At 71.0% G+C, this 56,602-nt stretch carries 50 protein-coding genes, 1 tRNA gene, 1 pseudogene and 1 riboswitch; of the genes and pseudogenes, 34 read left to right on the top strand and 18 right to left on the bottom strand.

Annotated features, from left to right (window positions below; translation table 11 throughout):
- Together P3T29_RS26750 and P3T29_RS26755 are read right to left on the bottom strand one after the other, a co-directional pair.
- On the bottom strand, positions 1-1,908 hold a 1,908-nt coding region (locus P3T29_RS26750), incomplete at its 3' end, for an NB-ARC domain-containing protein (RefSeq protein WP_280719209.1).
- A 78-nt stretch (positions 1,909-1,986) separates the two neighbouring features.
- A complete protein-coding gene (locus P3T29_RS26755) occupies positions 1,987-2,634 on the bottom strand; it encodes an HAD-IA family hydrolase (protein WP_280719210.1) in 648 nt (215 codons plus the stop codon).
- A 562-nt stretch (positions 2,635-3,196) separates the two neighbouring features.
- On the opposite strand from P3T29_RS26755, the gene P3T29_RS26760 reads away from it, so the two are divergent.
- Both P3T29_RS26760 and P3T29_RS26765 read left to right on the top strand, forming a co-directional pair.
- Positions 3,197-3,613, top strand: coding sequence for a hypothetical protein (locus P3T29_RS26760; RefSeq protein WP_280719211.1), 417 nt, complete (start codon positions 3,197-3,199; stop codon positions 3,611-3,613).
- A 92-nt stretch (positions 3,614-3,705) separates the two neighbouring features.
- Positions 3,706-4,335, top strand: a complete 630-nt coding sequence (locus P3T29_RS26765) for a hypothetical protein (RefSeq protein WP_280719212.1) — start codon at positions 3,706-3,708, stop codon at positions 4,333-4,335.
- Here the strand turns inward: P3T29_RS26765 and P3T29_RS26770 are convergent.
- A tRNA-Leu gene (locus P3T29_RS26770) sits at positions 4,317-4,401 on the bottom strand. The genes P3T29_RS26765 and P3T29_RS26770 overlap by 19 nt on opposite strands.
- Before the next feature lie 594 nt (positions 4,402-4,995).
- Here P3T29_RS26770 and P3T29_RS26775 point away from each other — a divergent pair.
- Entirely contained in the window at positions 4,996-5,571 is a 576-nt protein-coding gene (locus P3T29_RS26775; RefSeq protein WP_280719262.1) for an ATP-binding protein, read from the top strand.
- 65 nt (positions 5,572-5,636) lie between these two features.
- On the opposite strand, the gene idi is transcribed toward P3T29_RS26775, so the two are convergent.
- Positions 5,637-6,302: an isopentenyl-diphosphate Delta-isomerase gene (gene idi, locus P3T29_RS26780; protein ID WP_280719213.1), complete on the bottom strand. Its 666-nt coding sequence runs from the start codon at positions 6,300-6,302 to the stop codon at positions 5,637-5,639.
- A gap of 361 nt (positions 6,303-6,663) precedes the next feature.
- Between idi and P3T29_RS26785 the strand changes: the two are divergent.
- The 16 genes and pseudogenes from P3T29_RS26785 to P3T29_RS26860 all read left to right on the top strand — a co-directional run.
- Positions 6,664-6,948: pseudogene (locus P3T29_RS26785) on the top strand (DUF5941 domain-containing protein); the annotation flags it as partial.
- 184 nt (positions 6,949-7,132) lie between these two features.
- Positions 7,133-7,888, top strand: a complete 756-nt coding sequence (locus tag P3T29_RS26790; protein WP_280719214.1) for a phosphocholine cytidylyltransferase family protein — start codon at positions 7,133-7,135, stop codon at positions 7,886-7,888.
- Positions 7,876-8,937: an iron-containing alcohol dehydrogenase family protein gene (locus P3T29_RS26795; protein ID WP_280719215.1), complete on the top strand. Its 1,062-nt coding sequence runs from the start codon at positions 7,876-7,878 to the stop codon at positions 8,935-8,937. Before P3T29_RS26790 ends, P3T29_RS26795 begins: the two co-directional genes overlap by 13 nt.
- A gap of 82 nt (positions 8,938-9,019) precedes the next feature.
- Complete coding sequence (locus P3T29_RS26800) at positions 9,020-9,757, top strand: CDP-alcohol phosphatidyltransferase family protein (RefSeq protein WP_280719263.1); 738 nt, start codon at positions 9,020-9,022, stop codon at positions 9,755-9,757.
- Entirely contained in the window at positions 9,754-10,671 is a 918-nt protein-coding gene (locus tag P3T29_RS26805; RefSeq protein ID WP_280719216.1) for a glycosyltransferase, read from the top strand. The genes P3T29_RS26800 and P3T29_RS26805 overlap by 4 nt, the downstream gene beginning before the upstream one ends.
- Positions 10,672-10,799: 128 nt before the next feature.
- Entirely contained in the window at positions 10,800-11,762 is a 963-nt protein-coding gene (locus P3T29_RS26810) for an ABC transporter permease (RefSeq protein ID WP_280719217.1), read from the top strand.
- Between the two features lie 37 nt (positions 11,763-11,799).
- Entirely contained in the window at positions 11,800-12,582 is a 783-nt protein-coding gene (locus P3T29_RS26815) for an ABC transporter ATP-binding protein (RefSeq protein ID WP_280719264.1), read from the top strand.
- A gap of 191 nt (positions 12,583-12,773) precedes the next feature.
- Complete coding sequence (hpnC, locus tag P3T29_RS26820; RefSeq protein WP_280719218.1) at positions 12,774-13,757, top strand: squalene synthase HpnC; 984 nt, start codon at positions 12,774-12,776, stop codon at positions 13,755-13,757.
- A 41-nt stretch (positions 13,758-13,798) separates the two neighbouring features.
- Positions 13,799-14,656, top strand: a complete 858-nt coding sequence (hpnD, locus tag P3T29_RS26825) for a presqualene diphosphate synthase HpnD (protein WP_280719265.1) — start codon at positions 13,799-13,801, stop codon at positions 14,654-14,656.
- Between the two features lie 100 nt (positions 14,657-14,756).
- On the top strand, positions 14,757-16,154 hold the full coding sequence (gene hpnE, locus P3T29_RS26830) for a hydroxysqualene dehydroxylase HpnE (protein ID WP_280719219.1): 1,398 nt from the start codon (positions 14,757-14,759) through the stop codon (positions 16,152-16,154).
- Positions 16,155-16,282: 128 nt separating this feature from the next.
- Positions 16,283-17,362, top strand: coding sequence for a polyprenyl synthetase family protein (locus P3T29_RS26835; RefSeq protein ID WP_280719266.1), 1,080 nt, complete (start codon positions 16,283-16,285; stop codon positions 17,360-17,362).
- 124 nt (positions 17,363-17,486) lie between these two features.
- Positions 17,487-19,415 (top strand): squalene--hopene cyclase, encoded by a 1,929-nt coding sequence (gene shc / locus P3T29_RS26840; protein ID WP_280719220.1) that lies wholly within the window; start codon positions 17,487-17,489, stop codon positions 19,413-19,415.
- A complete protein-coding gene (locus P3T29_RS26845; RefSeq protein ID WP_280719221.1) occupies positions 19,412-20,101 on the top strand; it encodes a 1-hydroxy-2-methyl-2-butenyl 4-diphosphate reductase in 690 nt (229 codons plus the stop codon). Before shc ends, P3T29_RS26845 begins: the two co-directional genes overlap by 4 nt.
- A gap of 2 nt (positions 20,102-20,103) precedes the next feature.
- A complete protein-coding gene (gene hpnH, locus P3T29_RS26850; protein WP_280719222.1) occupies positions 20,104-21,117 on the top strand; it encodes an adenosyl-hopene transferase HpnH in 1,014 nt (337 codons plus the stop codon).
- 188 nt (positions 21,118-21,305) lie between these two features.
- On the top strand, positions 21,306-23,216 hold the full coding sequence (dxs, locus tag P3T29_RS26855) for a 1-deoxy-D-xylulose-5-phosphate synthase (RefSeq protein ID WP_280719223.1): 1,911 nt from the start codon (positions 21,306-21,308) through the stop codon (positions 23,214-23,216).
- Positions 23,206-24,618 carry an aspartate aminotransferase family protein gene (locus P3T29_RS26860; RefSeq protein WP_280719224.1) on the top strand — a complete coding sequence of 471 codons (1,413 nt, stop codon included), beginning with the start codon at positions 23,206-23,208 and terminating at the stop codon, positions 24,616-24,618. Before dxs ends, P3T29_RS26860 begins: the two co-directional genes overlap by 11 nt.
- A 12-nt stretch (positions 24,619-24,630) precedes the next feature.
- On the opposite strand, the gene P3T29_RS26865 is transcribed toward P3T29_RS26860, so the two are convergent.
- From P3T29_RS26865 to fabG, 4 genes are all read right to left on the bottom strand, one after another.
- Positions 24,631-24,906: a DUF6343 family protein gene (locus tag P3T29_RS26865; RefSeq protein WP_280719225.1), complete on the bottom strand. Its 276-nt coding sequence runs from the start codon at positions 24,904-24,906 to the stop codon at positions 24,631-24,633.
- An 86-nt stretch (positions 24,907-24,992) separates the two neighbouring features.
- Positions 24,993-25,652 carry a phosphatase PAP2 family protein gene (locus tag P3T29_RS26870; protein WP_348532867.1) on the bottom strand — a complete coding sequence of 220 codons (660 nt, stop codon included), beginning with the start codon at positions 25,650-25,652 and terminating at the stop codon, positions 24,993-24,995.
- 287 nt (positions 25,653-25,939) lie between these two features.
- Positions 25,940-26,131, bottom strand: coding sequence for a hypothetical protein (locus P3T29_RS26875; RefSeq protein ID WP_280719226.1), 192 nt, complete (start codon positions 26,129-26,131; stop codon positions 25,940-25,942).
- A gap of 301 nt (positions 26,132-26,432) precedes the next feature.
- Positions 26,433-27,200, bottom strand: coding sequence for a 3-oxoacyl-ACP reductase FabG (fabG, locus tag P3T29_RS26880; protein ID WP_280719227.1), 768 nt, complete (start codon positions 27,198-27,200; stop codon positions 26,433-26,435).
- Positions 27,201-27,680: 480 nt separating this feature from the next.
- Here fabG and P3T29_RS26885 point away from each other — a divergent pair, with 480 nt between their 5' ends.
- Complete coding sequence (locus P3T29_RS26885) at positions 27,681-28,505, top strand: MarR family winged helix-turn-helix transcriptional regulator (RefSeq protein WP_280719228.1); 825 nt, start codon at positions 27,681-27,683, stop codon at positions 28,503-28,505.
- A gap of 174 nt (positions 28,506-28,679) precedes the next feature.
- Here the strand turns inward: P3T29_RS26885 and P3T29_RS26890 are convergent, their stop codons facing one another.
- Positions 28,680-29,534 carry an aldo/keto reductase gene (locus P3T29_RS26890; protein WP_280719229.1) on the bottom strand — a complete coding sequence of 285 codons (855 nt, stop codon included), beginning with the start codon at positions 29,532-29,534 and terminating at the stop codon, positions 28,680-28,682.
- Between the two features lie 323 nt (positions 29,535-29,857).
- On the opposite strand from P3T29_RS26890, the gene P3T29_RS26895 reads away from it, so the two are divergent.
- From P3T29_RS26895 to P3T29_RS26905, 3 genes are all read left to right on the top strand, one after another.
- Entirely contained in the window at positions 29,858-30,112 is a 255-nt protein-coding gene (locus P3T29_RS26895; protein WP_280719230.1) for a LapA family protein, read from the top strand.
- 119 nt (positions 30,113-30,231) lie between these two features.
- Positions 30,232-31,173, top strand: a complete 942-nt coding sequence (locus P3T29_RS26900) for a LysR family transcriptional regulator (RefSeq protein ID WP_280719231.1) — start codon at positions 30,232-30,234, stop codon at positions 31,171-31,173.
- A gap of 130 nt (positions 31,174-31,303) precedes the next feature.
- Positions 31,304-32,011, top strand: a complete 708-nt coding sequence (locus tag P3T29_RS26905) for a spermidine synthase (RefSeq protein WP_280719232.1) — start codon at positions 31,304-31,306, stop codon at positions 32,009-32,011.
- A 24-nt stretch (positions 32,012-32,035) separates the two neighbouring features.
- On the opposite strand, the gene P3T29_RS26910 is transcribed toward P3T29_RS26905, so the two are convergent.
- The gene (locus P3T29_RS26910; protein ID WP_280719233.1) at positions 32,036-33,928 is read right to left on the bottom strand and encodes a hypothetical protein; all 1,893 of its coding nucleotides are present in this window, start codon (positions 33,926-33,928) and stop codon (positions 32,036-32,038) included.
- A gap of 110 nt (positions 33,929-34,038) precedes the next feature.
- Positions 34,039-34,824, bottom strand: a complete 786-nt coding sequence (locus P3T29_RS26915; RefSeq protein ID WP_280719234.1) for a TetR/AcrR family transcriptional regulator — start codon at positions 34,822-34,824, stop codon at positions 34,039-34,041.
- Positions 34,825-34,995: 171 nt separating this feature from the next.
- Here P3T29_RS26915 and P3T29_RS26920 point away from each other — a divergent pair, with 171 nt between their 5' ends.
- A complete protein-coding gene (locus P3T29_RS26920) occupies positions 34,996-35,649 on the top strand; it encodes a molybdopterin-dependent oxidoreductase (protein ID WP_280719267.1) in 654 nt (217 codons plus the stop codon).
- Entirely contained in the window at positions 35,633-36,253 is a 621-nt protein-coding gene (locus P3T29_RS26925; RefSeq protein ID WP_280719235.1) for a cytochrome b/b6 domain-containing protein, read from the top strand. Before P3T29_RS26920 ends, P3T29_RS26925 begins: the two co-directional genes overlap by 17 nt.
- Here the strand turns inward: P3T29_RS26925 and P3T29_RS26930 are convergent.
- Complete coding sequence (locus P3T29_RS26930) at positions 36,235-36,738, bottom strand: NUDIX domain-containing protein (RefSeq protein WP_280719236.1); 504 nt, start codon at positions 36,736-36,738, stop codon at positions 36,235-36,237. The two genes, P3T29_RS26925 and P3T29_RS26930, sit on opposite strands and share 19 nt — an antisense overlap.
- A gap of 55 nt (positions 36,739-36,793) precedes the next feature.
- On the opposite strand from P3T29_RS26930, the gene P3T29_RS26935 reads away from it, so the two are divergent.
- Positions 36,794-38,062 carry a serine hydrolase domain-containing protein gene (locus P3T29_RS26935; RefSeq protein WP_280719237.1) on the top strand — a complete coding sequence of 423 codons (1,269 nt, stop codon included), beginning with the start codon at positions 36,794-36,796 and terminating at the stop codon, positions 38,060-38,062.
- 7 nt (positions 38,063-38,069) lie between these two features.
- Here P3T29_RS26935 and P3T29_RS26940 read toward each other — a convergent pair whose 3' ends face one another.
- The 4 genes from P3T29_RS26940 to P3T29_RS26955 form a co-directional block, all read right to left on the bottom strand.
- A complete protein-coding gene (locus tag P3T29_RS26940; protein WP_280719238.1) occupies positions 38,070-38,393 on the bottom strand; it encodes a nuclear transport factor 2 family protein in 324 nt (107 codons plus the stop codon).
- Positions 38,394-38,547: 154 nt separating this feature from the next.
- On the bottom strand, positions 38,548-38,964 hold the full coding sequence (locus tag P3T29_RS26945) for a DUF779 domain-containing protein (RefSeq protein WP_280719239.1): 417 nt from the start codon (positions 38,962-38,964) through the stop codon (positions 38,548-38,550).
- A 1-nt stretch (position 38,965) separates the two neighbouring features.
- Positions 38,966-40,489: an aldehyde dehydrogenase family protein gene (locus tag P3T29_RS26950; protein WP_280719240.1), complete on the bottom strand. Its 1,524-nt coding sequence runs from the start codon at positions 40,487-40,489 to the stop codon at positions 38,966-38,968.
- Between the two features lie 258 nt (positions 40,490-40,747).
- Complete coding sequence (locus P3T29_RS26955; protein ID WP_280719241.1) at positions 40,748-41,698, bottom strand: terpene cyclase; 951 nt, start codon at positions 41,696-41,698, stop codon at positions 40,748-40,750.
- A gap of 331 nt (positions 41,699-42,029) precedes the next feature.
- Between P3T29_RS26955 and P3T29_RS26960 the strand changes: the two genes are divergently transcribed.
- The 7 genes from P3T29_RS26960 (at position 42,030) to P3T29_RS26990 (ending at position 52,953) form a co-directional block, all read left to right on the top strand.
- A complete protein-coding gene (locus P3T29_RS26960; protein ID WP_280719242.1) occupies positions 42,030-45,035 on the top strand; it encodes an AAA family ATPase in 3,006 nt (1,001 codons plus the stop codon).
- Positions 45,036-45,272: 237 nt separating this feature from the next.
- The gene (locus P3T29_RS26965) at positions 45,273-46,361 is read left to right on the top strand and encodes an aldose epimerase family protein (RefSeq protein WP_280719243.1); all 1,089 of its coding nucleotides are present in this window, start codon (positions 45,273-45,275) and stop codon (positions 46,359-46,361) included.
- Positions 46,362-46,693: 332 nt separating this feature from the next.
- Complete coding sequence (locus P3T29_RS26970; RefSeq protein ID WP_280719244.1) at positions 46,694-47,977, top strand: extracellular solute-binding protein; 1,284 nt, start codon at positions 46,694-46,696, stop codon at positions 47,975-47,977.
- Between the two features lie 115 nt (positions 47,978-48,092).
- Positions 48,093-49,094, top strand: a complete 1,002-nt coding sequence (locus tag P3T29_RS26975; RefSeq protein ID WP_280719245.1) for a sugar ABC transporter permease — start codon at positions 48,093-48,095, stop codon at positions 49,092-49,094.
- Positions 49,095-49,141: 47 nt separating this feature from the next.
- Positions 49,142-50,071, top strand: a complete 930-nt coding sequence (locus P3T29_RS26980) for a carbohydrate ABC transporter permease (protein ID WP_280719268.1) — start codon at positions 49,142-49,144, stop codon at positions 50,069-50,071.
- A 124-nt stretch (positions 50,072-50,195) separates the two neighbouring features.
- The gene (locus tag P3T29_RS26985) at positions 50,196-51,908 is read left to right on the top strand and encodes a glycoside hydrolase family 13 protein (RefSeq protein ID WP_280719246.1); all 1,713 of its coding nucleotides are present in this window, start codon (positions 50,196-50,198) and stop codon (positions 51,906-51,908) included.
- 1 nt (position 51,909) lies between these two features.
- The gene (locus tag P3T29_RS26990; RefSeq protein WP_280719247.1) at positions 51,910-52,953 is read left to right on the top strand and encodes a LacI family DNA-binding transcriptional regulator; all 1,044 of its coding nucleotides are present in this window, start codon (positions 51,910-51,912) and stop codon (positions 52,951-52,953) included.
- 133 nt (positions 52,954-53,086) lie between these two features.
- Here P3T29_RS26990 and P3T29_RS26995 read toward each other — a convergent pair whose 3' ends face one another.
- Together P3T29_RS26995 and P3T29_RS27000 are read right to left on the bottom strand one after the other, a co-directional pair.
- Positions 53,087-54,274, bottom strand: a complete 1,188-nt coding sequence (locus tag P3T29_RS26995) for a transglycosylase family protein (RefSeq protein ID WP_280719248.1) — start codon at positions 54,272-54,274, stop codon at positions 53,087-53,089.
- A gap of 5 nt (positions 54,275-54,279) precedes the next feature.
- A riboswitch (cyclic di-AMP (ydaO/yuaA leader) is annotated at positions 54,280-54,448 on the bottom strand.
- Between the two features lie 477 nt (positions 54,449-54,925).
- The gene (locus P3T29_RS27000) at positions 54,926-55,813 is read right to left on the bottom strand and encodes a hypothetical protein (RefSeq protein ID WP_280719249.1); all 888 of its coding nucleotides are present in this window, start codon (positions 55,811-55,813) and stop codon (positions 54,926-54,928) included.
- A 461-nt stretch (positions 55,814-56,274) separates the two neighbouring features.
- On the opposite strand from P3T29_RS27000, the gene P3T29_RS27005 reads away from it, so the two are divergent.
- On the top strand, positions 56,275-56,511 hold the full coding sequence (locus tag P3T29_RS27005) for a DUF397 domain-containing protein (RefSeq protein WP_280719250.1): 237 nt from the start codon (positions 56,275-56,277) through the stop codon (positions 56,509-56,511).
- Positions 56,512-56,602: the final 91 nt, after the last annotated feature.

The following is a 56,602-nucleotide window of genomic DNA, read 5'->3' on the forward strand; positions in this document are numbered from 1 at the left end:
GGAGAAGGCGCAGGCGGTCAGGAGTTCGCGGTGGCCGGTGAGGGTGGCTTGTTGTCGGCCTGTCGTGGTGTCCCACAGGCGTGCTGTCAGGTCGTAGCCCGCGGTGGCCAGGAGGGTTCCGTCCGGGGAGAAGACGCAGTCGGATACGGTGCCGCGGTGGCCGAGGAGTTCGTGGAGTTGGGCGCCGGTGGTGGCGTCCCAGATTCTGACCGTTGCGTCGCCGCTGGCGGTGGCCAGATGACTTCCGTCCGGGGAGAAGGCGCAGGCACGGACTCCGCTCGTGTGACCACGGAGGGTGCGGACGACCTGATCACTGGGCTGGTCCGGCATCGACCAGGCGGGAGTGAGGTGGGGCGAAGGCAGATGGCGCCGATAGTCGGCGGTTACAGGTTCAAGCGACGGGATCGCGCTCAGGTAGCTATAGAGCGAGGCGTCCAAGGACGTTGGCGGGTCCGTGGGAGCGAGCACCTGGGCGATCGCCCCCACGGCGCGCCGCATGTTTCGGGCAGCGTCGGTCGACGGCATGGCCAGGTCGGCTTCGAACGCGGCGCAGGAACCGAGGTTCACGATCTTCGATCGCGCCCACCTGAGATCGCTCAGGAGGACGTCTCGCTCCTGGAGACGGCCGGCATGGGTGAGGTGGTGGGGGAGGTGATGCCACAGGTACGTCGGTTCGGGCGGCATCAGCCACCAGTCGGCGGCTGATGCGTCGGGCAGATAGCGTTCTGCTGCTCGCACCAGGTGCTGGTGCTTCGTCAGTAGCTCGTCATCCGTGAGCGTGTGTCGCAGGTATGCGGAGAGGACGTCATGGAGGCGGACGCCGGGGACGCCGTGCTCCCAAGCGGGCAGTACGAGTCGCAACCGCGCCAGCCGGGAGCGCAGTCGTTCGGCCTGCGTCTCCGACAGTCCACCGGCCGTGCCCCACAGAGCGGCCAGCAGGTCGGCCGGCATGAAGGTGTCCTCGGGGAGGATCGTGAGGTCGAGGTAGCGCTCTCGCTGGTCTGCCGACAGGAGTGACAGACTCGCGTTAACGGTGGCCGTGACGGCGGATTGGCGGTCGTGGGTGGGATCGAGGTCGAGTACGGCCGGTCCGCCGCGGGCCAGTTGGCCGAGGACCCAGCTCGCGGCCTGGGTCGCATCCGCTCCTGCGCGGATCTGCTCGGCGAGCGCGGCGTTGACCAGTCCGATCAGCAGGGGCCAGCGCCCTGTGCGGGCGACGAGCTTGTGGGCCAGGCCAGGGGGAACGCCGGCGACGCCCTGGGTCAGCGCTGCCATGGCCTGGCCGGCAGTCATCACGTCCACCACTACAGTCGTGCTCCCGCGAGGTGCGACACCCGCATTGCGAGTCGTGACCAATCTTCGACAGAGCCGACCTCCGATGGTGAACGGATTCAGCTGTTCCGATCTCCATACATCGTCAACTATCAGGAGGGTAGGCCCGCGTTGGTCGAGGGCCTTGCCGAGTCGGCCACCAGCCAGCTCGGGGTCTGCCGTGTACCCATCATCCCCGGAGAGCATCGAGCACAAACCACCGACGAATTCCGCAAGTCGCGGTCCGCTGGCGTCTTCGCCGACTGTGAGCCACAGTAGGCCCCCGGTGAACTGCTCCCGCACTCTCGGGTCGTGGCAGAGTTGAGCGGCCAGGGTGGTCTTGCCGAAACCGCCGGCGCCTTCGATGACGGTGATTGAGGGCGCGGCTGTCGGATCCTCGCGCAGGACTCCATCGAGTGCGGGCGCGTAGAGGTCGGGCCGGTGGATGAGTGCGGGGGTCACAAGGGGTGCCATCCACGGCCGCCCGGTCATGGACCGCCGGGCGAAGTAGTTGATCTGAATCCCGTGGTCGCCGATCTGGATGCCTTGTCCCGCACGCGCGTCCACCGGTGATGCAGGTGACTCATCCATGACCATGTGGTGCCTCTACCCGGGACCTGCGTTGACTAGTCATTAGGGCGTTCGAGTCCATGGGGAGGTGGGCCTGCCCGGAACTCAACGGATGGAACGTTCGTCGCAGCCCTGCAGGAGTTCCAGCAGCTCCGGCGGCTGGCGAATGACGTGATCCGGCGCAGCGGAGAGCACGGCCTGCTCGTCCGTTCCCGCCCATAGAGCGGCAATCGACGTCACGCCGGCCGCGCGCGCACTGAGGATGTCGGTGGGTGCGTCTCCGACCATGACCGCCTCCGTTGCCTCCACTCCCACAAGGGCGAGGGCGCTCAACACGATGTCCGGAGCGGGTTTGGGCCGTCTCACCTCATCGGAGCCGACGACCCCGTCGAGCAGCGGGAGCAGCCCCACGGTGCCCAAGAGCGACCGAGCCCTGCCGCCGCTCTTCCCGGTCGCGACCGCGCTACACAGGCCGCGGGCCCGCAGGCCGACGAGCAGGTCGACGACGCCGTCGTACACGGTCACCCGGGATGCGAGGCGCTCGCTCTCGCGGACGAACGGGGCCTGCATCGTCAGAGGAAGTCCCATCAGCCGCATGATGTCTGGGAAGAACCTGCCTTGGTGCTTGACGTACTCAGTAAATGGGGGCGGTCCGTCCCCCACCGCCTCGGCATACGCAACCGCGAACGCCTCGCGCATCACGGCGAAGCTGTCCACCAGTACACCGTCGAGATCGAACACCACAGCACGCATGGTCCCCCCTTGGCGCAGTCGGTCGTCATGGCTACCGGATCGTGTAGGTGGGCGGCGCGGCGCTCGGTGGTGGACCAGCCGCTTTCGCCGAGCCTCGGGCTCCAGCGGTCACACCCGGCACGGCGGTGCCGAGTGCCCCTCGCAGCAGGCGCCCAGGAGTCACGGCCGCAGTGGCGGGGGCATTCGTGTTGGCAGGCAGGGCGAGGGTGTTCACAGCTCTGGGAGGAGATCTTGCTGAGGAGGCGAGGGGAGCGCGACCGGGCAGGCCCGTGCGGACGCGTGACAGCATGGCCACAGCATGAGACCGTCGGACGAGCTCGCGAAAGATGAACTCCCGCGCTGGTATGAAGATGTGACATGGTGTCGGAAAATAGAAACCGGCATTCCGGGTGACACGCGGAGGCCCCCGGGCATCCAAGGTGGCGGAGACGGCGCCGGGTGGACTCACGACCAGGGGAAGCCGCGATCAATGCGGTCGGAGTCCGGCGGACATAGTCTCTCGGAGAGCCATGATGGTCTAGCATCTTGCTTTCGCAGGCGTGGAGTTCAAGACGGGGAGGGGATGCTGGTGACCGGAGTCGAGGTGATCCTTGCAGCGTTGACGGCTGGCGCCGGTGCGGGTGTCACGACCACGGCGAACACTGCCGTTGTGGATGCCTACCAGGGCCTGAAGGAGTTGCTGGCCCGCAGGATGGGGCATGGTTCCGCCACCCCGGCAGTGGCGGGTGACCTGGTCCCGGACGTCGACACCGTTCCAGGGATCCACCAGGCCGAAGCCGACGCGTGGCGGACCCGCATGGCCACCGAGCTGTCGCTCTCGGGCGCGGCGGGGGACACGGAGATCCTGACCGCCGCCCGCCACCTGCTTGCGTTGCTCGAGTCCCAAGGAGCTCTGCCCGTTGCGTACCAGGTGGACGCGCGCGAGGCCAAGGGTGTCCAGGTCGGCGATCGAAACATCCAGAACAATACGTTCTCCTGACCTCGTGTTCTCACGAGCAGTGCTGTCCGAGCCGTGATCTCCCGGCCTCGGCCTGGACGTCGGTCGTCGACCCACACGGCGAGGACCGAAAGATGGAGAGCCACTGGGCCCACGACGAGGCGTACTACCGCTGCCGCTTCCCCGAGCAGTACGCCCTCGCCAACCGCATCGAGCATCCTCGCAACGTGTACTTGCGCGAGAAGGACATCCTCGGCCCGCTCGACCACTGGCTCGCCAAGATCTTCGCCCCGCACCGGATCGACGACACCATCGACTTCCTGACCACCGTCGGCGGCCTCACCCCGACCGCCGAACACACGCTCAGCACCGAACACGCCAAGAAGACGATCAAGGAATGTGACACGAAACTCACCACTCACCGTGCCGCCCTCGAAGCAGGCGCCGACCCGGTACTGGTCGCCGGCTGGATCGCCGAAACCCAGGCAACCCGCGCCCGAGCCGAGGCCGAACTCCGCACCGCGCGATCCGCACGTCGTGCCCAGCCCACTCGCGACGACATCGCTTCACTCGTCCGAGCCAACAGCGACCTCGTCACCGTCCTCACCCGCACCGAGTCGGTGGAACGCGCTGACCTCTACCAGAAGTTGGGTTTGGTGCTCACGTACGACTCCGGAAAACAAAAAGTGCTGGTTGAGATGAATCTCAACCAGCACTTTCCTGATCCCCGTGGGGTATCAGTCGGTGTCCGAGGGGGGACTTGAACCCCCACGCCCGATAAAGGGCACTAGCACCTCAAGCTAGCGCGTCTGCCATTCCGCCACCCGGACAGGGTGTGTGCCTTGGGCTTTTCTTGCTGTTTCCCTTGGCGACAGAGAGAACACTACCAGGCCCTGGGAGTGCTTCTCACCTGCGTTTCTTCCGCCCAGGGGTGGTTCGGCGAGGAGGCTTTGGGGCGCATGGGTATAAATATGCGCAAGTAGGACATTTGGCGAGTGTGCGCAGCACCGGGAGTCGCCGGAGGCGGTTACGGCCTGGGGGTCGAGCCGGGGTGGTCGGAGCGCAGGGGGCCGCTGCGGGGGAGGTCGCGGCGGAGGCTCTGGTTGGGAGGGGTTGGGTTGGCGGAGTCCCTGGTGCGGTGAATGTTTCGGCTGATCGGTGGGCGGAAAAAGCACAGGATCGGCAGGGAATCGACCACTGTCGGACAGAAACAGGTCGCCTGGCGCCAAGTTGCAGTCGCTCCCACGAAGGCCCCTGGCGCTCTCCTAGCCTCGGAGGACCGAGGGAGCCTTGAGCGGAACGCCCGATTCCCGACAGACCGCCCGCCGGTCGGGCCGCGTGCCGGGCCGTCTGGCAGGCCGCGTGCCGGGGCCGCCGGGGTGCCTCCCGTCACCAGCGCGAAGGGGCGGCTTGACGTGGAACAGATGAGCGGGGCGGCCGGGCCGGCCACCAGACGGCTCGGTACGGAGCCCGTCGAGGGGGTGTGGCGGTTCTCGGCGGTGGCGCAGGAGGCTTCGGTGCCGCAGACCCGCCACGCGGTGCGCGACCGGCTGCTGGCTCAGGGCATGGCGGAGCAGCGCTACCAGGAGTTGATCGACGACCTGTTGCTGATCGTCTCCGAGCTGGTCAGCAATGCCGTGACCCACGCCGCCGTGCTGTCGCCGTACCTCACCACGGAGCTGGCGATCGGCGGTGGTTGGGTGCGGGTCTCGGTCGAGGACGGGCACCCGTACCGCCCCCGTGCGCTGGAGAGCGACCTCGGGCAGTTGGGCGGCCGGGGGCTGTTGCTGGTCAAGAGCGTCACCCTGCAGGCCGGGGGCGTCTGCGATGTCGAGCGCACCGGGGAGGGCGGCAAGGTGGTCTGGGCCTCGCTCCCCCTCCCCGCACAGCGCGAGGCCGACCCGGAGGCCGATCTCGACGACTGTACGGACACTGTGGCCGGGGACAGAGCGGCCAGGGGAAAGGACAAGGAGAGCGGCGGCGGCGCCTGGCCGCTCTGATCCCGGCGAAAGGCGGAAGCCGGAAGCTGGAACAGGGACCGGAGCAGGGACCGGGACCGGGGTGCCTACCAGTCCCGTCCGGCGATCTCGCGGATTCCGGGGAGCGCGGCCTCGAAGACCGTCCGGAACCAGACCGAGAACGGGCGCTCGGCCTCCAGGGCCCTCAGCTCGTCGGCCGTGACGAACAGAGTGTCGTCGACCTCCGAGGGGTCCGGGTCCAGCGGTGCGGTGACCAGGCCGACGAACAGGTGGTTCCACTCCCGCTCGATCAGCCCCGAGGCTTCGTCCGGGAGGTCGTACCGGACCGTACCGGCCTCGCACAGCAGGGCGGGTGCGGCGCCGAGCTCCTCGGTGGTGCGGCGGGCGGCGGCGACGAACGGGGCTTCGCCGGGGTACGGGTGGCCGCAGCAGGTGTTCGACCAGACACCGGGGGAGTGGTACTTGCCGAGCGCGCGGCGCTGGAGCAGCAGCCGGCCCTGACGGTCGAAGAGGAAGACCGAGAAGGCCCGGTGCAGCCGGCCCGGCTGCTGGTGGGCCGACAGCTTCTCGGCGGTGCCGATGGTCACGCCTTCGTCGTCGACGAGTTCGAGGAGGATCTCGAGCTCCGCTCCGCTTCCCGCATCGACCCCCGAACCGACCCCCGCATCGACCCCCGCATCGACCCCCGATCCGACCCCCGCTCCGACCTGCGTCGCGGACTGGGTCTGGCTGGTCGATCGACTCTCGGGCATGTGGCCTCTTTCGGCACGAGGACCGGTGCCGCAACCCGGGCATCCGGGCCCGGACCCGCCCACCCGGTCCGGCGGTCGGCTTCACGTCGCCGCCCGGGCTCCCGCGCTCGTCGGGAGGCACCAGGTGGCGTCGGGGGACCAGTCTGCCGTATGGCTCGCGACCCCGGGTGACGTGACGTTCACCAGGGCTTGAAAGCTCGAACGGGTCGGCAACCTGTTCGATTTATGATCGGGTTGGCCGTCTTCGGTTCAGCTGTTGTCGGTTCGAGCGCCGGATCGCGGTCCGGCCGCGACCGGTGGGTGGTTCGACCGCCGGACCCTGGAGGCGGTCGCTGCCGCCGTCGGCGGGCACGAGCCGCGCTCGTCCCTCGTACCGGCCCGCCAGCTCAACGGCCCGCTGGCTCACGGCTCGCCGGACCTGTCGGCGCCCGCATTCTTCCGGGCCGGTGAGTACCTGACCGGGGTGGCGCCGGCCCTGCGTCGGGACGTCGCGGCCCTCCCGGCCGCGTTCGGGCTGGTCGCTGCCGTCGCCTACCATCACTACGACACGGTGTACCGCCTTCGCGGGGGCACCGGAGCGCCGGCCCGATGGCTGGTACGGGCGACCGGCGGGCAGGTGGGCCGGGCTCTGCTCGGCACCCTCGTCGTGGCGCTCGCGTACAACGGCAGCCCGTCGGACCCGTCGGGCACCAGGGTGCCGGAGCGGCTTGACGAAGGGCGTGCTGGTGGCCCTCGCAGCCGTACCGGCTCTGGTTGTGGTCGCCGAGAGCATCCAGTTTCTGGGTCCTCCCAGACGCCGCAGCTGAACACGACGAATCAGGAGACACCGCATGATCGGCCTCGTTCTGGCAGCCGGCGCCGGCCGCCGACTGCGCCCGTACACCGACACTCTGCCCAAGGCGCTGGTGCCGGTCGACGGGGAGCGGACCGTCCTGGACCTCACCCTCGGCAACTTCGCCGAGGTCGGCCTGCGCGAGGCCGCCATCGTGGTGGGGTACCGCAAGGAGGCGGTGTACGACCGCAAGGACGCCCTGGAGCAGAAGTACGGCGTCAAGCTCCACCTGGTCGAGAACGACAAGGCCGAGGAGTGGAACAACGCCTACTCGCTCTGGTGCGCCCGTGACCTCTTCGCCGAGGGCCTGCTGCTCGCCAATGGCGACACCGTGCACCCGGCCTCGGTGCAGCGCACCATGCTGGACGGCAACGACCGCCGGATCAAGGAGGGCAACGCCCCCGGGATCCTGCTCGCCCTCGACACGGTGAAGAAGCTCGCCGACGAGGAGATGAAGGTCGTCGTCGACCCCGCGACCGGCATGCGGAAGATCACCAAGCTGATGGACCCGGCCGACGCGACCGGCGAGTACATTGGCGTCACGATCATCAACCCCTCGGCGGCCGCGGACCTCTCCGACGCCCTGAAGGCCACCTACGAGCGCGACCCGCAGCTGTACTACGAGGACGGCTACCAGGAGATGGTGAACCGGGGCCTGCGGATCGACGTGCAGCCGATCGGCGAGGTCTCCTGGGTCGAGGTCGACAACCACGCGGACCTCACCAAGGCGCGGGAGATCGCGTGCCAGTACTGACCCGGATGGTGCCGTCGCCGGTCTTCGTCGAGATCCGCCCCGGGGCCCTGGACGCGCTCGGCGGCATCCTCGCCGACCAGCGCCTGTCCACCTCCGGCCGGATAGCGGTGGCGATCAGCGGCGGCTCCGGCGCGGTGCTCCGGGAGCGGCTGGAACCGCTGCTCCCGGGCGCCGAGTGGTACGAGGTGATCGACGGCACCCTGGACGCCGCCGTACGGCTCGCGGACCAGATCCGCGCGGGCCACTTCGACGCCCTGGTCGGTCTCGGCGGGGGCAAGATCATCGACGCGGCCAAGTACGCCGCCGCCCGGGTCGGCCTGCCGTTGGTCGCCGTGGCGACCAACCTCGCGCACGACGGCATCTGCTCGCCCGTCTCGACCCTCGACAACGACGCCGGACGGGGCTCCTACGGGGTGCCCAGCCCGATCGGGATCGTGGTCGACCTCGACGTGATCCGGCAGGCCCCGAAGCGCTTCGTGGCGGCCGGCATCGGTGACGTCGTCTCCAACATCTCGGCCTGCGCGGACTGGGAGCTCTCCCACTCCGTCACCGGCGAGAAGGTGGACGGCCTGGCCGTCGCGATGGCCCGCTCGGCCGGTGAGAACCTGCTCCGCCACCCCGGCAGCCTTGAGGACCAGGACCTCCTGACGACGCTCGCGGAAGCCCTGGTACTGTCCGGCATCGCGATGAACATCGCCGGCAGTACCCGGCCCTCGTCGGGTGCCTGCCACGAGATCTCGCATGCCCTGGACGTGCTGTACCCCAAGCGATCCGCCCAGCACGGCGAGCAGGTCGGCCTCGGCGCGGCCTTCGCCACCTACCTGCGGGGCGAGCGCGAGCTCACCGGCCTGATCGTGGACCGCCTGCGGTTCCACGGGCTGCCGGTGACCGCCGCTCAGATCGACTTCACCGAGGCGGAGTTCACCGAGGCGGTGCACTACGCTCCGAACACCCGTCCGGGTCGCTTCACTATCCTTGAGCACCTCGACCTCTCTCCATCAGACATCAGGGACGCGTACGCCGACTATGTCCAAGCCGTCAACAGCTGACCGCCAGGCCCAGAGCCCGGCCGTCGACCTCACGCTCCGCCCCTCGATCGAGGAGCTGCGGGCCGTCATCCACCCGGAGGGCATGCTCCAGCGCCGCAGCGCGGAGCACTGGGCGGGCCGCTGGTACATGCGGAGCATCTCGCTCCGGATCACCCGCGTCCTCTCCACCATGACGGTGATCACACCCAACGGCCTGACCTACCTGATGATGCTGACCGGCATCCTGGCCGGCGCGGCGCTGGTGATCCCCGGGCTCGCGGGTGCCGTCCTCGGGGCGTTCCTGATCCAGCTCTACCTGCTGCTGGACTGCGTGGACGGCGAGGTCGCCCGTTGGCGCCGGCAGACCTCGCTGACCGGTGTCTACCTCGACCGGGTCGGGCACTACATGTCCGAGGCCGCGCTGCTCACCGGCCTCGGCCTGCGCGCCGCCGACCTGCTGCACCGCCACGGCACCACCTCGCACTGGGAGTGGGCCTTCCTCGGCACCCTCGCGGCGCTCGGCGCGATCCTGATCAAGTCCGAGACCGACCTGGTCGACGTGGCCCGGGCCCGCAGCGGCCTGACCGCCGTCGAGGACAGCGCGGCGGTGCCGCGCTCCTCGGGTGTCGCCAAGGCCCGCAAGGCGGCGGCCTTCCTCAAGTTCCACCGCCTGGTCGGCGCGGTCGAGGCCTCGCTCTTCATCCTGGCCGCCGGGATCGCCGACCACGTGCACGGCGGGCTGTTCTTCACCCGCCTCGCGGTCGTCGTGCTGGCCGCCATCGCCATGCTGCAGACCGTCCTGCACCTGCTCAGCATCGTGCTCTCCAGCAGGCTCCGATGAAGCAGGCCCCGATGGAGCAGGCCCCGATGAGCGCCGACGACTTCCGCCTGGGCGCGGTCATCATCACGATGGGCAACCGCCCCGCCGAGCTGAGCGCCCTGATCGACTCCGTGCTGAACCAGGAGGGCCCGGCGGTCGAACTCGCCGTGGTCGGCAACGGCGCGCCGCTGCCGCCGCTCCCGGCGGGCGTGCGGAGCGTCGAGCTGCCGGAGAACCTCGGCATCCCGGGCGGTCGCAACGTCGGCATCGAGCTGTTCGGCAAGGACGGCGAGGAGGTCGACGCGGTCCTCTTCCTGGACGACGACGGCCTGCTCCCGCGTCTGGACTCGGCCCGGCTGCTCCGCGAGGCGTTCACCGCCGACCCGGGGCTCGGCATCGTCTCCTTCCGGATCGCCGACCCGGACACCGGCGTCACCGCGCGCCGGCATGTCCCCCGGCTGCGCGCGAGCGATCCGCTGCACTCGTCCCGGGTCACCACCTTCCTCGGCGGGGCCAGCGCCGTGCGGAGCAAGGTGTTCACCCAGGCCGGTCAGCTTCCGGGCGAGTTCTTCTACGCGCACGAGGAGACCGACCTCGCCTGGCGCGCCCTGGACGCCGGCTGGTCGATCGACTACCGCGCGGACGTGGTGCTGCATCACCCGACCACCTCCCCGGCCCGGCACGCCACGTACTTCCACAACGTGGCCCGGAACAGGGTGTGGCTGGCACGACGGAACCTTCCGGGCCCGTTGGTGCCTCTCTATCTGGGGACCTGGCTGTTCCTCACCTTGGCCCGCCGCCCCTCCGGCGACGCGATCAAGGCTTGGACAGGCGGTTTCCGGGCCGGCTGGAGCGAACCCTGCGGTCCGCGACGGCCGATGAAATGGCGTACTGTATGGCGATTGACCAGGTTGGGCAGACCGCCAATCATTTGATCGCAGCAGTCGGCGGCTTGCCGCCGACCGGACAATCCCCCCGTGAACCCTGTGGGTCCGCCCGGTTCCCGGCCTCTCCCCCGAGTCGAACCGGATCTCCGATCCCGTGAAGGACGAATGTGTCGACAGTGAGTGACTCCGTCAGCCTCTCAGCTCCGTCGGGAGTTGACGCGGGCCTGACCCAGCAGCAGCTCGCGGCCAAGTACGGCCTGACGGTGAGTGGCAAACGGCCGAGCCTGCCCATGTACGTGCGGCAGCTCTGGCAGCGCCGCCACTTCATCCTGGCCTTCGCCACGGCCAGGCTGGTCGCCCAGTACACGACGGCCAAGCTCGGCCAGCTGTGGCAGGTACTGACGCCGCTGCTCAACTGTGCGGTCTTCTACCTGGTCTTCGGTGTGATCCTGAAGAGCCGGGACAGCGTCCCGGTCTACATCGCCTGGCTCTGTGTCGGCGTCTTCGTGTTCCAGTTCTCGCAGAGCGCGATCCAGTCCGGCACCCGCTCCATCTCCGACAACCTCGGGCTGATCCGGGCGCTGCACTTCCCCCGAGCCTGCATGCCGGTCGCCTTCACGGTCATCCAGCTGCAGCAGCTGCTGATCTCGATGGTCGTCCTGGTCGTGATCGTCCTGACGAACGGGATCACGCCGGGTGTCACCTGGCTGCTGATCATCCCGGCCCTGGTGCTGCAGGCGCTGTTCAACACCGGCCTGGCCCTGATCATGGCGCGGATCGGCTCCAAGGCGTCCGACATCTCGCAGCTGATGCCGTTCGTGCTCCGGACCTGGATGTACCTCTCCGGCGTCATGTACAGCATCCAGGGGCAGCTGAACACCGCCCCCCACTGGGTCAAGACGATCGCCGAGCTGAACCCGGCGAGCATCTACATGGACCTGATGCGCTACGCCTTCATGCCCGACAGCTTCAGCAAGAAGGTCTACCCCGGTCTCCAGGCCCCGGACGGTCACTGGGGCCCGCACTACCTGTCGCTGCCGCACCACGTCTGGCTGATCGCCGCGGCCTGGGCCGTCGTCGCCTTCGCCTTCGGTTTCGTCTTCTTCTGGAAGAACGAAGAGGAGTACGGCCGTGGCTGAGACCGCAACCACCGAGGACCGAGGAGTGGCGCCCACCATGGCAGGCCAGGTCAAGCACGAACGCGTTCCCACCGTCGTCGTGGACGACGTGCACATCGTCTACAAGGTGCACGGCGCCGGCGCCGGCAAGGGCAGCGCCACCTCCGCGCTGAGCCGCCTGATCTCCAAGAAGCGCTCGCCCGCCATCCGCGAGGTGCACGCCGTCCGGGGCATCAGTTTCACTGCGTACCGTGGCGAGGCCGTCGGCCTGATCGGGTCCAACGGCTCCGGCAAGTCGACCATGCTGGCGGCCATCGCCGGCCTGCTGCCGACCGAGAAGGGCGGCATCTACACCAACGGCCAGCCGTCCCTGCTGGGTGTCAACGCCGCGCTGATGGACGACCTGACCGGTGACCGGAACGTCATCCTGGGCTGCCTGGCCATGGGCATGTCCCCGGCCGAGGTGAAGGCGCGCTACGACGACATCGTCGAGTTCTCGGGCATCAACGACAAGGGCGACTTCATCTCGCTCCCGATGCGCGCGTACTCCTCCGGCATGTCGGCCCGTCTGCGCTTCTCGATCGCGGCGGCCAAGACCCACGACGTGCTGCTGATCGACGAGGCGCTCGCCACGGGTGACCAGAAGTTCCAGAAGCGCAGCGAGGCTCGCATCCGCGAGCTGCGCGGCGAGGCCGGTACGGTCTTCCTGGTCAGCCACAACAACAACGCGATCCGGGACACCTGCGAGCGGACCATCTGGATCGAAAAGGGCGAGATGATCATGGACGGCGAGACCGACGAGGTCGTCAAGGCGTACGAGAAGTTCAACCACGGCGGCTGATCACCGGCGTGATCGTCATGCGGGGGCCGGTGCCGGGCGGATGCCCGGTACCGGCCCTGCCTGGTGTTCGAGTCCAACGCGTGTCCGAGACGGGCCGGTGGGTCCGTCCGGTGTAGAACGGGGGAGTGACGGCAGTGGCAGCTTCGGACCAATCCGACAATCAGACAGACGGCAGCGCTCTGAACCCGACCATGAACCCGACGCCGGATCCAGCACCGGATCCAGCACCGGCCGGCCCGGCGCCGGACCAGACCCTCGGCAAGGCCGACCTGGAGAACTTCCCGGTCGCCCCGTCCTTCCTGCCCGCAGCCTGGCGGACGGACCTGATGGCGGTCTACGGCTTCGCCCGGCTGATCGACGACGCCGGTGACGGCGACCTCGCCGACCCGGGCGCCGTGGCCGCGTTGCTGGGCGCCGGAGGGACGCCCGTCACTCCTCCGGCGCAGGACGGCCCGCCGAGTCCCGCCGAGACCGAGTTCCGGCTCGCCCTGCTCGACGGGCTGGAGCGGGATCTCGAACGGGCCTTCGAGGCGGCGCTCCCCGCCGGCGCCGCCGAGCAGCCGCGCCACCCGCTGATGCGCGCCCTGGTACCGCTGGTCGGCAAGCACGGACTGACCCCCGAGCCGTTCCGCCGGCTGATCGAGGCGAACCGGGTCGACCAGCGCACCACGCGCTACCCGACCTACCAAGACCTCATCGGCTACTGCACGTTGTCCGCCGATCCGGTCGGCCGGCTGGTGCTCTCGATCGCCGGCGTCTCGACCCCGGAGCGGGTCGCGTACTCCGACGCGGTCTGCAGCGCGCTGCAGGTCGTCGAGCACCTCCAGGACGTCGCCGAGGACCTCGGCCACGGCCGGATCTACCTGCCCGGCGAGGACCTGGAGCGCTTCGGCGTCACCGAGGCGGACCTCGCCGAGCCCACCGCGGGGCCCCGGGTGCGCGAGCTGATCGCCTTCGAGGTGGACCGGGCCCGCACCCTGCTCGATCACGGCGCTCCGCTGGTGGGTACGGTTCGGGGGAGGCTCCGACTGCTCCTCGCGGGATTCACCGCAGGTGGGTACGCGGCCCTGGCGGCCATCGAGGCCGCCGGGTACGACGTCCTGGCCCAGCAGCCGAAGCCCGACAAGCGCCGCCTCGCAGTGAAGGCGGCGACACTCTTCGCGAAGGGAAGGTGAACGCCCGAGTGGCGGCATCACCACTGGCGTCGGCGCAGGTCATGGCGGCGTACCGGTACTGCGAGGCGGTCACCGCCCTCCAGGCCCGCAACTTCAGCTACGGCATCCGCCTGCTCCCGGAGGCCAAGCGGCTCGGCATGTCCGCGCTGTACGCCCTGGCCCGCCGGGTCGACGACATCGGCGACGGAGACCTCCCGCCCGATCGCAAGGCCGAGCAGCTGCTCCGTACCCGCGACCTGCTCGACGAGATCCGCGCGGGCGCCGTCAGCGAGGACGACACCGACCCGATCAAGGTGGCCCTGGCCGACACCGCCCGGCGCTTCCCGATCCCGCTCGAAGGCTTCGACGAGCTGATCGACGGCGTGCAGATGGACCTCCAGGGCGCCGAGTACCGGACCTTCGAGGACCTCAAGGTCTACTGCCGCTGCGTGGCGGGCTCGATCGGGCGGCTCTCGCTCGGTGTGTACGGCTGCGAGGACACCAAGCTCGGCGCCGAGTACGCCGACACGCTCGGCCTCGCCCTGCAGCTCACCAACATCCTGCGCGACCTGCGCGAGGACGCCGAGAACGGCCGTACCTACCTCCCGACCGAGGACCTGGTCCGGTTCGGCTGCGAGCAGGGCTTCGCCCTGTCCAAGCCCGCGACGGGCGCCGACTTCACCGGTCTGGTCGCCTTCGAGGCCGAGCGCGCCCAGCGCTGCTTCGAGGAGGGCCTGCGCCTGCTGCCGATGCTGGACCGCCGCAGCCGCGCCTGCACCGCCGCGATGGCGGGCATCTACCACCGGCTGCTCGCCCGGATCGCCGCCGAACCGGAGTCGGTGCTGCGCGGACGCGTGTCCCTGCCGGGCTGGGAGAAGGCATACGTGGCACTGTCCGGGCTCGCCGGAGGGCGTTCTTGATTCTCTCGCCAGTTATGTCACGCTGTGTCAGCGCGGAATCACAGCCGGGTGGCCGCGCCCTGTCCACGAGTGAGCAGCGAAACGGTAGGGGGGAAAGCTGATGGCGGCACGACCGCGTCCGGCCGGACCCACCGCCGTGGTGATCGGCGGCGGCCTGGCCGGGATCACCGCCGCGCTGCGCCTCGCCGAGGCCGACCACCGGGTCACCCTGCTGGAGACCAGGCCCCGGCTCGGCGGCCTGGCATTCTCCTTCCAGCGCGGCGAGCTGACGGTCGACAACGGCCAGCACGTCTTCCTGCGCTGCTGCACCGCCTACCGGGGCCTGATCGACCGCTTGGGCGCGGGCCGTCTGGTCGATCTTCAGCCGCGCCTGGACGTGCCCGTCCTCGGCGTCGCCGCCGACGGCCGCCGCACCCTGGGCCGGCTGCGCCGCGCGGGCCTGCCCGTCCCGCTGCACCTGGCCGGCAGCCTGGCCACCTACCCGCACCTGAAGCCGCTCGACCGCCTCCGGGTGGTCCGGGCCGCGCTCGCGCTCAAGGCGCTCGACCTGGCCGACCCTCGGCTGGACGAGATCTCGTTCGGCGACTGGCTGCGCAAGCAGGGCCAGAACCGGGCCACCCTGGCGGCGATGTGGGACCTGGTCGGGGTCGCCACGCTCAACGCCACCGCCGACCAGACCTCGCTGGCGCTGGCCGCGATGGTCTTCAAGACCGGTCTGCTCTCCGACCCGGGCGCCTCCGACATCGGGATGGCCAACGTCCCGCTCGGCGCGATCCACCACGACGCCGCCCGCGTGGAGCTGGAGCGCGCCGGCGTACGCGTCCTGCTGCGCGCCCGCGCCGTCGAGCTCAAGCCCGCCGCCCAGCACGCCGTACGGCTGGAGAGCGGCGAGCTGCTCACCGCCGACACGGTGGTGCTCGCCGGCGCGCAGGACAGCGCCGCCGCCCTGCTGCCGCCCGGCGCGATCGAGCGCCAGGAGCGGCTGGGCGAGTTCGGCACCGCGCCGATCCTGAACGTGCACGTGGTCTACGACCGCAAGCTGCTGCGCCGCCCGTTCTTCGCGGCGCTCGGCTCGCCGGTGCAGTGGGTCTTCGACCGTACGGCTCATTCGGGGCTCGCGGTACCCGGTGCGCAGTACCTGGCGCTCTCGCAGTCCGCCGTCCAGGACGAGATCGACCTCCCGGTCGCCGAGCTGCGCCGCCGTTACCTGCCCGAGCTGGAGCGGCTGCTGCCGGCCGCCCGGGAGGCCGAGGTGCTGGACTTCTTCGTGACCCGGGAGCGCACCGCGACCTTCGACCCGGCCCCGGGCACGGCCGCCCTGCGCCCGCAGGCCCGTACCGACATCCCGGGCCTGCTGCTCGCCGGGTCGTGGACGGCCACCGGGTGGCCCGCGACCATGGAGAGCGCAGTCCGCAGCGGTCACGCGGCGGCGGACGCCGCACTCCCGAACTCCGGCCGGCTACCGGTCGACCGAGGCGACGGGAGGTGGCCCCGATGACCTCGGGCCCCATCATCAGCACCGACACCGGCAGTCCCGACAGCGGCATTCGCGACACCGGCAGCACTGGAATCAGAACCGACCGGACGCCCGTGGCGGCCCGGCGGCCTCAGGAAGAGGGAACGTACGTGGAGCCTCGCAGCGGTAATGCCTCGGCTGTCAAGGACGCCGCTTCGGTGCCCGAGCTGCTGGCTCGCGGCCGGACGCTCTGCACCCCGCCGCTGCGTGCGGCGGTGGCCCGGCTGGCGGCGCCGATGGACACCGTGGCCGCTTACCACTTCGGCTGGATCGACCGTGACGGCACGCCGGCCGCGGGGGACAGCGGCAAGGCCGTCCGTCCGGCGCTCGCGCTGCTCTCCGCCCAGGCCGTCGGGGCCCCGGCCGAGGCCGGTGTGCCGGGCGGGGTCTCCGTTGAACTGGTGCACAACTTCTCCCTGCTCCATGATGATCTGATGGACGGCGACGAGACTCGGCGGCACCGGGCGACGGCCTGGACGGTCTTCGGCCCGGCCCAGGCGATCCTGGTCGGCGACGCGCTGGCCACCCTGGGCACCGAGGTGCTGCTCGACGCGGCCGTCACCGGTGGAGCCAGCGCGGCGGACGCCGCCCGCGCCGTCCGGCTGATCACCACCGCCACCCGTAAGCTGATCGACGGGCAGGCCATGGACGTCGCCTTCGAGCAGCGCGACACGGTGACGGTCGCGGAGTGCCTGGAGATGGAGGGCGGCAAGACCGGCGCCCTGCTCGCCGCCGCCGCCGCGATCGGCGCGGTGCTGGCCGGTGCCGACGACCGTACCTCCGACGCCTTGCAGCGTTACGGGCACCACCTCGGGTTGGCCTTCCAGGCCGTCGACGACCTGCTCGGCATCTGGGGCGCCACCGAGGTGACGGGCAAGCCGCACTGGGGCGACCTGCGCCAGCGCAAGAAGTCGCTGCCGGTGTGCGCCGCGCTGGCCGAGGGTGGCGCCGCCTCCCGCCGGCTGGCCGAGCAGCTGGCCGACCCGGTGGGCCGGGGCGAGGAGAGCGAGCCGGTGCTCGCCGCCCGCGCGGCCCTGATCGAGCAGGCCGGCGGCCGGTCCTGGACCCAGGACGAGGCCCGCCGTCAGCACAAGACCGCCCTCGCCGCCCTGGACGAGGTGCCGATGGCCGACGACGTGCGCGAGCACTTCGTCGCACTCGCCGAATTCGTGGTGGTACGAGAGAGGTGACGTCAAGTTGACAGCAACCGCGGACGGCCGGCTCGACCCTGAGTACGATTCCGAGCCGGTCGCGGTGGACGCCCGCTCGCCGTTCGGGTCACGGCGGTGGGAGCCTGACGGACCAGCCGGACCAATGGCGGTACGACAATCTGACGAAACCCTGTCCAGTGCGGCCGCAGTCGCCGAGACGCTGGACCGGGCCACCGCCCATCTGCTGTCGCTGCAACACCCCGACGGCTGGTGGAAGGGTGACCTGGAGACCAACGTCACGATGGACGCCGAGGACCTTTTACTGCGTCAGTTCCTCGGTATCAGGACGGCGGAGCAGACGGCGGCCACCGCCGCCTGGATCCGCTCGCAGCAGCGCGAGGACGGCACCTGGTCCACATTTCACGACGGCCCGCCCGAACTCTCCACCACCGTCGAGGCGTACGTCGCGCTCAGACTCGCCGGTGACGACCCGCAGGACCCGCACATGCGGGCCGCGTCCGCCTTCGTCCGCGCCGGGGGCGGTATCGCCGCCGCGCGCGTCTTCACCCGGATCTGGCTGGCCCTGTTCGGCTGGTGGCCCTGGGACCGGCTGCCGGAGATGCCGCCGGAGATCATGTTCCTGCCCAAGTGGCTGCCGCTGAACATCTACGCGTTCGGCTGCTGGGCCAGGCAGACCATCGTACCGCTCACCGTGGTGTCCGCTCACCGCCCGGTCCGCCCGGCCCCCTTCACCCTCACCGAGCTGCACACCGACCCCGCAGACCCGTACCCACAGCGCCCACTCGCCGCCCCGACCAGCTGGGACGGCCTGTTCGAGCGGCTGGACCGGGTACTGCACGTCTACCGCCGGTACGCCGCCCGGCCGCTGCGCCGCGCGGCGCTCGCCAAGGCCGGCCGGTGGATCATCGAACGGCAGGAGGCGGACGGCTGCTGGGGCGGCATCCAGCCGCCCGCCGTCTACTCGCTGATCGCCCTTCAGCTGCTCGGCTACGACCTCGATCACCCGGTGATGAAGGCCGGGCTGGCCTCCTTCGACCGCTTCACCGTGCACACCGAGGACGGCGGCCGCTGGATGGAGGCCTGCCAGTCCCCGGTCTGGGATACCTGCCTCGCCGCCATCGCGCTGCGCGACGCCGGACTGCCCGCCGACCACCCCGGGTTGCTCGCCGCCGTCGACTGGATGCTCGACGAGGAGATCACCACCACCGGCGACTGGGCCGTCCAGCGCCCGCGCCTCGCGCCCGGCGGCTGGGCCTTCGAGTTCGAGAACGACAATTACCCCGACATCGACGACACCGCCGAAGTGGTGCTCGCCCTGCGCCGCGTCACCCATCCGGAGCAGCCCCGGGTCGACGGCGCCGTCCGGCGGGCGGTCGAGTGGAGCCTCGGCATGCAGTCGAAGAACGGCGCCTGGGCCGCCTTCGACGTCGACAACACCAGCACCCTGCCCAACAAGCTGCCGTTCTGCGACTTCGGCGAGGTGGTGGACCCGCCCTCGGCGGACGTCACCGCGCACGTGGTCGAGATGCTCGCCGAGGTCGGCCGGGCCGACGACCCCCGCACCAGGCGCGGGGTGGACTGGCTGCTGGCGAACCAGGAGGCCGACGGCTCCTGGTTCGGCCGCTGGGGCACCAACTACATCTACGGCACCGGCTCCGTCCTCCCCGCACTGGTCGCGGTCGGCATGTCCCCGGCGCACCCGGCGATCCGGCGGGCCGTCAGCTGGTTGGAGGACCGGCAGAACCCGGACGGCGGCTGGGGCGAGGACATGCGCTCGTACGAGGACCCGGCCCAGTGGTCCGGGCGCGGCGAGTCCACCGCCTCGCAGACCGCCTGGGCGCTGATGGCGCTGCTCGCGGCGGGTGAGGGGCGCAGTGAGGCCGTGGAGCGCGGCGTGCGGTGGCTGGTCGCCACCCAGCTGCCCGAGGGCACCTGGGACGAGCCGCAGTTCACCGGGACGGGGTTCCCGTGGGACTTCTCCATCAACTACCACCTCTACCGGTTGGTCTTCCCGGTCACCGCGCTCGGGCGGTACCTGCACGGCACGCCGCTGGGCGGGGGCGTGCGATGAGCCCTGCTCCGCTGCTGGTGGTCTGCGCGCTCGGTCCCGAGGTCTGGGCGCTGCGCGGCGGGGACTGGACGGGCGCCGTGGGCGGCTCGCCGGTGCTCGCCCGGACGGGCATGGGACGCGCCCGGGCCCGGCGCAGCGTGGCGAACCTGCTGGCCAGGGACGGGTACGGCGCGCTGGTGGTGGCCGGCTTCGGCGCCGCAGTCGGCCCCGGGGTGCGGCCGGGAGACGTCATCGTGGCGGACGCGGTACGCGACGGCGAGGGCGGCCACCACCCGCTCGACTCCGCCGCCCCGCTCGCCGATGCGCTGCGGGCGTGCGGCCTGACCACCCGCCTCGGCCTGCACCACACCGCCGACCACGTGGTACGCGGCTTCGAACGCCGTGCCCTGTACGCCCAGGGCGCGCTGGCCGTGGACATGGAGGCCGCCGCCGTCCTCGCCGCCCGGGCCGAACTCCGCCCCGCCCTCCCCACCGCCGTCCTGCGGGTGGTGGTCGACACCCCCGAGCGCGAGCTGCTGCGCCCGGGCACCCTCCCGGCCGGCCTGCACGCCTGGCGGGCCCTGCGCGCCGCCGTCCCGGCGCTGGTCGCCTGGCACCGGCACGCGGTGTCCGTCCCCTCCGTCACCCCTTTCACCGCTTCTGCGCCCGAACCCCAGCCCTCGACGCTCCCTCAGGAGGCGAGCTAGTCATGGCCATGCCGCTGCGCCAGACCGTACGCGTCAGCACGTATCTCATGCAGCAGAAGCTCAAGCGCCGGGAGAAGTTCCCGCTGATCGTCGAGCTGGAGCCACTGTTCGCCTGCAACCTCGCCTGTGAGGGCTGTGGCAAGATCCAGCACCCGGCGGGGGTGCTGAAGCAGCGGATGCCGGTCGCCCAGGCGGTCGGCGCGGTGCTTGAGTCCGGTGCGCCGATGGTCTCGATCGCCGGTGGCGAGCCGCTGATGCACCCGCAGATCGACGAGATCGTCCGCCAGCTGGTCGCCCGCCGCAAGTACGTCTTCCTCTGCACCAACGCGCTGCTGATGCGCAAGAAGCTGGACAAGTTCACGCCCTCGCCCTACTTCACCTTCACCGTGCACATCGACGGGCTGCGCGAGCGGCACGACGAGTCGGTGGCCAAGGAGGGCACCTTCGACGAGGCGGTGGCGGCGATCAAGGAGGCCAAGCGGCGCGGCTTCCGGGTCACCACCAACAGCACCTTCTTCAACACCGACACCCCGCAGACCATCATCGAGGTGCTCGACTACCTCAACGACGAGCTGCAGGTCGACGAGATGATGATCTCCCCGGCCTACGCGTACGAGAAGGCACCCGACCAGGAGCACTTCCTCGGCGTGGAGCAGACCAGGGAGCTCTTCAGGAAAGCTTTCTCCGGCGGCAACCGGAGCCGCTGGCGCCTCAACCACAGCCCGCTCTTCCTGGACTTCCTGGAGGGCAAGGTCGACTTCGAGTGCACCGCCTGGGGCATCCCCAACTACTCGCTGTTCGGCTGGCAGCGGCCCTGCTACCTGATGGCCGACGGCTACGTCCCCACCTACCGCGAGCTGATCGAGAAGACCGACTGGGCCAAGTACGGCCGTGGCAAGGACCCGCGCTGCGAGAACTGCATGGCGCACTGCGGCTACGAGCCCACCGCCGTCCTCGCCACCATGAGCTCGCTCAAGGAGACCATCCGCGCGGCCCGCGAGACCCTCGGCGGCTGAGCAGTTTTTCAGGGGCGCGGGGCTCTGCTTAATCAACCGCGTGCGCTGCCAACCACGCACCTTCGTCGTGCCCTGGTCGTACCGCTCCCCGCGCCCCCGGGGGTCCTGCAAAACAGGCGCGCGGCCCCCCGCGGCCGCAGGCTGAGTACAGACAGTCATCGCTGTGAACCGAGCCGCGAGGTGAAGCCATGTCACTCCTGCCCACCATCAAGGGGCCCGCCGATCTCAGAAGCATCGCCACGGTGGACCTGCCCCTGCTGGCCGAGGAGATCCGCGACTTCCTGATCGACGCCGTCACGCGGACCGGCGGACACCTCGGGCCCAACCTGGGCGTCGTCGAGCTGACCATCGCGCTGCACCGGGTCTTCGACTCCCCGACCGACCGCATCCTCTGGGACACCGGCCACCAGGCCTACGTGCACAAGCTGCTCACCGGCCGTCAGGACTTCTCCCGGCTGCGCGCCAAGGACGGCCTCTCCGGGTACCCGTCCCGGGCCGAGTCCGAGCACGACCTGATCGAGAACTCGCACGCCTCCACCGCCCTCGGCTACGCGGACGGCCTCGCCAAGGCGCACCAGCTGCTCGGCCAGACCGGCCGCCGGACGGTCGCCGTGATCGGCGACGGCGCGCTCACCGGCGGCCTCGCCTGGGAGGCGCTCAACAACATCGCCGAGGCCACCACCCGCCCGCTGGTGATCGTCGTCAACGACAACGAGCGTTCGTACGCCCGTACCATCGGCGGCCTGGCCCACCACCTGGCCACCCTGCGCACCACCCAGGGGTACGAGCGCTTCCTCGCGCTCGGCAAGGGCGCGCTGCAGCGCACCCCGCTGGTCGGCCAGCCGATCTTCGACGCGCTGCACGGCGCGAAGAAGGGGTTCAAGGACGCCTTCACCCCGCAGGGCCTGTTCGAGGACCTCGGGCTCAAGTACCTCGGCCCGATCGACGGGCACGACATCGGCGCCGTCGAGCAGGCGCTCCGCCAGGCCCGTAACTACGGCGGCCCGGTCATCGTGCACTGCCTCACCGTGAAGGGCCGTGGCTACCGGCCCGCCGAGCAGGACGAGGCTGACCGCTTCCACGCCGTGAACGCGATGGACCCGTACACCTGCCTGCCCGTCTCGCCCTCCGCCGGCGTCTCCTGGACCTCGGTCTTCGGCAGCGAACTGGTCGCGTTGGGCGCCGAGCGCCCTGACCTGGTGGCGATCACCGCCGCGATGCTGCAGCCCGTCGGGCTGGCGAAGTTCGCCCAGGAGTACCCCGACCGGACTTTCGACGTAGGCATCGCCGAGCAGCACGCGGTCGCCAGCGCCGCCGGTCTCGCCACCGGCGGGCTGCACCCGGTGGTCGCGGTCTACGCCACCTTCCTGAACCGGGCCTTCGACCAGGTGCTGATGGACGTCGCCCTGCACCGCCTCGGCGTGACCTTCGTGCTGGACCGCGCCGGGATCACCGGGAACGACGGCGCCTCGCACAACGGCATGTGGGACATGTCGATGCTGCAGCTCGTCCCCGGCCTGCGGCTCGCCGCCCCGCGTGACGCCGACCAGCTCCGCGCCCAGCTGCGCGAGGCCGTCGGGGTCTGCGACGCGCCGACCGTGCTGCGCTTCCCCAAGGGCGAGCTCGGCCCGGCCGTCCCCGCGCTGGAGCGGATCGGCGGCGTCGACGTGCTGCAGCGCACCGGGCCCGAGCCGGAGATCCTGCTGGTCGCCGTCGGCGCGATGGCCCCCGCCTGCCTGGACGCCGCCGCGCTGCTGCTCGCCGAGGGGTTCACGGCCACGGTGGTCGACCCGCGCTGGGTCAAGCCGGTGGACCCGGCGCTGGTCGGGCTGGCCGCCGGTCACCGGCTGGTCGTCACGGTCGAGGACAACGGCCGGGTCGGCGGAGTCGGCGCGGCGATCGCCCAGGCCATGCGGGACGCGGACGTCGAGGTCCCGCTGCGCGATCTGGGCATTCCGCAGGAGTTCCTCGCCCACGCCTCGCGCGGGGAGATCCTGGAGGAGATCGGCCTCACCGGCACCGGGGTGGCCGCCCAGACCGCCGTCTTCGCCAAGCAACTCCTACCGATCCGAGGAGCGGACCCGCGCCATGCCGGCTGACCCCACCGTCCCGACCGTCCACCGTCTCGACCTCGCCGCCCTGCTCGCCGAACGCGGCGCCGAACGCTACGAGTTGCACAGCAAGTACCTCAACCCGCAGCTGCCCCGGATGCTGCGCACGATCGGCTTCGACAAGTACTACGAGCGCGCCGAGGGCCCGTACTTCTACGACGCCGAGGGCCACGAGTACCTGGACATGCTGGCCGGCTTCGGCATCTTCGCGCTCGGCCGGCACCACCCCGTCGTCCGGGACGCCGTCCAGCAGGTGATGGACCTCGACCTGCCCGACCTCACCCGCTTCGACTGCCCGACCCTGCCCGGCCTGCTCGCCGAGCAGCTGCTGTCGTTCGCGCCGGGGCTGGACCGGGTCTTCTTCGGCAACAGCGGGACGGAGGCGGTCGAGACCGCGCTCAAGTTCGCCCGCTACGCCACCGGGCGGCAGCGCGTCCTCTACTGCGACCACGCCTTCCACGGGCTCACCACCGGCTCGCTCTCGGTCAACGGCGAGAACGGCTTCCGCAAGGGCTTCGACCCGCTGCTGCCCGACACCGCCATCCCGCTCGGCGATCTGGACGCGCTCGCCCGGGAGCTGAAGAAGGGCGACGTAGCGGCGCTCATCGTGGAGCCGATCCAGGGCAAGGGCGTGCAGGCCACGCCGCCCGGCTGGCTGCTCGCGGCCCAGCAGCTGCTGCACGACCACAAGGCGCTGCTGATCTGCGACGAGGTGCAGACCGGGATCGGCCGGACCGGCGACTTCTTCGCCTACCAGCACGAGGACGGCGTCCTGCCCGACCTGGTCTGCGCGGCCAAGGCGCTCTCCGGCGGCTACGTGCCGATCGGCGCGACGCTCGGCAAGAGCTGGATCTTCGAGAAGGTGTACTCCTCGATGGACCGCGTCCTGGTGCACTCGGCGAGCTTCGGCTCCAACGCCCAGGCGATGGCGGCCGGGCTGGCGACGCTCAGGGTGATGCAGGACGAGCAGGTGGTCGAGAACGCCCGCAAGGTGGGCGACCTGTTCCGCGAACAGCTGGCCGCGCTGGTCGACCGGTACGAGCTGCTGGCGGAGGTGCGCGGGCGCGGCCTGATGATCGGCATCGAGTTCGGGCGGCCCAGGTCGCTGAAACTGCGGACCGGGTGGGCGGCGCTGCAGACCGCGCGCAAGGGCCTGTTCGCCCAGATGGTGGTGGTACCGCTGCTCCAGCGTCACCGGATTCTCACCCAGGTCTCAGGTGACCACCTGGAGGTCATCAAGCTGATCCCGCCGCTGATCATCACCGAACGCGAGGTGGACCGTTTCATGGCCGCCTTCACCGATGTGATGGACGACGCACACAAGGGCAGCGGCCTGATGTGGGACTTCGGCCGCACGCTGGTCAAGCAGGCGGTGGCCGGGAACCGCTGAGCCCGGGCGGGGTCAGAGTTCGGTCCGGCGGCGCCGGATCACCACGTAGAGGTCGATCAGGGCGAAGAGGGTGAGGGCGCCGCAGAGCACCGCGAACATGGTCAGGGTGCCCTGGGTCGGTACCGAGGCGGCGGACGACAGCGCCGCCCAGATCGCGAAGCCTGCGGTCAGCAGGGCGAAGAAGGGGGTGAAGGTGACGGACAGCAGGAAGCGCAGCCGCAGATCGCTGCGCGCCGTCGCCGGTTCGGTGCCGCTCCTCCAGGAGCTGGGAGTCTTCGCCGGACGCATCGCCGATCACCTCCACCCGGCCGCCGCCCTGTCGGCCCGCTCTTCAGCCTACGTCCGTGTCCGGGCGGCGCCAGGGGCGCGCGGGATCATTCGGGGGCGGGTGGCCGCCAGAGTGCGATGATCCGTCGATCGGCGGCTGTGACCAGCGGTTCCACCAGTGGCAGGGACAGCAGGACCAGCGCGCCGGCCGCCCAGCCGGCGAGCACGTCCGACATCCAGTGGGTACCGAGATAGACGGTGGTCAGCCCGATCGAGATTGCCGTCAGGCCCGCCAGCACCGCACCCGAGCGTCGCCAGCGGACGGCCAGGTAGGCCAGCACCCCCCAGGTCACCACCGCGTTGGCGGTGTGCCCGGAGGGGAATATCGTGCCGCCGGAGAAGAGTTCGGGGGAGCCGACGTAGTGGGCGTAGTGCGGTCCGAGCCGACCGGTGACGATCTTCACACCGCCGACCGTGACGTTCAGCAGCAGCAGCGCCGCGCCCATCACCAGCAACGGTCGCAACGTCCGCAGCCGGTACGAGCGCCAGCCCAGCCATATGCAGGCGACGATCGCGGACGGTCCGCGCTGGCCCGCCAGGATCCAGACGTTCAGCAGCGGCTCGATCTGCGGCCAGCGTTTGTACGGTCTGAGGAGGTGCAGTGACCAGTCGAGGTCGACAAGTGAGGTGTCGCAGATCACCGCGGCCACCACCAGCAGATAGACGAGCGCGGTCAGGCCGAACAGCATCGTGTGGCGGCGGCTCATCGGCGGCCACCCGGGGTCACGCGGTCCCTCGTTGGGGGAGGGCAGAATCCGGGCGTCGGAGGGTAGGGTCTGAGCTCGCACGCCCTCGACAGTACCCGGTCGACCTGCGAGGTCTCTCAGGGTCTCAGAATCCGTCACCCTGTCGGGGCGTCCGGCACCCCGCGCGTTCCGATGCGCCGTTTGGGTGATCGTGCTGGTATTCGGGTTTTGCGTCCCTTGGCCGGGACCGACCGGAACGGCTCAGGCCCCGCACGGTGGCGGGGCCTGAGAGGTGCTGAGGGGGCGGCTCAGGGGAGCAGGCGCTCGACGGCGGCGGCGCCGTACTTCTCGAGATCGAGCCGGGCCTTCTCGATGAGCGCGGGGGTGGGTGTGCGCCCCGAGGCCATCACCAGGTCCACGGGGTCGACCGGGTGCTCACCGCCCGTGTGCAGCAGGTGGTCCGGGGTGGGGTGGGAATCGACGTCGGTGGGCTCGCTCATGAGTGCCTCCCGGTTTCCGGGCGCCGCCCGGGCCTGACCCGGCCGGTCGCCGTGCCTGCCGCGCAGCAGGCGTCCGCACCCCGAGTGTCCACCAGCGCCGCCCCGCGCGCATCGCGAGTGCGGCCGAGCGGGCCCGTGATCCCGCTACCACCACCAGCAGTTGGCCCGCCCTTTACAACTGGAAAACCCGGGTGGCCGGTCTTTTGCAATGCGAGGTGCCCTCGGCCCCTGGGTAATAAGGGGACAAGCCCTTTACCGGGCACCGGGTTACCCCGGTGCCCGGTACGACGGGCGGAGACCGTTAGTCGAGCGGCCCGCCGGCGACGTAGATGACCTGACCGGAGACGAATCCGGCGCCCTCGCCCGCGAGGAAGGAGATGGTGTTGGCGATGTCCTCCGGCACACCCACCCGGTTGACCGGGATCTGGGTCGCGGCGGCCTGCTTGAACTCCTCGAAGTCCATGCCGACCCGGGCGGCGGTGGCGGCCGTCATGTCGGTCGCGATGAACCCGGGCGCGACCGCGTTGGCGGTGATGCCGAACTTGCCGAGCTCGATGGCCAGGGTCTTGGTGAAGCCCTGGAGGCCGGCCTTGGCCGCCGAGTAGTTGGCCTGGCCCCGGTTGCCCTGGGCCGAGGAGGAGGACAGGTTCACGATCCGGCCGAAGCCGGCCGCCACCATGTGCTTCTGGACCGCCCGGGTCATCAGGAAGGCGCCCTTGAGATGCACGTTCATGACCGTGTCCCAGTCGGACTCGGACATCTTGAAGAGCAGGTTGTCCCGGAGCACCCCGGCGTTGTTGACCAGGACGACGGGTGCGCCCAGCTCGGCGGCGATCCGGTCCACGGCCGCCTGGACCTGCGCGGGGTCGGAGACGTCGGCGCCCACGGCCAGTGCCCGGCCGCCCGCCGCGACGATCGCGTCCACGGTGGACTTGCCCGCCGACTCCTCCAGGTCGACCACGGCGACGGCGTACCCGTCGGCGGCCAACCGCAGGGCGGTGGCCGCGCCGATGCCGCGCGCGGCGCCGGTGACGATCGCGACCCGGGGAGTGCTGCTCTGCTCGGTCATGCTCGTACTCGTCTCTCTCGGTGGGGTGACGGCCGGAGGCGCCGCTGATTCGCGGCTCTACCCGGAAGGGTGGTGCGGAGAGCGCTGCGCGGACACCCTACCGGCGGGTAGCGTTCCGGACCAGAGTGCAGAGTCGCAGGTGACAGAGGGTGAGGGGGGTCGGTCGGCGGTCGTCACGGCGCCGACTCGACGTGACCGCGACAGACTGCGGAAATATGCCAACTTCACCGAACGGGCGTCTACTATTCGACCCCGCCTGCCGGTTCGGGCCGACCGTTTGTATAGTGTGCGCCAGCAGCCACCGGCTGCACGGCTGGCGCGCCTACCTTCACAGCGGGACGCTCACTCGCCGTTACTGCCCCGCCCGGGTGTCCCACACACTCCGGGTGTGACATCGGGACGGATTTCATGGTGCTGGGGGAGATCCCGACGACCCGCGTGCCCGGTCGACTGCAGCAGTCGCCCGGTCACCTCATCCGCGTGGCCCAGCAGGTACACACCCGCTTGTGGTCCGAACACGTCGGAACCGAGCTGACGGCTCCGCAGTTCGCCGTGCTCCTGGTGCTCGCCCTCGAACCGGGCGCCGACCAGCGCACGGTCGGCGAGCGGGCCTCACTGGACAAGGCGACGATGGCGGAAATGGTCGCCCGCCTGGTCCGGCGCGGTCTGGTGCTGCGGCGCCGCGACCCCGCCGACGGCCGACGCAAGCTGCTGGCCCTCTCGCAGAACGGCGCACAGGCCGTCCGCGAGGCGACCGGCGGAGTCGTCCGCGTCCAGCGGACGCTCTTCGAACCGCTCAACCCCGACGAGCAGACCGAAATCGTCCGGGTGATGGCGAAGATAGCCAGGTTGGAGCCCGCAGCGGTCGCCGTCATGAGCGATGCGCGCCCGGTCCTGGACGCACAGCGCGCGATCGGCTACCTGATCCGGGTCAGCCAGCAGGTGCACACCAAGCTGTGGTCCGAGAAGGTCGGTTCCGACCTGACCGCGCCGCAGTACGCGGTACTGGACGCACTGGAGTCGGAGCCCGGCGCGGACCAGCGCACCGTCGGCGAGCTGGCCTCGCTCGACAAGGCGACGATGGCGGAGATGGTGAGCCGGCTGGTCCGGCGTGGCCTGGTACTCCGTCGTCGCGACCCCTCGGACGGGCGGCGCAACCTGCTCTCGCTCTCGCCGGCCGGTCAGGACCTGTTGCACTGGGCGACCGCCGGAGTGCGCGAGGTCCAGGAGCTGTTGCTCGCCCCACTGGAGGAGCACGAGCACGAGACGGCGCTCGCGCTGCTCGCGAAGGCAGCCCGGCTGTAACGATTCGCCGAACGCCTGAAGCCGCAGTAACGATTTGCCTGATTCGCCGAACCGGCCTGCGCACGTACGGGTGCGCACGCTACCGAGGGGACCGTCAGCTCATGGGCCGACGGCCCCCTCGGCGCGTCACGGTGTACTTCAGCGCATCGCGGTACGTCAGTGCAGCGTGGTACTTCAGTTCCAGTCGAAGCCCTGCGGGTCGGGGCCGAGGCGCTTGCCCGTCTCCAGCGTGGCGATCGCGGCCAGGTCCTCGGCGTCCAGCTCGAAGCCGGCCACGTCCAGGTTCTCCCTGATCCGGGACGGCGTCACGGACTTGGGGATCGCGATCACGCCGCTCTGCAGGTGCCAGCGCAGCATCACCTGGGCGACCGTGCGGCCCTGCTTCTCCGCGATCTTCACCAGGGTGGGCTCGGCGAGCAGCTCCTTGCCCTGCCCGAGCGGGCTCCAGGCCTCCGTGGCGATGCCGTGCGCGGCGTGGTACTCGCGCAGTTCGGCCTGCGGGAAGTGCGGGTGCAGCTCGACCTGGTTCAGGACGGGCACCACCGAGGACTCCCGCAGCAGCGTGTCCAGCTGCTCGGTGCCGAAGTTGGAGACGCCGACCGACTTGACCCGGCCGTCCTGGTAGAGCTTCTCGAAGGCCTTCCAGACGTTCGGGAAGGTGCCGTGCATCGGGCGCGGCCAGTGGATCAGGTAGAGGTCCACGTAGTCCAGGCCGAGCTTGGCCAGTGACTCGTCGAACGCCCGGAGCACCGCGTCCTGACCCTGCTGACCGGACCAGTCGAGGGTGCCCGAGTTCCACAGCTTGGTGGTGATGTACAGCTCTTCGCGGGGCACGCCCGCCGCCGCGATCGCCCGGCCGGTGCCGACCTCGTTCTCGTAGATCGCCGCCGTGTCGATGCTCCGGTAACCGGCCTCGATGGCGGTGCGGACCGCCGACGCGGCCTCGTCGTCCGGGACCTGCCAGACCCCGTAGCCGAGCTGCGGGATCGTGGTGCCGTTGTTCAGGGTGATGCTCGGGATGGTGCTCACTAGAAGGGGAACCTTCCGGATCGTCCAATGTGCCGGTGGGGAGCAACCACAGATGGGAACGAGTTGTTCCCGTTACGGAGGAATTCACCGGAATCGGTGAATTCGCGGTCGCCCTGACCCTCCGTGAGGCCATAACGAGGGACGGGTGCGGCGGGAGCCCGAAAATTCTGTTGTGTACGTCACCCGGAAACCGTGTGACCGATCCGGGGGTCGGGTGGTCCTTACACCGGCATGACCCGAACGGGTGCACTCTGCTACGCCGCTCGGGTCATGCCGGGCGCTGTCCGCCGCCGGAGCGGGCGGGGGCGGCGCAGACTGCCCGGGTGACCAAGTTTTCAGATGGCTCGTCATCCCCGGGTACCAGGAACAAGGGCGAGATCGCGGGCATCCCCACCAGGGTGATCGCGATCGGTGCCATCGTGATCCTGGCGGTCTGGTTCCTGTTCGCCAACCTGGAGCGGGTGAAGATCCAGTTCTGGGTCTTCACCGTCACCGCCCCGCTCTGGATCGCGCTGCTGGCCACCCTGGTCGCCGGTGCCGTCCTCGGCTGGCTGTTCAAGGGGCGGCGCAGCAGGTAGCCGGTGCCCCGGGGGCGCTGTCTTCCCGCTGTCGGTGGGCTCGGGGCGGTGAGGTCTGCGGGACCCAAGAGGCGGGTGGGGATGTGGTCGCCACCCCAAATTCTGCTTATGATTCCCGGGTGTTCGACTCACGGCACATCAGGACTTTCCACGAGGTGGTCCGCTCGGGTTCGTACTCGGCGGCCGCCCGGGTGCTCGGCTACACCCAGCCCGCGATCACCCAGCAGATGAAGGCGCTGGAGCGCTCCGTCGGCGTTCCGCTGTTCAGCAGAGCGGGCCGGGGGCTGCGGCTCACCGAGGCCGGTGAGGCACTGGCCCGGCACGCCGAGGTGATCCTCGACAGCCTGAGCGCCGCTCAGCAGCAGCTCACCGCGCTCTCCCGGCTGCGCGCCGGGCGGGTACGGATCTGCGCCTTCCCGAGCGCCAACGCCACCCTGATCCCCGAGGCGATGGCCCGGCTGCTCGCCGAGCATCCCGGGGTCCGGGTCGAGCTGCTGGAGGCCGAGCCGCCCGAGTCCGTGCAGCGTCTGCTGCGCGGTGAGTGCGACATCGCGCTCGCCTTCAGCTACCCGGGTTCCCCCGGCTCGCAGGGCACGTCGGGGGTGGTCGGCCCGGCGGGCGAGACGCCGCCCGAGCTGGTGGAGATCCCGCTGCTGGAGGATCAGCTGACGGTCCTGCTGCCGGTCGGACACCCGCTCGCCCGGCGGCACGCGGTCCGGCTCTCGGACCTCATGGAGGAGCGCTGGATCGCGGGCTGCCCGCGCTGCCGGGCCAACTTCCTGCAGGTCTGCGCGGAGGAGGGCTTCGCCCCCGACGTGGTCTTCACCACCGACGACAACCTCGCCGTGCAGAGCCTGGTGGCGGCCGGCGTCGGCATCGCCCTGATGCCGGCCCTGGTGCTGTCGTTCATGAGCCACCGCAAGGTCACCGGCCGCCTGGTGGAGCCGCACCTGCGCCGGAAGGTCTCCGCGTACGTCCTGCGCGAGCACCTGCGGGTGCCGGCCACCGCGCTGGTGCTGGACGAGCTGCGGAGGGCGGCGGCGGCCCGGATGGGCTGCTAGGCCGGCCTGAGCCCGGGGTTTCTGAGTGAGTGTCAGGTGTCGGGCGGGGTGTACTAGGGTGGCTCGGACAGGACCGACACCGCACCTACGCCGCAACGACACCGCAACGACACCGCCCTGAAGGACCGCGATGCCCGCACAGTTCGAGCAGTACGGACTGCCCGGCCGGGACGGGTCCGACGCGCCCGTCGCACTCGACCGGCGTGACGGACCGTACGGTGAGGTGGTGCTCCGGCAGCGGGGTGGGCACTTCGAGATCATCGCCAACGGGTGCTTCCTGATGGACACTGCCGACGGGCGCTCGGAGCGGCTGCTGATCCAGGCCGCCCTGGACGAACTCGGCGCCGGACGCCCGTCGGTGCTGATCGGCGGACTGGGCGTCGGCTTCTCGCTCGCGTACGCCGCAGCGGAGCCGCGCTGGGGCCGGATCGCGGTGGTCGAGCGCGAGGGCGCGATCATCGACTGGCACCGGGACGGTCCGCTGGCGGCCTTCTCGGCGAACGCCCTGGACGACCCCCGGGTGACGGTCCTGCACACCGACCTGGTCGAGTACCTGGCGACCGGTACCAAGACCTACGACGCGCTCTGCCTCGACATCGACAACGGCCCGGACTGGACGGTCACCGACTCCAACGCCGGCCTCTACGGCGCGGACGGACTGGCCGCCGCGCAGCGGCGCCTGACGCCCGGTGGGGTGCTGGCGGTCTGGAGTGCTCAGCCGTCCGCCGCCTTCGAGGAGGCGCTCCGCGCAGGGGGCTTCCGCGACGTGCGCACCCTGGAGATCCCCGTCCTGCGCGGCGTGCCGGACGTGGTGCACCTGGCCCGCCGCTGCGCCTGACGGACCGTCAGGCGCAGCGCACGGTCACCCGAACGGGTTGTTCCGGGCCGGCTCGGCGGCGGCCGGCGGGGCAGCGGGTGCGGCAGGAGCGGGCGGGGCGGAGCTGGCGGCGAAGGGGTTGAAGTCCGCCGGGGGTACCCGGACGGGGGTGCCCTTGCCCGCAGCCGGGGGCGCCTCTTCGGCGGCTGCGGCGGCCGGTGGTGCCGGGGGCGCGAAGGGGTTGAAGTCCGCCGGGGGTACCCGGACCGGGGTGCCCTTGCCCGCAGTCGGGGGCTGCGCCGGGGCGGGCGGGGCCGCCACCGGGGCGGGGGCGAAGGCGGGGGTGCCGGCGGTGGGTGCCGCCACCGTGCCGAACGGGTCCTTCGGGACGTCCTTGGTCACGGTGCCGAACGGGTCGACGACGGCCTGCTGGGGGGCGGGTGCCGCCGGAGCGGCGGGGGCGGCGGGCGCGGCCGGGGCAGAACTGGCCGCGAAGGGGTTGAAGTCCGCCGGGGGCACCGCGACCGGGGTGCCCTTGCCGGCGGTCGTCCCGGCGGCCGGCGGTGCCGGGGGGGCGAAGGGGTTGAAGTCCGCCGGCGGCACCGCGACCGGCGTGCCCTTGAGCTGCTGCGGCACAGCCTGGGCGGCCTGGGCGGGTACGGGAGCGGCCGGGGGCGCGAACGGGTTGAAGTCCGCCGGCGGGACCGCGACCGGCGTGCCCTTCGGCTGCTGCTGCTGCGGCGGCGCGGCGGCGACCGGCGGCGCGGGTGGGAACGACGGCACGGGCGGTGCCGCCACCGGCTGGACGGGGATCGGCTGTACCGGGATCGGCGGTGCTGCGTACGGCTCCGCATACGGTTCGACGGGCGCCGGTGCGGCGGCAGGTTCGGTGGCGGTCACGCCGTCCCACGCGAGCTGGACGCTCTTGAGGATCTCGGCGAACGCCCCCGTGTACAGCTCCCAGTCCTCCGACTGGAGGGTGCCGAGCTGGACGGTCAGCACCGAGGCGCCGTCCGGCAGCGGCAGGAACGCCTGCGCCACCGAACTCACGGCCCAGCGCCGCGTACCGTCGTGGCTCAGCGCGGCCGGCACCGGGGACGTCCGCCCCTCGACCAGCACCACGGCCGGGCCCGACGGCAGCAGCACCGTCCACACCTCCGCCTCGGCGCGGGCGTCCGCCAGTTCGGTGGCGAGCTGCGTGATGGGAGTGCGGGAGGAAGCCAGCGAGACGACCAGCGAGGCGTGGCTCGGCCGGCCGTCCACCGACAGTGCCGCGATCCCGGCGAAGACCACGCCGGCGGAGCCGGACGGCTCGGCCAGCAGGGCGGAGAGCACGGCCCAGTCCTTGCGGGACTGCGCGTCGCCGCCGGCGAACAACTCCTCGGCGACCTCCGCGAGGTGTTCGGTGCGCGCGGCGCCGGAGCCCCGGGTGGTGAGCGGGTGGAAGACGGGGGGTACCACCAGGCGCGCCTCGACACCGGCTCCGGTGGCCAACTCGTCGGGTGCGACGGTGTCGCGCCCGGAGGCCAGCTCGGCGAGTACGGCGGGGAAGGACGGGCGCAGCCCGGCGGCGGAGGTCTCCGGCACGACGGGGAGCTGGAACTGCCGGGCCGCCGCGGCTCCGGCCACGCCGAGCACCGCGCCGCCGCCGTAGCGGGCCAGCAGCTCGGCCGCAGCGCCGTCGCCGGTACCGCTGTCGGCCTGTCGGAGGGTGCTGCCCTCGATGACGGTACCGAGTCCACGCACCGTCAGCAGACCGGGGCCGAGGGAGCTGATCCGCAGGCCGAAGAGCGCGTCGGCCGCCGGGTGGCCCGGCCGGCGGAATGCGCTCAGCGAGCCGGCGGGGTAGTGCGACGCCCGCTCGTCGAGCAGTGCGTCGGCCAGCACGTCGAGCGTGGCCCCGATCCGCTCCGCGCCCGCGAAACTGTCCTGAGTCATGGTGTGCTGAGCCCCCCTCGCTCCGAAGCCTGCAGTGCTGTCATAGCCTGAAGTGCTGAAATGCTGTCCATTTTCTATCAGAAACAAGCGACACCCCGGCACACCAGAGGCTACCCGGCGGCCAGCCGCCCGACCGTCTCCACCAGCCCGGGGACCGTGAGCAGGCCGCTCAGCTCGCGGACCAGCCGTCCGGTCGGGCCGTCCGGGCTCTCCGCCGCGAAGAAGTCCGCGAGCTCGAGCGCGAGCGCGGGCTCCCGGGCGGCGGTCAGGGTCAGTGCCGCGACGAACTCCTGCACCAGCTGGAGCTGCAGCTCCGCGCGGGGGACACCGCGCTCGCCGAGCCACTCCAGCGAGGTGATCTCGGCGTTGGCGATCCAGGCCCGGACGGTGCGCCGCACCCCGATGCCGGGCTCGGCCAGGGCCAGGTGCAGCAGGATCTGCTCGTACGCGGCGCGCCGCACCTCGTCGATCACCGCAGTCGTGCCGGGGCTCGCCGCGACCGACCCGCCGCGCAGCAGCGCCGCGAAGCCGGGCCCGTGGCTGTCCACGAAGTCCAGGTAGCGGCCCATCACCCGGTACAGCCGTTCGGAGAGCGGACCCTCGGCCGGCTCCTCGAACCGCCCCGCCAGCTCCTGCCCGGCGCGGCGGAGCGACTCCTCGTAGATCGCCTGCTTGCCCGGGAAGTAGTGGTACACCAGCGGCCGGGAGGCACCGGCGGCGGCCGCGATGTCGTCGATCGACACCTCCTCCGGCGGGCGGCGGGCGAAGAGGTCCAGCGCGACCGCGATCAGCTGCTCCCGCCGCTCGTCCACACTCAGTCTGCGCCGGGGTGCCCGTCCGGTACGGGCTCGGTCGTCCTCGGGGCGGTCCGTGACCGGCGGCGTACGGGAAGCCATGGCGTCACCCTATCGGGCTCCCCGGCCGGACCAGGGTGGCGAAGATGACGAAAGTCTGACGGTGGCCCCCCGGGCCTGGTCACGGCGGCGCTGAGCTGGTCGAATCACGGTGTGAGCAATTCAGCTGGAAGACCGGCCGGACCACCCGTGGGGCGCCGGGTGGTGCTCGGCATGCTGGGGCTGGGTGCGGCGGGAGTGGCCGCCGGGCCGTATCTGCAACGCGGCGTGGAGAGCGTGACGAGCCAGGACCCGACGGGCTTGACCGGGCTGCTGCCGGGTGGCGGCGGGTTCCGGTACTACTCGATCGTGGACTCGGTGCCGGCCCGGACGGCGGCGAACTACACGCTCACCGTCGACGGCCTGGTCGACCACCCGGTCACCTACCGGCTGGCCGACCTACAGGCGATGCGGCAGCGCCGGATCGTCCACGACGTGCAGTGCGTCACGGGGTGGCGGGTGCCGGCCACCCCGTTCGAAGGGGTGCCGCTGGCCGACCTGCTGGACGCCGCCGGGGTGCAGTCCGGCGCGACGGCCGTCCGGTTCAGCTGCTTCGACGGCTCCTACACCGAGAGCCTCACCCTCGACCAGGCGCGGCAGGACGGCGTGCTGGTCGCGCTGAAGATGCAGGACGCGCCGGTCAACCACGCGCACGGCGGCCCGGTGCGGCTGTATGTCGCGCCGATGTACTTCTACAAGTCCGCGAAGTGGCTCTCGGGCATCACCCTCACCCCCACCGTCCAGACCGGCTACTGGGAGAACTACGGCTATGACGTCGACGCCTGGGTCGGCCGCTCGAACGGGCGCGACGATGCCCCGACCGGCTGACACCTCGGGGCGCGTCCCCCGGTTCACCCCGGCCGAGCGCTGGATCCACCGGGTCACCGGCGCGCTGATGCTGGTCTGCCTGGTGACGGCCGCCTGTCTCTACTACCCGCCGCTCTCCGAACTGGTGGGCCGGCGCAGGCTGGTGGTGACGGTGCACGAGTGGTGCGGGCTGGCCCTGCCGGTGCCGGTGCTGCTCGGGCTGGCCTCCCGCGCGTTCCGGGCCGACCTCTCCCGGCTGAACCGTTTCGCCCCCTACGACCGCGAGTGGCTGCGCGCGGTGCGCCGCCGCTCGTACCGCCGCCCGGCGGGCAAGTTCAACGCGGGCCAGAAGCTCTACGCCTCGTGGACGGCGGGGGCGGTGCTGGTGATGATCGGCACCGGGCTGCTGATGTGGTTCACCCACCTCGCCCCGCTGGTCTGGCGCACCGGCGCGACCTTCGTCCACGACTGGCTGACGCTCGCGCTGGCCGTGGTGATCGTGGGTCACATCCGGATGGCGATGAACGACCCGGAGTCCCGGCGCGGGCTGCGCACCGGCAGCGTGGACGAGACCTGGGCGGCCCGCGAGCACCCGAACTGGGAGCCCTACCGGGACTCCGAGTAACGCCGGTACGCCTCACGGCCGTCCGCGACGAACTCCCACTCCGTGAGCCGCTGCGCGAGTTCGGTCTCCGTCAGCCAGTCGTGCCAGCCGACTTCCTCGACCTGCGGCGAGACCGGGCCGTCCCAGACGGCCTCGTACACGTCGCACCACCAGGAGAGCCCCTCCTCCTCGAAGAGGAACTTGAACAGCCGGACGGGCTCGACGCCGCTCACCCCGAGCTCCTCCTCGGCCTCCCGCACCGCCGCGCTCGCGTACGTCTCCCCGGCGCCGACCACGCCGCCGACGAAGCAGTCGTAGGCGCCCGGCGCGAAGAGCTTGGTGTCGGAGCGGCGGTGGGTGAAGATCCGGCCGTGCGGGTCGCGGACCAGGATGAAGACGCAACGGTGGGTCAGACCCTGCCGGTACACCTCGCCACGGGTGGCCGTGCCGAGTACCCGGTCCTGCGCGTCCACCACGTCCAGCAGCTCTTCGGCGGGGTTCGTCATGCAGTAGACGCTACCCAAGCGGCACCTGAGCGATTACCCAATCGGCATCGGTCTGATGAGCCGACTATCGTTCCAAGGGGTGTACGGGCGAGCAAGAGGGCGGCATGACGTGGTGGAGATCCGGGGCGGGACGGCCGAGGGCTTCGAGCCCGTACGAGCGGCCTTCGCGCAGAACTTCCGCGACCACGGCGAACTCGGCGCGGCCTTCGCGCTCTACCTGGACGGCCGCAAGGTGGTCGACCTGTGGGGCGGCGACGCCCGGCCGGAGGTCGGTGGGCGGCCCGCGCCCGCCGTCGGCTGGACGGCCGACACCGCGCAGGTGCTGCGCTCCGTCACCAAGGGCCTGACGGCCGCCGCCGCGCTGCACCTGGTCCAGCGCGGGCAGCTCGACCTGGACGCGCCGGTGGCCTCCTACTGGCCCGAGTTCAAGGCGGCGGGGAAGGAGCGGGTGCCCGTCCGGTGGCTGCTCTCGCACCAGGCCGGACTGCCCGCGCTGGACGTACCGCTCCGGGTCGAGGACGTGATCGCCTGGGAGCCGGCCGCAGCCGCCGTCGCCGCCCAGACCCCCGCCTGGGAGCCCGGCACGGCGCACGGCTACCACCCGTACACCTTCGGCTGGCTGGTCGGCGAGGTGGTCCGCCGGGCGGGCGGGCGCAGCGTCGGCCGGTACTTCGACGAGGAGATCGCCCGCCCGCTCGGCCTGGACCTGTGGATCGGCCTCCCGGCCGCAGCCCGGCCCAGGGTCGGCCGCCTGGTCGACCTGCCCGCGCCCGAGGCCGCCCAGCTCGGCCCGAACGGGATGAAGGTGCGCCCCCGCCCGGCCGTGGTCAACGCCTACCAGGACCACAGCTCGCTGACGGCCCGTTCGTTCGCCGCCGTGCGGCCCGCCCTGGACCTCAACGACCCGGCCGTGCAGGCCGTCGAGATCCCCGGAGCGGGCGGTATCGGCACCGCCCGCTCGGTCGCCCGTTTCTACGCGGCGCTGATCGGCGCAGCCGGTAGCCACGGAGGCGCGCCCGGCGAGCCGCTGCTCGGCCCCGAGCTGCTGCGCGAGGCGGTCGGGCCGGCCGTCAGCGGCCCGGACCGGGTCCTGATCGTCAACACCTCGTTCGGCCTGGGCTTCTTCCGCCACGGCCCGACCTCGCCGATGTCCTCCCCGGCCGCGTTCGGCCACCCGGGTCGCGGCGGTTCACTGGGCTTCGCCGACCCGGACCTGGGCATCGGCTTCGGCTACGTGACCAACGGGATGCAGCCGGGCGTGACGGGGGACATCCGGTCCCGCACGCTGATCGCGGCCGTCCGGCGCTGCCTGCAGCATTTCTGACGAACCGTCAGGCCTGGCCGGTCGCGAAGTGGCTGATCCGGTCGCCGACGACGGTGAATCGCCAGGCAGTGCGCATCTCGCCCCAGGTGTCGTTGCGGTAGTCGGCGACCAGGGCCCGCCCGCCGTCCGACTCGGACTGCACCTCGAGGTGCCCGTGCGAGGAGAAGATCTCGCGGTCGACCCAGCTCTTCAACTCGCGCTCGGTACCGTCGTCGGACATCGTCGCGTCCGGGGTGAGCAGAGCCATGAAGGCCTCCCGGTCGTTGGCGTTGATCGCGGCTACCAGCGAGCGGACGGTCGGGTCGGAGAGTCGGTCGTTGGCGATGGTCATCTACTGTCCTCCTCCTGAGGGGCGGCGCAGGGCTGCGGCCTCTCGCACCGTCGCACGATGCGTTTGGCGCTGCACGCCCTGCTGCTCCGCAGGGCCTAATAGGCACTTGCTCAGCCACCGACAGAGCCCCGCGCCCCTGATTTTGGCTGACCGGTTACCTCTTGGCGGAGCCTTGCAGCGCCGCTGCCTCCTCGTCCGTCAGCAACCGGGACCGGGTGAGGAAGCGCAGGCCCGTCGGTGTCTCCAGGGAGAAGCCGCTGCCCCGGCCCGGCACCACGTCGATGGTCAGGTGGGTGTGGGACCAGTACGCGTACTGGTCCCGGGCCATCCAGACCGGGACGGATCCGAGCCCGTCCACTGTCAGCTCGCCGAGCAGGTGGTCGGCCTCGGAGGTGAGGAACTCGCCGGCCGGGTAGCACATCGGCGCGGAGCCGTCGCAGCAGCCGCCGGACTGGTGGAACATCAGCGGCCCGTGCTCGGCGGCGAGGCGGCGCAGCAGCTCCGCCGCCTCGGGCGTCACCGCGACCTGGGAGAGCGGTTCGGCAGGTGGCTGCGGCTGTGGGAGCGGCATCCTAGAAGAACCCCAGCGCCTGCGGCGAGTAGCTGACCAGCAGGTTCTTGGTCTGCTGGTAGTGCTCCAGCACCGCCTTGTGGGTCTCCCGGCCGATCCCGGAGTTCTTGTAACCGCCGAACGCCGCGCCGGCGGGGTAGGCGTGGTAGCAGTTGGTCCAGACCCGTCCGGCCTGGATCGCGCGACCCGCCCGGTACGCCACGCCCCCGTCCCGGCTCCAGACGCCCGCGCCCAGCCCGTACAGGGTGTCGTTGGCGATGTCGATGCCGTCCTGGAAGCCGTCGAAACGGGTCACCGCGACGACCGGGCCGAAGATCTCCTCCTGGAAGATCCGCATGCTGTTGTCGCCCTCGAAGACGGTCGGCGCGACGTAGTACCCGCCGGACAGCTCGCCGCCGAGGTCCACCCGCTCGCCGCCCGCGAGCACCTTGGCGCCCTCGGCCTGGCCGATGTCGATGTAGGAGAGGATCTTCTCCAGCTGGTCGTTGCTGGCCTGCGCGCCGACCATGGTGTCGGTGTCCAGCGGGTTGCCCTGCCGCATCGCGCGGACCCGGGCCAGGCCGTCGCCGAGGAAGCGGTCGTAGATCGAGGACTGGATCAGCGCCCGGCTCGGACAGGTGCAGACCTCGCCCTGGTTCAGGGCGAACATCGCGAAGCCCTCCAACGCCTTGTCGTAGAAGGCGTCCTGCTCGGCGGCGATGTCGGCGAAGAACAGGTTGGGGCTCTTGCCGCCCAGCTCCAGGCTGACCGGGATCAGGTTGGCGCTGGCGTACTGCATGATCAGGCGCCCGGTGGTGGTCTCGCCGGTGAAGGCGATCTTGCGGATCCGGGGGCTGGAGGCCAGCGGCTTGCCGGCCTCCACCCCGAAGCCGTTCACCACGTTCAGCACGCCCGGCGGCAGCAGGTCGGCCGTCAGCTCCATCAGCAGCAGGATCGAGACCGGCGTCTGTTCGGCGGGCTTGAGCACCACCGCGTTGCCGGCCGCCAGCGCCGGTGCGAGCTTCCAGATCGCCATCAGCAGCGGGAAGTTCCACGGGATGATCTGCCCGACCACGCCCAGCGGCTCGTGGAAGTGGTACGCCACGGTGTCGTCGTCGAGCTGCGTCAGGCCGCCCTCCTGGGCCCGCAGCGCGCCGGCGAAGTAGCGCAGGTGGTCGATGGCCAGCGGCAGGTCGGCGGCGAGCGCCTCACGCACCGGCTTGCCGTTGTCCCAGCTCTCGGCGACCGCCAGCTCCTCCAGGTGCTCGGCCATCCGGTCGGCCACCCGCAGCAGCACCTGGGCCCGCTCGGCCGGGGACGTCCGGCCCCAGGCGGGGGCGGCGGCGTGCGCGGCGTCGAGCGCGGCCTCGATGTCCTCGGCGGTGCCGCGCGCTATCTCGCAGTAGACCTGGCCGGTCACCGGGGTCGGGTTCTCGAAGTACTGTCCGCGAACCGGGGCGACCCACTCGCCGCCGATCCAGTGCTCGTACCGGGGGCGGATGTCGACGACACTGCCGGGCTGACCGGGAGGCTGGTAGACCGTCATGCTCAGGTGTCTCCTCGCTGCGGGCGGAAGGGAACTGACAGATGCTCAGCTTGTGAGGTCATCCCCGCGTTGCACCCTAACTCCCGATCCGCGCCGCCGCTACGTTCTGTGAGGACTTGTTCACGCCGGCCGCCGGCAAGGGGCGCGGGGCTCTGCTTGATGAACCGCGTGCGCGAAACCGGAAGGCGGCGGCCTGCAGCCCCCTGCCCTACAGTTCCCCGCGCGACCCGGGCCCCTGCCGCCGGCCCGGCGGAGCCGCTACGCGGCTCGGTAGCGCCCGGTCCGGCGCTCCCAGTAGAGGTAGCCGGCCAGCCAGCGGGCCAGTCCGTCCGCGTAGCGCTGGGCGGCCTGGCGCTGGGGTTCGTCCAGCTCCAGCCAGCGGTAGACGTCGGGGAGTTCGGCGGTCAGGTCGGCGAAGCGGTCGACCATCAGCTGCGCCTCGGCGATCACCACCGAACAGGCCTCCTCGGCCGAGCAGGCGCGCTCCTGCTGGACGATCAGCACCAGGTTGCAGACGTCGCCGCGCGGTGCCTCCAGCGGGTACGAGCGGACGTCGTTGCTCAGCGACGGGATGTCGGCGGCGAGTTGGCGCAGTTGGCGGAGGAGCGGGTGGTGCAGGACGGTCTGCGGCACCTCGAAGCGGCCGAGCCGCTCGATCATGTCGAAAATGGTCTCCATCGCCGCAGTTCCCCGACGCAGCATCAGATAGCTCTGACGGTCCGGTAGTTGCCCGGAGTTCCGGCCGGCCGCCTCCGATGGGTGGCTGGCGAAGTACCACTCCCAGTCGTAGGCTGCGCGGGCACGCCAACGGGCTGACATGCCCTGGACACTTCGCCGCCACAGATCGGCGAAGGCGCGTTCGACGGGCGAGTTCCCGTCGGTGCGGGCGCCGTGGATGATCGCGCCGAGCCGCTCGCAGATCCGGGCGACCTGCTCGGGTCTGCGGCCGAGCGGCCCGTCGAACTGGTCGTCGAAGAGGAAGTAGAAGCCCAGGAGGTCGGTGGCCAGCCCGAGGTCGGTGGGGGAGGAGTCGGGGTAGCTCAGGGCGGCCAGTTCGGCCACCTCCCAGTGCGCGTACGTGAACTCGCCTGTTCCGGCGGCCAGTTCGCGATGCCGTTGCAGCCATTCCTGGTGGTGGGTGGCGGCCTGGGCCTGGTGGGGGTTGCGGCGGTAGGGGAACGGAAGCTCAAGTGAGGTGTCGTCGGACATCGGACTCCCGGCGCTGCTGAGGATTGGTGCTGTACGTTGGTGCGGTTCCTTGCTGTGCGTAGGCGATCTGACGAGTCGCGTCGTGCTGCGGGACCGTCCCGCGCGGTCGTTTTCCGTGCGCGCTGTTCCGTGTTGCGTACAAAGATCATCTTCGATCCCGCGGGCCGAAGATTATCCGATCTGATCATCAGATGTCAGGCGTACCAGGGCATTTGCCCTTGGCGTCCGCTCCGAACCCTGGACTCGCACTCCGGCCTGCGTGAACGCCCTACATGGGGGCGTGTGCGGCGCTAAGGTCGCCTGCAGACAACGGACGAGGCGGAGGCGCGGCATGGCCGAACAGCGGAGCGAGCTGCAGGGCGAGGGCGAGTACGGCCAGGACGATACCGCCCGCGCGACACCGCTGCACGAGCGTGAGGACGAGCTCCGCTCGGGCGAACAGTCACTCACCAAGCTCTGCCGCGAATTCGCGGCGGGTGGCACCGAGATCGGGGAGCTGCTACTCTTCGCCGCCCCACCTGGGCACGGCAAGACCTCGGTGCTGGACCAGATCCGGCGGCTGGCCAAGCTGCGCGAGCCGTGCACCGTCCTCTCCGGCCGGGGTGGCGAGCGGCAGATCAAGGAACCCTTCCACGTACTGCGGCAGTTGCTGCTCCCGGTGCTCGGCGCGCTGACCGAGACCGAGCGCGGCGAGGTCTTCGGCAACTGGTACGGCATCGTCGGCCCGGCGATCGGCCTGGTCCCGCCCTCCGGCGAGATGGAGCCACTGGACCCGCAGGGCGTCCGGGACGGTCTCGACTACGTGCTGTTCCAACTCGCGCCGCGCCGGGCCCCCTTGGTGATGGTGGTCGACGACCTGCACTGGGCCGACCAGGAGTCGCTCACCTGGCTCGCCTCGTTCGCCGTACGGGCCCGGCACCTGCCGGTCCTGCTGGTCTTCGCCTATCGCGACGGCGAGTTCGCCGAAGAGGCCCGCAGCTTCCAGCAGCAGATCGAGAGCCAGGCGGCTCGCAAGCACGTGCTGCGCCCGCTCAACCCCGACTCGGTCGCCGAGCTGGTCCGCGCCGAGCTGGGCGCGGCCGACGACCAGTTCTGTCGCCAGGTCTGGGCGATCACCGGCGGCAGCCCGTACGACACCGAGGCGTTGCTGCGCGAGATCCGCGAGCAGGCCCTCGAGCCGACCGAGGAGAACTCGCCCCAGCTGCACGATCTCGCCGCCTCGGCCAAGGGCATGACGCATCAGTACTGGCTGGAGAAGCTCGGCCCCAACACGCTGCGGTTCGCCTGGGCCGCCGCGCTGCTCGGTACCGACATCAAGCACAGCCTCGCGGCCAACATCTGCGCCCAGGGCCCCGCCGAGGCCGCCGAGTCCGTCCGGCAGCTGCGCAGGCACCGGGTGCTCAAGGACAGCCCCTACGGCCAGCTGGACTTCGTCCACACGCTGATCGGCACCTCGATCTACCAGTCCATCCCGCCCGCCACCCGGACCGGCATGCACGGCATCGCCGCAATGGCCATCGAGAACACGGGCGGCACACTGCTGGAAGCCTCCCGGCACCTGTTGGAGACCCACCCCGACGGTGACGACGAGATCGTCCGCAAGCTGCGCAAGGCCGCCGTCGAGCACCTGGCGATCGGCGCGCCCGACGCCGCCTACCGTTGCCTCGAACGCGCCCTCATCGAACCGCCGGACGAGGACGACCGCGCCGAGGTGCTGTACGAGGCCGGCTGCGCCGCGCTGCTCACCGACCCCGCCGCCACCGTCAACCAGCTGCGCCTGGCACTCGAGTTGGAGGACGGTCTCGACCCGGAGCGCCGGATCGACGCGATCACCCGGCTCGCCGAGGTGCTGGCCCACTCGGGCGAGCTGTTCGCCGCCGCCGAGACCTGCCGGATCGAGGCCGACCGCACCCCGCCGGGGCTCGGTCAACTCCGGCTTCGAGCCGCCCAGTTCATGTGGACGGCGTGGCAGCGCGAGGAGGAGGACGGCCCCGGCCGCTCCCGCGCGCTGAAGGAGCTCTACGCCAGCCTCACGGGCAAGGAGTCGGCCGAGCGCGCCGTACTGGCGATGCGAGCCTGGGACCTCACCCTGCGCGGCGAGCCGGTCTGCCGCATCCTCGGCCTGGTGGAGGAGGCACTGGTCGACGGTCGGCTGCCGCAGGAACTCGGGTGGCGGAACGCCATGTGGGGCTTCGAACTGCCTGCCATCATCGGCCTCTCGTACACCTATACCGACCAACTCGCCCGCGCGGAGAAGCTCTTCTCCGACGCCATCCTCGAATTCGACATCGCCGGCTGGAGCGGTGCGCACCTGGGGTTCGCGTACTTCCTGATGGGCCTGGTCCGGTTCCGGCGCGGCTTCCTGGCCGAGGCCGAGGACTTCCTCCGCCGTGGCCTGCGGCTCTCCGAGCGGATCGCCCCGGACATCCCGCTGCAGTGGGACATCGTCGGCGTGCTGGCGGACACCCTGCTCGCCCGGGGCCGGGTGGACGAGGCCTGGGAGCTCTGCAAGACGTACCGCTTCGCCCCGCCGTTCCACCCGACGGCGATGGTCCTGCCCGACGCGCCGACGCTGTACGGCAAGCTGCTGCTGGCCCGGGGCGACCACGAGGGTGCGGTCACGGTCCTCAGGGAGGTCGGCCGGCAGTTGGACGACCGGGGTTGGCACAACCCCGTCTGGGCACCGTGGGTCGGACACCTGGCGCTCGCCCTCGCTCCGGACCAGCCCGACGAGGCCCGCAAGGTCGCGGCGGACGCCGTCGCACGGGCCCGCGTCTTCGGCTCGGCCTCCGCGATCGGCACCGCGCTCCGCCAGGAGGCGGCGGTCTGGGACGGGCCGCGCACGGTCGAGCTGCTGGAGGAGGCCGTCGGCTCGCTCACCCAGTCCCCGGCCGGGTACGAACTCGCTCAGGCGCTGGTCGACCTGGGCTCGGCGCTGCGCAGGGCGGGCCGCTCGGCGGACGCCGCCGAGCACCTCTACCAGGGCATGGAACTGGCCCAGCACTGCGGCGCCGACAGCCTGGTGGCCCGGACCAGGAGGGAGCTGTCGACCTCGGGTCTGCGGCCCAACCGGCTCCGAACGGTCAGCCGGGACGCGCTGAGCCAGCCCGAGTGGGCCGTCGCCGAGCTGGCCGTCCAGGGCGTCCCGCCGCAGCGGATCGCGGAGCGGCTCGACCTCGAACTCAGCCTGGTCCACCGGCGCCTCGCCGCCGTCCACCGCAAGGCCGGCACCGGCCCCGAGGGCCTGGCGGCGGCGCTCGGGCTGACCGACGCCCCGGAGCCGGACGCCCCGGAGCCCGACGGCGAGAGCGATGACGGGAGCGATGACGGGGCGTGAGGTTCGGATGCGTCGGACGGTGAAGCACGGCTCCTGAAGTGCGGCTCCTGAAGCACGGTTCGTGAAGTGCGGTTGGTGAAGTGCGGTTCGTGCGGCAGGGATCGTGAGGCGCAGCAAGGGCGCGCGGGCGTCGCTACGAGCCGGAGGTCGGCCCGGCCGGGCTAGGCTGGCCTCCGACGGCGACAGGAACCCCCACAGTCGGACATGTCCCGGACCGGGATGAGTAGGGAGCGGGCCATGGCAGGGTCGGCAGCAGCCACCGAGGTCGGACGCGAATCCTTCGACGCGACCGGCGCGGGTGCGGCCATCGAGCGCTGGACGCTCCGCACGGAGCGTCCGGGCGGCGGCCGGATCGAGGCCACCGTCCTGACACTCGGCGCGACCCTGCACACCCTCACCGCGCCGGACCGCTCCGGCACCCCGGGGCAGCTGCTGCTCAGCACCGACGAGCTGGGCCAGATCCTCGGCGGCGCCCGCCACTACGGCACCACCGTCGGCCGCTACGCCAACCGGATCGCGGACAGCCGGATCACCCTGGACGGCAAGGACCACCCGCTCGCCGCCACCGGGAACGGCGTCACCCTGCACGGCGGCCCGGACGGCTTCGCCAACCGGATCTGGACCGCCGAGGAGATCCCCGGCGGCGTCCGGCTCCACCTGCACAGCCGGGACGGCGACCAGGGCTTCCCCGGCGCGCTGGACGTATGGGTCTCCTACACCCTCGCGGCGGACACCCTCGCGATCGAGTACCGGGCCGTCACCACCCGCCCCACCGTGGTCAACCTGACCAACCACGCCTACTTCAACCTGGCCGGCGAGGGCAGCGGCGACATCCTGGGCCACCTGCTCACCCTGGACGCCGACGAGTACACCCCCGCCGACGAGCGGCAGATCCCGTACGGGCCGTACGAGCCGGTGGCGGGCACCCCGTTCGACTTCACCACCGCGCGCCCGGTCGGCAAGTCCATCCACGACGACCACCCGCAGCTGACCGGCCCCGGCGGCTACGACCACAACTGGGTGCTCCGGCCCCGCCCCGCCGACGGCACCCCGGCCCGGGCCGCCCTGCTGGAGGACCCGGGCAGCGGGCGCACCCTGGAGGTGCTCACCACCGAGCCCGGGCTGCAGGTCTACACCGCCAACACCTTCCACGGCGCGGTGACGGGCGCGAGCGGGGTGCCGTACGGGCCGTACGCGGGGATCGCGCTGGAGACCCAGCACCACCCGGACTCGCCCCACCAGCCCTCGTACCCCTCCACCGAGCTGCGGCCCGGGCAGGAGTTCCGCTCCACCACGCTGCTGCGGCTCGGCTGCGCGGGGAGGTAGACACCCGGTCAGCGACGGACAGGGCGCGAGGAACTGCGCGAACGCGGTAGGGCACAGGTTGTCGCCTTCCGGTTTCGCGCAGTTCCTCGCGCCCCTGTCTGTGGCCGGCGCCTGCTCGTCGGGATCTCAACACCAAGTGGCAACGCCCGGGACACGCGCGCGTAACGATCGCCGGATCTTGCAGAAACTTGCTGCAAGGACTTTCGGCGACGATTGCATCGCTGTTACGTTCCTCCCCAAGCCCGACGGCCGTAACGGCGGTCGGTGCGGGACAGCCATTATGCGCGGTCCTCCCCCCTCCCTCGGGCACCCCCACCTTTCTAGGAGTTCTCATGCGGCGTGGCATCGCGGCCTCTGCCCTCGTTGCGGCCCTCGCGGTCTCTCTCGCGGCTTGTGGCAGTAGCGGCTCCGGTTCGGACACCAAGGCCGCCGACGGCCCGGTCACCATCACGTACTGGGACACCTCGAACGCCACCAACGAGGCGCCGAACTACCAGGCGCTGGTCAGCAAGTTCGAGGCCGCCAACCCGAACATCAAGGTCAACTTCGTCAACGTGCCGTTCGACCAGGCGCAGAACAAGCTGCAGACCGCGATGGGTGCCTCGGGCGCGCCGGACGTCTTCCGCTCCGAGGTCGGCTGGACCTCCGCCTTCGCCAAGGGCGGCTACCTGGAGCCGCTCGACGGCACCCCCGCCGCCACCGACACCTCCGCGTTCCAGGCCAGCCTGATCCAGCAGGCCAAGTACGACGGCAAGCTCTACGGTGTGCCGCTGGTCACCGACACCCTCGGCTTCCTCTACAACAAGGCGCTGTTCGCCAAGGCCGGCATCACCGCCGCCCCCAAGACCTGGGACGAGCTGAAGGCCGACGCCGCGCTGGTCAAGGACAAGGCCGGCGTCGACGGCTTCTTCATGCGCGCCGGTGACGGCTACTACGCGATGCCCTTCCTGTACGGCGAGGGCACCAACATGGTGGATGCCGCCAACAAGAAGATCACCATCAACTCGCCCGAGGCCGCCAAGGCCGTCGAGACCTACAAGTCGATGTTCACCGCGCCCGGCACCGTCAAGGCCGACGTGACGACCGACTCATACGCGCACATGATGGACGCCTTCAACAGCGGCAAGGTCGCGGCGATCATCAACGGCCCGTGGGAGCTCACCAACATCTACAAGGGCTCCGCCTTCGCGGACAAGGCCAACCTCGGCATCGCGGCCGTCCCGGCCGGCTCGACCGGCAAGGCCGGCGCCCCGACCGGCGGTCACAACGTCGCCGTCTACGCCGGTTCGGACGCCGCCCACAAGGCCGCCGCCGAGAAGCTGGCCGGGTTCCTGACCTCCGCCGAGAGCCAGACCTTCCTCGCGCTGAAGAACGACACCCTGCCGACCCGCTCCGACGCGTACACCGCCGAGGTCAAGGCCAACCTGGGTATCGCCGGCTTCCAGGCGATCCTGCCCGTCGCCCAGCCGCGCCCCGAACTGCCCGAGTACAGCTCGCTGTTCGGCTCCATCGGCACCAACCTGGGCAAGATCGTCCAGGGCCAGGCCGGCACCCAGGCCGGCCTGGACGCCACCGCCGTCGACTACGCGAAGCTGCTCCCCGGCTTCACGAAGTAGACCCACCCGGCCGCCCGGCCCCGCCTGACAGCGGGCCGGGCGGCCTCCCGCACGAACGCAGTGAACAGCAGCAGTCGCCGGCGAGGCGGCCGGACCTCCCGAAAAGGTGTCAAAAATGGCAGTCGCCGTGCAGGGCGCTCCCAGCCGGCGGAGTCGTGAGCGCGAACCGCGCCCCGGCCTCGTCCAGCGCCTCAAGCTCTCGTACAGCAAGTACTGGTACGCCTACGCGATGGTCGCGCCGGTCGTCATCGTGCTCGGCGTGCTGGTCGGCTACCCGCTGGTCAACGGCATCTACCTGACGCTCACCGACGCCAACAGCCTCAACTCGGCGCGCCAGATCGGCCTCAAGCACATCCCGGCCACCTACCACTTCATCGGTCTGCACAACTACGCCGACGTGCTCTGGGGCCCGGGCTCCTACGACCGGTTCTGGTCGCACTTCGTCTGGACCATCGCGTGGACGGTCATCTGCGTCACCGTCACCTTCGCGATCGGCCTGGGCCTGGCGCTGCTGATGAACCAGAAGCTCCGGGCCCGGGGCCTCTACCGGATGCTGCTGATCCTGCCCTGGGCGGTGCCGACCTTCGTCACCGTCTTCTCCTGGCGGCTGATGCTCGCCGACGGCGGCGCGGTCAACACGCTGCTGGGTTCGGTCGGTCTGCCCGAACCCTCCTGGCTCTCCGACCCGCTGGCCATGAAGGCCGCCGCGATCATCGTCAACACCTGGTGCGGTGTGCCGTTCATGATGGTCTCGCTGCTCGGCGGCCTGCAGTCCATCCCGGCCGAGCTGTACGAGGCCGCCGAGATGGACGGCGCCACCCCCTGGCAGCGGTTCCGCCACGTGACCCTGCCGGGGCTGCGCAACGTCAGCAGCACGGTGGTGCTGCTCGGTGTGATCTGGACGTTCAACCAGTTCACCGTCATCTTCATCCTGTTCGGCACCAACGCTCCGGACGTGAACATCCTGGTCACCTGGGCCTACTACCTCGGCTTCGGCCAGCAGCCCCGGGACTTCGCCCAGTCCGCGACCTACGGCGTGCTGCTGCTCTCGATCCTGATCGTCTTCACCAGCTTCTACCGCCGCTGGCTGGCCCGGAACGAGGAGGCCACCCGATGACCGCCGCCCGTACCCAGCCCAGTGACCACGACGAGGCAGGCAGCCAGATGACCGTCACCGCCGAACGACCCACCGCCGAACGACCCACCGCCGAACGACCCGCCACCGAGCCGGCTCCGGCTCCCCGCCCCGCCAAGGTGCGCGGCCGGGGCGAGAGCAGCCCGCTGGCCACCGCGCTCGCGCACGGCACGCTGATCGTCGCGAGCCTGGTCGCGCTCTTCCCGGTCCTGTACATCGCGTACATCTCGCTCGGCCCGGACAAGATGGACTACCTGCACCCCGGGGCGATCTTCGGCAAGGCGACCCTGTCGAACTTCTCCAAGGTGCTGTTCCACACCGACTTCTTCACCTGGTTCGGCAACTCGGTCGTCGTCGCGGGCGGTACCACCGTATTCGGCGTCCTGGTCGCCGCGACCGCCGGCTACGCGGTCTCCCGGATGCGCTTCCCCGGTCACCGCCAGCTGATGTGGACCCTGCTGGTGACCCAGATGTTCCCGGTCACCGTGCTGATGGTCCCGCTGTACACGATCCTGTCCGAGCTGAAGCTGCTGGACAGCTACCTCGGCCTGATCCTGGTCTACCTGACCACCACCGTGCCGTACTGCGCCTGGCTGATGAAGGGCTACTTCGACACCATCCCGGTGGAGATCGACGAGGCCGGCCGGGTCGACGGGCTCACCCCGTTCGGCACCTTCTGGCGCCTCATCATCCCGCTCGCGCGGCCGGGCCTGGCGGTGGCGGCGTTCTACTCCTTCCTCACCGCCTGGGCCGAGGTCGCCTACGCGTCGACCTTCATGCTCGGCTCCGGCAAGTACACCCTCGCCGTCGGCCTGCAGAGCTTCGTGAGCCAGTACGAGAGCCAGTGGAACCTGATGGCCGCCACCTCCGTGCTGATCGCGATCCCCGCCGCAGTGGTCTTCTACCTTGTGCAGCGCCACCTGGTCTCCGGTCTGACGGCCGGTGCGGCCAAGTCCTGACGCGAGCACAGTCCTGACGCGAGCACAGTCCGCAACTCTCCTTTATCTTCTGCCTGTTACCGCGCACCGGCCGCCCGCTCCCCGGGCGACCGGGACGACACCTAGTCCCCAAGGGATGACTGTCATGACCCAGAACCTGGCCGCCACCTCCCGGCCCGCCGCCGTTCCCGCCGCCGTTCCCGCCGCGAACGCGTCCGGGTCCAGAGGCTGGTGGCGTGACGCGGTCATCTACCAGGTGTACCCGCGCAGCTTCGCCGACTCCAACGGCGACGGCATGGGCGACCTGCCCGGCATCCGCAGCCGCCTCCCGTACCTGCGGGACCTCGGCGTGGACGCCGTCTGGCTCTCCCCGTTCTACGCCTCCCCGCAGGCCGACGCCGGGTACGACGTCGCCGACTACCGCGCGGTGGACCCGATGTTCGGCAACCTGCTGGACGCCGACGCGCTGATCCGGGACGCCCACGAGCTGGGCCTGCGGATCATCGTCGACCTGGTCCCGAACCACTCCTCCGACCAGCACGAGTGGTTCCAGCGCGCCCTGCGCGAGGGCCCGGGCTCCGCGCTGCGCGAGCGTTACCACTTCCGCCCCGGCAAGGGAGCGAACGGCGAACTCCCGCCCAACGACTGGGAGTCCATCTTCGGCGGCCCGGCCTGGACGCGCAGCGCCAACCCGGACGGTACGCCCGGCGACTGGTACCTGCACCTGTTCGCGCCGGAGCAGCCCGACTTCAACTGGGAGAACCCGGCCGTCGCCGACGAGTTCCGCTCGATCCTGCGGTTCTGGCTGGACATGGGCGTGGACGGCTTCCGGATCGACGTCGCGCACGGCCTGGTCAAGGCCGAGGGCCTGCCCGACATCGGCGGCGGCGACCAGCTCAAGCTGCTCGGCAACGACGTGATGCCGTTCTTCGACCAGGACGGTGTGCACGAGATCTACCGCACCTGGCGCAGGATCCTCGACGAGTACCCGGGTGAGCGGATCGGCGTCGCCGAGGCGTGGACCCCGACCGTCCAGCGCACCGCCAACTACGTCCGCCCGGACGAGCTGCACCAGGCCTTCAACTTCCAGTACCTGGGCACCGCTTGGGACGCCGCCGCGCTGCGCGAGGTCATCGACGTCTCGCTCGACTCGATGCGCCCGGTCGACGCGCCCACCACCTGGGTGCTGTCCAACCACGACGTCACCCGGCACGCCACCCGCTTCGCCAACCCGCCGGGCGGGACCCAGATCCGCACCCCCGGCGACCGCGAACTCGGCCTGCGCCGGGCCCGCGCCGCCACCCTGCTGATGCTCGCGCTGCCCGGCTCGGCCTACGTCTACCAGGGCGAGGAACTCGGCCTCCCGGACGTCACCGACCTGCCCGACGAGGTCCGCCAGGACCCGTCCTTCTTCCGCCAGGCCGGCCAGGACGGCTTCCGCGACGGCTGCCGCGTCCCGATCCCGTGGTCCGGCACCGAGGCCCCGTACGGCTTCGGCCCGACCGTCGGCGGCCCCAGCTGGCTGCCGCAGCCCGCCGAGTGGGCCTCGCTCAGCGTGGACGTCCAGACCGGTGACCCGACCTCCACCCTGGAGCTCTACCGCAGCGCGCTGGCCGTCCGCCGCGAGCACCCCGCGCTCGGCGCGGGCACGGCCGTGACCTGGCTGGACACCCCGGAGGGCGTGCTCGCCTTCCGCCGCGACTCGGCCGAGGGCTCGTTCGTCTGCACGGTGAACACCGGCGCCGAGCCGGTCCGGACGACCGCGCCGGGCTCGGTGCTGCTCGCCTCGACCGAGGTCGTGGTGGTGGCGGGGGAGACCGTTCTGCCGGCCGACAGCGCCATTTGGTGGGCGGTCTGACATGGGTGCAATAGGCTCTGGGATCGTGACTACGGCGCGACTCTCGGACATCGCGGCGCAGGCGGGGGTCAGTGAAGCGACCGTCAGCCGCGTCCTCAACGGCAAGGCGGGCGTCTCCGCCACCACGCGGCAGACCGTGCTGGCGGCGCTCGACGTGCTCGGCTACGAGCGGCCCACCCGGCTGCGCCAGCGCAGCGCCGGCCTGATCGGGCTGATCACCCCGGAGTTGAGCAACCCGATCTTCCCCGCGCTGGCCCAGGTGATCGAGCAGGTGCTGAGCCGCCACGGCTACACGCCGGTGCTCTGCACCCAGACGCCGGGCGGCTCCACCGAGGACGAGTTGGTGGAGATGCTGGTGGACCGGGGGGTCGCCGGAATCGTCTTCGTCTCGGGCCTGCACGCGGACTCCACCGCAGACCACGACCGGTACGCCAAGCTGACGGGCCGTCAGGTCCCGTTCGTGCTGATCAACGGGTATAGCGAGAAGATCGCCGCGCCGTTCATCTCCCCGGACGACCGTGCGGCGATGTGGATGGCCGTCCAGCACCTGGTCGAGCTGGGCCACGAACGGATCGGCCTGGCCGTCGGCCAGCGCCGCTACGTCCCGGTGCTGCGCAAGATCGAGGGCTTCACGGCGGCCGTCCAGGCCCTGCTGCACAAGACCCCCGAAGAGGCCGAGGGCCTGGTCCACCACACGCTGTTCAGCGTGGAGGGCGGGCACGCGGCCGCCGGCGCGCTGCTGGACAAGGGCTGCACGGCGATCGTCTGCGGCTCCGACATGATGGCGCTCGGCGCGATCCGGGCGGTCCGCCAGCGCGGGCTGTCCGTCCCGCAGGACATCTCGGTGGTCGGCTTCGACGACTCGCCGCTGATAGCTTTCACCGAACCGCCGCTGACCACCATCCGCCAGCCCGTCGAGGCGATGGCCACCGCAGCCGTGGACGCCCTCCTCGAGGAGGTCGGCGGCAGCCCGGGCCAGCGCGCGGAGTTCATGTTCCAGCCCGAACTGGTCATGCGCGGCTCCACCGGCGCCAACCCGAAGTAGTCCCGGTACGGCACGATCCCGCAGAGCTTCGCTCTGCGGGATCGTCGTGCTGTGGTGGGTCCGGACCTGGCGCTGCCCCCGGAGACGACCAGTTCTCCGGGGGCAGCGGGTACAGCAGGTACGGCTACGCGTGTCAGACGCGACCGGCGAAGTCCGGGGCCCAGTTGCTGATGGACTCCATCTTCACACCGGCGCTCGGGTTGGCGGCCTCGACGTACTGGCCACCGCCGACGTACATGGCGACGTGGTAGACGCCGGAGTTGCTGCCGTTGTTGGACCAGAACAGCAGGTCGCCCGGCTGCAGGCTGTCCAGCGAGACGCGGGTGGTGGCGTCGGCCTGGTCGGCGGCCACGCGGGGGAGCGTGATGCCGGCCTGGCGGTAGGCGGCCTGGGTCAGGCCGGAGCAGTCCCAACCACCGTCGCTGGTGCCACCGTAGACGTACGCCTGGCCGAGCTTGGACTCGGCGAAGGCGACCGCGGCGGCCTTGCTGCCGGTCGCGGCCGGGGCCTGGGCGGCGGCGGGGGCAGCGGTGATGGTGCTGCTGTGGTGGGCCGAGGTGGTCCGGGTGGTGGCCTGCGGCGCGCTCTGCTGCGGGGCGGCGGGGGCGGCCGGGGCCTCCTGGGCCGGCGCGGCGACGGCGACGTTGCCGCCGAGGCTGAGCTGCTGGCCCGGGTAGATGACGTCCGGGTCGCTGCCCAGCTGCGCCTTGTTGAGGTCGTACAGCTTCTGCCAGCCGCCCTGGACGCTGTTCTTCTGGGCGATGGAGGAGAGCCAGTCACCGGCGACCACGGTGTACGACTTGTCGGTGGCGGGAGCGGCGGCCGGGGCGGCGGGAGCGGCCTCCGGTGCCACCGAGGCGGCGGCCTTCGGGGCGGCGTGGCGGGTGACCGGCGCGGGGGCGGCGGCCTGCGGGGCCGGGGTGTTGGAGCCGCTGGTGTCGACCTGGGCGGCGGCGCCGCCCTTGGTCAGACCGGCCTGGATGGAGCAGACCGGCCAGGCGCCGGGGCCCTGGTCGGCGAGCACCTTCTCGGCGACGGCGATCTGCTGGCCCTTGGTGGCCAGGTTGGCCTGGGCGGCGTACTGGGTGCCACCGTAGGCGGCCCAGGTGCTGGAGGTGAACTGCAGGCCGCCGTAGAAGCCGTTACCGGTGTTGATGCTCCAGTTGCCGGTGCTCTCGCACTGGGCGACCTTGTCCCAGGTGGAGACCGGGGCGGCCGAGGCGACACCGGCGGTGATGCACGGGATCGAGAGACCGAGGCCGACGACGCCGGTGGCGGCGATCAGACGACGGGTGCGCTTGGTGGCATTGATGGGCAGCATGAAAAAGCGTTCCTCTCCCACGCCTGCGAGGTGAGCTGTCGGATTCGGGCTGGAGTTGCCCGGCCGTGCTGAGCACGGCTTCACCCCAAGCCGACCAGCGGTCCGAGGACCGCTGACCGGCGACTTACCTGGTTCCCCCGCCCCTGCCATGGTGCGTTTCTGCGATGCCAGCTCGTCCGGCGGCAGGACTCGGCGTTCCGGATGAGCTGGGTCCGTGTGACCACGAACGGGAGCACGTTAGACAGACTTAAGTTGAAACTGCAAACACCTGTGATGGCGCTCACAGATCATTTTCTGGTCTTCCATGATCGAAATATGTCGGCCGACCCGATCGAATTCGGTCATTTTCGAGCATTGCCCGTTCCGTGGGCCGGAGCTGTCCATGCCTCAGATTCCGACGCCCGATTGGTGGTCTCAAGTTAGTAGATCGTCTACGAAGCATTCGACGATGCCGGCCCGGCCGAGGCCAGGGTCGAAAGACCCGGGCCGACCGGGTCGAAGGAGAGTGCCTGCGGGTGCGGGAAGACCCCGGGAGAGCGGCGTGAGGGAATGGGCCCGGGAAACGCGAGAGGGGCCCCGCAGCGGGGCCCCTCGTCGTGCCGTCCAAGCAGTACGGATGTCGTACAAGCGGTACGGAGCAGTGCTGGCAGGTCAGCCGACCGGCCGCTCCTCGGCCTCGACCGGGGACTCGCCGGGCGCGGGGAGGTTCAGCGCGGCGAGGTAGGTCGAGGCGATCAGCTGGCCGACGGCCTGGTAGGTGCCGATCGGCGCGGCGCTGGGGCAGCCGGTCTCCTCGGCGGCCTGGGCGAGCAGCTCCGGGTCGGCCTCGGGGCCGATCACCAGCGGGGCCAGCGCGGGGCGTACCGAGCCGGTGGCCCGGAGGTGGTCGACGGCGGCCGCGACCGAGCCGGGGACGTCCATGGCGGCGGCCACGACCGGCACCGCGAGGCGGGCGGCCAGCAGCACGCCGGTGATCCCGGCCGCCGAGGCGGCCTCCTCGCCGCCGACCGTGGTCAGTACCACGCCGTCGGCAGCCGTCGTGATCGCGAACAGCCTGGCGCGGTCGGCGCGGGCCAGCCCGGCCTCGGAGAGCCGGACGTGCACCGCCTCCGCGAGCAGCGGGTGCGGGCCGAGCACGTCGGTGACGGTCGTGCCGGCCTCGGCGGCGAGCTGCTGCAGCTCCGTCAGGAAGCCGTGCGGACCGGCCAGCAGCGGCACCAGGACGGGCAGTGGCTGCCCGGCCTCGGCCGCCTGGGCCAGCAGGGCGGCCACGGTGGGCGCGCTGGGGTCGTACTCGGTGCCGGGGGCCGCCAGGTACGCGGCGGTGGCCTCGATGCCCGGCTGCTCGCCGCGAACGACGGAGAGCAGTTCATCGACAACGGGTCGCGCCTCGGGCCCGGCGGTGGCCGGGACGGCCAGCACCAGGGCCGGGGCCCCGGTCGGGACCTCGGGGCGCTCGGGGCGGCGGTGGCGCCCCCGCGCACGGGAGCCTGGGGTTCGGACGGGCAGTGGCGCGCCCGGGATGGCTGCGGTGCTCATGGCGGAGATCGTAGGACATTCTGCGGCCCGGCCTGCAGTCGGATCCCGTTCCGGCGCGATCTGTTCTTTGAAAATAGGGACATTTGCCACCAAAACTCACCCTTGACCTGCTGACACTCCGTCTCGTCGGTGTTCCGCCGGGGCCCTGCCGGTGCGCCGCCGACTCCGGCGTGACGCGGCGTGACGTGCCTCACAGTCACCTCGGCAGGTGACGGACCGTGAGCCGGGTCCTGTCGGCCTCAAGATCAACGCGCCGCCGCGCTGTCTATACAGGGCGTCATCGAAGTACTTGTGATTCGACCTGGTATGTCCGCTTACGGGGCGTCAACTGTGCTGGCTGGTAAGGGGATATCGGTGCGTGACAGTGGCTTATGCACGCGCAACTTCCCGTGCTGATGCACGTGCACTGGAGTTATCATCACGTCAAGTGAGGCGAACGCCAGGCAGGTCGGGAGATTTCAATGCAGAACACGTACAACGGCATGGCGGCTGCGGACCTCGAAGGTGTGGTCTGGCAGAAGAGCCGGCACAGCAACTCGCAGGGCAACTGTGTGGAGTTCGCCGCGCTGCCGGGGGGTGATGTGGCCATGCGCAACTCCCGCTTCCCGGCGGGGCCCGCATTGATCTACACCAGGGCCGAGATAGCGGCGTTGCTGCTCGGCGCGAAGGACGGGGAGTTCGACCACCTGGCGGTCTGAGCCGCTGTTTTCTCCCCTGGTACGGAAAGGCCGTCGTGGCTCACGTCACCGCGACGGCCTTCGTCTTGTTCTCCCCACTTGCTTCCCCCCA

It is taken from the genome of Kitasatospora sp. MAP5-34 (assembly GCF_029894335.1).
Taxonomy (GTDB): domain Bacteria; phylum Actinomycetota; class Actinomycetes; order Streptomycetales; family Streptomycetaceae; genus Kitasatospora.

Excerpts from the sequence above, each read along its gene's own strand:
- P3T29_RS26760 (WP_280719211.1), top strand. The coding sequence starts at position 3,197 with ATGCTGGTGACCGGAGTCGAGGTGATCCTTGCAGCGTTGACGGCTGGC.
- P3T29_RS26755 (WP_280719210.1), bottom strand. The coding sequence starts at position 2,634 with ATGCGTGCTGTGGTGTTCGATCTCGACGGTGTACTGGTGGACAGCTTC.
- P3T29_RS26905 (WP_280719232.1), top strand. The coding sequence starts at position 31,304 with ATGCCCGCACAGTTCGAGCAGTACGGACTGCCCGGCCGGGACGGGTCC.
- P3T29_RS26865 (WP_280719225.1), bottom strand. The coding sequence starts at position 24,906 with ATGCGTCCGGCGAAGACTCCCAGCTCCTGGAGGAGCGGCACCGAACCG.
- P3T29_RS26815 (WP_280719264.1), top strand. The coding sequence starts at position 11,800 with ATGGCAGGCCAGGTCAAGCACGAACGCGTTCCCACCGTCGTCGTGGAC.
- P3T29_RS26925 (WP_280719235.1), top strand. The coding sequence starts at position 35,633 with ATGCCCCGACCGGCTGACACCTCGGGGCGCGTCCCCCGGTTCACCCCG.
- hpnE (WP_280719219.1), top strand. The coding sequence starts at position 14,757 with ATGGCGGCACGACCGCGTCCGGCCGGACCCACCGCCGTGGTGATCGGC.
- fabG (WP_280719227.1), bottom strand. The coding sequence starts at position 27,200 with ATGACCGAGCAGAGCAGCACTCCCCGGGTCGCGATCGTCACCGGCGCC.
- P3T29_RS26990 (WP_280719247.1), top strand. The coding sequence starts at position 51,910 with ATGGGTGCAATAGGCTCTGGGATCGTGACTACGGCGCGACTCTCGGAC.
- P3T29_RS26945 (WP_280719239.1), bottom strand. The coding sequence starts at position 38,964 with ATGCCGCTCCCACAGCCGCAGCCACCTGCCGAACCGCTCTCCCAGGTC.
- P3T29_RS26845 (WP_280719221.1), top strand. The coding sequence starts at position 19,412 with ATGAGCCCTGCTCCGCTGCTGGTGGTCTGCGCGCTCGGTCCCGAGGTC.
- hpnC (WP_280719218.1), top strand. The coding sequence starts at position 12,774 with ATGAACCCGACGCCGGATCCAGCACCGGATCCAGCACCGGCCGGCCCG.
- P3T29_RS26915 (WP_280719234.1), bottom strand. The coding sequence starts at position 34,824 with ATGGCTTCCCGTACGCCGCCGGTCACGGACCGCCCCGAGGACGACCGA.
- P3T29_RS26875 (WP_280719226.1), bottom strand. The coding sequence starts at position 26,131 with ATGAGCGAGCCCACCGACGTCGATTCCCACCCCACCCCGGACCACCTG.
- P3T29_RS26940 (WP_280719238.1), bottom strand. The coding sequence starts at position 38,393 with ATGACCATCGCCAACGACCGACTCTCCGACCCGACCGTCCGCTCGCTG.
- P3T29_RS26790 (WP_280719214.1), top strand. The coding sequence starts at position 7,133 with ATGATCGGCCTCGTTCTGGCAGCCGGCGCCGGCCGCCGACTGCGCCCG.
- P3T29_RS27005 (WP_280719250.1), top strand. The coding sequence starts at position 56,275 with ATGCAGAACACGTACAACGGCATGGCGGCTGCGGACCTCGAAGGTGTG.
- P3T29_RS26860 (WP_280719224.1), top strand. The coding sequence starts at position 23,206 with ATGCCGGCTGACCCCACCGTCCCGACCGTCCACCGTCTCGACCTCGCC.
- P3T29_RS26870 (WP_348532867.1), bottom strand. The coding sequence starts at position 25,652 with ATGAGCCGCCGCCACACGATGCTGTTCGGCCTGACCGCGCTCGTCTAT.
- P3T29_RS26805 (WP_280719216.1), top strand. The coding sequence starts at position 9,754 with ATGAAGCAGGCCCCGATGGAGCAGGCCCCGATGAGCGCCGACGACTTC.
- P3T29_RS26975 (WP_280719245.1), top strand. The coding sequence starts at position 48,093 with ATGGCAGTCGCCGTGCAGGGCGCTCCCAGCCGGCGGAGTCGTGAGCGC.
- P3T29_RS26935 (WP_280719237.1), top strand. The coding sequence starts at position 36,794 with ATGAGCCGACTATCGTTCCAAGGGGTGTACGGGCGAGCAAGAGGGCGG.
- P3T29_RS26775 (WP_280719262.1), top strand. The coding sequence starts at position 4,996 with ATGAGCGGGGCGGCCGGGCCGGCCACCAGACGGCTCGGTACGGAGCCC.
- P3T29_RS26980 (WP_280719268.1), top strand. The coding sequence starts at position 49,142 with ATGACCGTCACCGCCGAACGACCCACCGCCGAACGACCCACCGCCGAA.
- hpnD (WP_280719265.1), top strand. The coding sequence starts at position 13,799 with ATGGCGGCGTACCGGTACTGCGAGGCGGTCACCGCCCTCCAGGCCCGC.
- idi (WP_280719213.1), bottom strand. The coding sequence starts at position 6,302 with ATGCCCGAGAGTCGATCGACCAGCCAGACCCAGTCCGCGACGCAGGTC.
- shc (WP_280719220.1), top strand. The coding sequence starts at position 17,487 with ATGGCGGTACGACAATCTGACGAAACCCTGTCCAGTGCGGCCGCAGTC.
- P3T29_RS26950 (WP_280719240.1), bottom strand. The coding sequence starts at position 40,489 with ATGACGGTCTACCAGCCTCCCGGTCAGCCCGGCAGTGTCGTCGACATC.
- dxs (WP_280719223.1), top strand. The coding sequence starts at position 21,306 with ATGTCACTCCTGCCCACCATCAAGGGGCCCGCCGATCTCAGAAGCATC.
- P3T29_RS26765 (WP_280719212.1), top strand. The coding sequence starts at position 3,706 with ATGGAGAGCCACTGGGCCCACGACGAGGCGTACTACCGCTGCCGCTTC.
- hpnH (WP_280719222.1), top strand. The coding sequence starts at position 20,104 with ATGGCCATGCCGCTGCGCCAGACCGTACGCGTCAGCACGTATCTCATG.
- P3T29_RS26965 (WP_280719243.1), top strand. The coding sequence starts at position 45,273 with ATGGCAGGGTCGGCAGCAGCCACCGAGGTCGGACGCGAATCCTTCGAC.
- P3T29_RS26960 (WP_280719242.1), top strand. The coding sequence starts at position 42,030 with ATGGCCGAACAGCGGAGCGAGCTGCAGGGCGAGGGCGAGTACGGCCAG.
- P3T29_RS26930 (WP_280719236.1), bottom strand. The coding sequence starts at position 36,738 with ATGACGAACCCCGCCGAAGAGCTGCTGGACGTGGTGGACGCGCAGGAC.
- P3T29_RS26995 (WP_280719248.1), bottom strand. The coding sequence starts at position 54,274 with ATGCTGCCCATCAATGCCACCAAGCGCACCCGTCGTCTGATCGCCGCC.
- P3T29_RS27000 (WP_280719249.1), bottom strand. The coding sequence starts at position 55,813 with ATGAGCACCGCAGCCATCCCGGGCGCGCCACTGCCCGTCCGAACCCCA.
- P3T29_RS26955 (WP_280719241.1), bottom strand. The coding sequence starts at position 41,698 with ATGTCCGACGACACCTCACTTGAGCTTCCGTTCCCCTACCGCCGCAAC.
- P3T29_RS26970 (WP_280719244.1), top strand. The coding sequence starts at position 46,694 with ATGCGGCGTGGCATCGCGGCCTCTGCCCTCGTTGCGGCCCTCGCGGTC.
- P3T29_RS26910 (WP_280719233.1), bottom strand. The coding sequence starts at position 33,928 with ATGACTCAGGACAGTTTCGCGGGCGCGGAGCGGATCGGGGCCACGCTC.
- P3T29_RS26920 (WP_280719267.1), top strand. The coding sequence starts at position 34,996 with ATGCTGGGGCTGGGTGCGGCGGGAGTGGCCGCCGGGCCGTATCTGCAA.
- P3T29_RS26800 (WP_280719263.1), top strand. The coding sequence starts at position 9,020 with ATGCTCCAGCGCCGCAGCGCGGAGCACTGGGCGGGCCGCTGGTACATG.
- P3T29_RS26985 (WP_280719246.1), top strand. The coding sequence starts at position 50,196 with ATGACCCAGAACCTGGCCGCCACCTCCCGGCCCGCCGCCGTTCCCGCC.